This is a genomic window from Hymenobacter gummosus (assembly GCF_003970915.1).
GTDB classification, from domain to species: Bacteria; Bacteroidota; Bacteroidia; order Cytophagales; family Hymenobacteraceae; genus Solirubrum; species Solirubrum gummosum.
Genome location: NZ_RXOF01000001.1, coordinates 283889 through 340124 on the forward strand (window position 1 = coordinate 283889; position 56236 = coordinate 340124).

51 protein-coding genes and 1 tRNA gene (2 of these 52 cut by a window edge) are annotated in these 56236 nt (G+C 65.3%); 26 read left to right on the plus strand and 26 right to left on the minus strand.

Annotation, left to right across the window (positions count from 1 at the left end; translation table 11 throughout):
• On the minus strand, positions 1 to 467 hold the 5' portion of the coding sequence (locus EJV47_RS01285) for a recombinase family protein (protein ID WP_126691330.1). Its footprint begins 106 nt before the window's first position; 467 of the gene's 573 nt are visible here — the first part of the coding sequence; the start codon lies at positions 465 to 467; its stop codon lies off the left edge, out of view.
• 175 nt (positions 468 to 642) lie between these two features.
• On the opposite strand from EJV47_RS01285, the gene EJV47_RS01290 reads away from it, so the two are divergent.
• The 4 genes from EJV47_RS01290 to EJV47_RS27860 all read left to right on the plus strand — a co-directional run bounded on the left by EJV47_RS01290 (position 643) and on the right by EJV47_RS27860 (position 5750).
• Entirely contained in the window at positions 643 to 2169 is a 1527-nt protein-coding gene (locus EJV47_RS01290; RefSeq protein WP_126691331.1) for an IS1182 family transposase, read from the plus strand.
• Between the two features lie 456 nt (positions 2170 to 2625).
• Positions 2626 to 5139: a PAS domain-containing sensor histidine kinase gene (locus EJV47_RS01295; protein ID WP_165903569.1), complete on the plus strand. Its 2514-nt coding sequence runs from the start codon at positions 2626 to 2628 to the stop codon at positions 5137 to 5139.
• A gap of 125 nt (positions 5140 to 5264) precedes the next feature.
• Positions 5265 to 5390 carry a hypothetical protein gene (locus EJV47_RS28840; RefSeq protein WP_279389049.1) on the plus strand — a complete coding sequence of 42 codons (126 nt, stop codon included), beginning with the start codon at positions 5265 to 5267 and terminating at the stop codon, positions 5388 to 5390.
• 204 nt (positions 5391 to 5594) lie between these two features.
• Positions 5595 to 5750: a hypothetical protein gene (locus EJV47_RS27860; RefSeq protein WP_165903570.1), complete on the plus strand. Its 156-nt coding sequence runs from the start codon at positions 5595 to 5597 to the stop codon at positions 5748 to 5750.
• A 355-nt stretch (positions 5751 to 6105) separates the two neighbouring features.
• On the opposite strand, the gene EJV47_RS01300 is transcribed toward EJV47_RS27860, so the two are convergent.
• The 6 genes from EJV47_RS01300 to EJV47_RS01325 form a co-directional block, all read right to left on the minus strand.
• Positions 6106 to 6306: a PID-CTERM protein-sorting domain-containing protein gene (locus EJV47_RS01300; RefSeq protein WP_126691333.1), complete on the minus strand. Its 201-nt coding sequence runs from the start codon at positions 6304 to 6306 to the stop codon at positions 6106 to 6108.
• Positions 6307 to 6386: 80 nt separating this feature from the next.
• Positions 6387 to 8297 (minus strand): T9SS type A sorting domain-containing protein, encoded by a 1911-nt coding sequence (locus EJV47_RS01305; protein ID WP_126691334.1) that lies wholly within the window; start codon positions 8295 to 8297, stop codon positions 6387 to 6389.
• Positions 8298 to 8330: 33 nt separating this feature from the next.
• Positions 8331 to 9473: a DUF7151 family protein gene (locus tag EJV47_RS28845; RefSeq protein ID WP_126691335.1), complete on the minus strand. Its 1143-nt coding sequence runs from the start codon at positions 9471 to 9473 to the stop codon at positions 8331 to 8333.
• A gap of 35 nt (positions 9474 to 9508) precedes the next feature.
• Positions 9509 to 10642: a collagen-like protein gene (locus tag EJV47_RS28340; RefSeq protein WP_207895808.1), complete on the minus strand. Its 1134-nt coding sequence runs from the start codon at positions 10640 to 10642 to the stop codon at positions 9509 to 9511.
• Between the two features lie 39 nt (positions 10643 to 10681).
• The gene (locus EJV47_RS01320; RefSeq protein ID WP_126691336.1) at positions 10682 to 11863 is read right to left on the minus strand and encodes a DUF7151 family protein; all 1182 of its coding nucleotides are present in this window, start codon (positions 11861 to 11863) and stop codon (positions 10682 to 10684) included.
• A gap of 147 nt (positions 11864 to 12010) precedes the next feature.
• Complete coding sequence (locus EJV47_RS01325) at positions 12011 to 13267, minus strand: hypothetical protein (protein ID WP_126691337.1); 1257 nt, start codon at positions 13265 to 13267, stop codon at positions 12011 to 12013.
• A gap of 227 nt (positions 13268 to 13494) precedes the next feature.
• On the opposite strand from EJV47_RS01325, the gene EJV47_RS01330 reads away from it, so the two are divergent.
• The 4 genes from EJV47_RS01330 (at position 13495) to EJV47_RS01350 (ending at position 17339) form a co-directional block, all read left to right on the plus strand.
• Complete coding sequence (locus tag EJV47_RS01330; RefSeq protein WP_126691338.1) at positions 13495 to 15249, plus strand: sensor histidine kinase; 1755 nt, start codon at positions 13495 to 13497, stop codon at positions 15247 to 15249.
• The gene (locus EJV47_RS01335; RefSeq protein WP_126691339.1) at positions 15236 to 16015 is read left to right on the plus strand and encodes a LytR/AlgR family response regulator transcription factor; all 780 of its coding nucleotides are present in this window, start codon (positions 15236 to 15238) and stop codon (positions 16013 to 16015) included. The genes EJV47_RS01330 and EJV47_RS01335 overlap by 14 nt, the downstream gene beginning before the upstream one ends.
• A 473-nt stretch (positions 16016 to 16488) precedes the next feature.
• Positions 16489 to 16761, plus strand: coding sequence for an IS1 family transposase (locus EJV47_RS29095; protein WP_424321750.1), 273 nt, complete (start codon positions 16489 to 16491; stop codon positions 16759 to 16761).
• Between the two features lie 143 nt (positions 16762 to 16904).
• Positions 16905 to 17339, plus strand: a complete 435-nt coding sequence (locus EJV47_RS01350) for an STAS/SEC14 domain-containing protein (RefSeq protein WP_126691340.1) — start codon at positions 16905 to 16907, stop codon at positions 17337 to 17339.
• 295 nt (positions 17340 to 17634) lie between these two features.
• Here the strand turns inward: EJV47_RS01350 and EJV47_RS28850 are convergent, their stop codons facing one another.
• The 8 genes from EJV47_RS28850 to EJV47_RS01385 form a co-directional block, all read right to left on the minus strand.
• Positions 17635 to 17769, minus strand: a complete 135-nt coding sequence (locus EJV47_RS28850) for a hypothetical protein (protein WP_279389050.1) — start codon at positions 17767 to 17769, stop codon at positions 17635 to 17637.
• A 4-nt stretch (positions 17770 to 17773) separates the two neighbouring features.
• Positions 17774 to 18025, minus strand: a complete 252-nt coding sequence (locus tag EJV47_RS01355) for a hypothetical protein (protein WP_126691341.1) — start codon at positions 18023 to 18025, stop codon at positions 17774 to 17776.
• Between the two features lie 188 nt (positions 18026 to 18213).
• Positions 18214 to 19179, minus strand: a complete 966-nt coding sequence (locus tag EJV47_RS01360) for a sodium-dependent bicarbonate transport family permease (protein ID WP_126691342.1) — start codon at positions 19177 to 19179, stop codon at positions 18214 to 18216.
• A 75-nt stretch (positions 19180 to 19254) separates the two neighbouring features.
• Positions 19255 to 20817: a TolC family protein gene (locus EJV47_RS01365; RefSeq protein ID WP_126691343.1), complete on the minus strand. Its 1563-nt coding sequence runs from the start codon at positions 20815 to 20817 to the stop codon at positions 19255 to 19257.
• Positions 20814 to 22220: an HlyD family secretion protein gene (locus EJV47_RS01370; protein ID WP_126691344.1), complete on the minus strand. Its 1407-nt coding sequence runs from the start codon at positions 22218 to 22220 to the stop codon at positions 20814 to 20816. The genes EJV47_RS01365 and EJV47_RS01370 overlap by 4 nt, the downstream gene beginning before the upstream one ends.
• A 314-nt stretch (positions 22221 to 22534) precedes the next feature.
• Complete coding sequence (locus EJV47_RS01375; RefSeq protein ID WP_126691345.1) at positions 22535 to 24265, minus strand: peptidase domain-containing ABC transporter; 1731 nt, start codon at positions 24263 to 24265, stop codon at positions 22535 to 22537.
• Between the two features lie 41 nt (positions 24266 to 24306).
• Positions 24307 to 24981 carry a TetR/AcrR family transcriptional regulator gene (locus EJV47_RS01380; RefSeq protein WP_126691346.1) on the minus strand — a complete coding sequence of 225 codons (675 nt, stop codon included), beginning with the start codon at positions 24979 to 24981 and terminating at the stop codon, positions 24307 to 24309.
• 94 nt (positions 24982 to 25075) lie between these two features.
• Complete coding sequence (locus EJV47_RS01385; protein WP_126691347.1) at positions 25076 to 26560, minus strand: NADP-dependent isocitrate dehydrogenase; 1485 nt, start codon at positions 26558 to 26560, stop codon at positions 25076 to 25078.
• A 231-nt stretch (positions 26561 to 26791) separates the two neighbouring features.
• Here EJV47_RS01385 and EJV47_RS01390 point away from each other — a divergent pair, with 231 nt between their 5' ends.
• The 8 genes from EJV47_RS01390 to EJV47_RS01425 all read left to right on the plus strand — a co-directional run bounded on the left by EJV47_RS01390 (position 26792) and on the right by EJV47_RS01425 (position 32155).
• Positions 26792 to 27844: a prohibitin family protein gene (locus tag EJV47_RS01390; protein WP_126691348.1), complete on the plus strand. Its 1053-nt coding sequence runs from the start codon at positions 26792 to 26794 to the stop codon at positions 27842 to 27844.
• 1 nt (position 27845) lies between these two features.
• Positions 27846 to 28673, plus strand: coding sequence for a hypothetical protein (locus EJV47_RS01395; RefSeq protein ID WP_126691349.1), 828 nt, complete (start codon positions 27846 to 27848; stop codon positions 28671 to 28673).
• Between the two features lie 44 nt (positions 28674 to 28717).
• On the plus strand, positions 28718 to 29221 hold the full coding sequence (locus EJV47_RS01400; protein WP_126691350.1) for a hypothetical protein: 504 nt from the start codon (positions 28718 to 28720) through the stop codon (positions 29219 to 29221).
• Between the two features lie 39 nt (positions 29222 to 29260).
• Positions 29261 to 29785 (plus strand): hypothetical protein, encoded by a 525-nt coding sequence (locus EJV47_RS01405; RefSeq protein ID WP_126691351.1) that lies wholly within the window; start codon positions 29261 to 29263, stop codon positions 29783 to 29785.
• Between the two features lie 41 nt (positions 29786 to 29826).
• Complete coding sequence (locus EJV47_RS01410) at positions 29827 to 30141, plus strand: hypothetical protein (protein ID WP_126691352.1); 315 nt, start codon at positions 29827 to 29829, stop codon at positions 30139 to 30141.
• Positions 30142 to 30221: 80 nt separating this feature from the next.
• Entirely contained in the window at positions 30222 to 30767 is a 546-nt protein-coding gene (locus EJV47_RS01415) for a hypothetical protein (RefSeq protein WP_126691353.1), read from the plus strand.
• Positions 30768 to 30839: 72 nt separating this feature from the next.
• Complete coding sequence (locus EJV47_RS01420; RefSeq protein WP_126691354.1) at positions 30840 to 31223, plus strand: hypothetical protein; 384 nt, start codon at positions 30840 to 30842, stop codon at positions 31221 to 31223.
• A gap of 119 nt (positions 31224 to 31342) precedes the next feature.
• Complete coding sequence (locus tag EJV47_RS01425; RefSeq protein WP_243650985.1) at positions 31343 to 32155, plus strand: IS3 family transposase; 813 nt, start codon at positions 31343 to 31345, stop codon at positions 32153 to 32155.
• A 515-nt stretch (positions 32156 to 32670) separates the two neighbouring features.
• Here EJV47_RS01425 and EJV47_RS01430 read toward each other — a convergent pair.
• Positions 32671 to 32907 (minus strand): helix-turn-helix domain-containing protein, encoded by a 237-nt coding sequence (locus tag EJV47_RS01430; RefSeq protein ID WP_126691356.1) that lies wholly within the window; start codon positions 32905 to 32907, stop codon positions 32671 to 32673.
• A gap of 204 nt (positions 32908 to 33111) precedes the next feature.
• On the opposite strand from EJV47_RS01430, the gene EJV47_RS01435 reads away from it, so the two are divergent.
• The gene (locus EJV47_RS01435) at positions 33112 to 34659 is read left to right on the plus strand and encodes an FG-GAP repeat domain-containing protein (RefSeq protein WP_126691357.1); all 1548 of its coding nucleotides are present in this window, start codon (positions 33112 to 33114) and stop codon (positions 34657 to 34659) included.
• A gap of 312 nt (positions 34660 to 34971) precedes the next feature.
• Here EJV47_RS01435 and EJV47_RS27865 read toward each other — a convergent pair whose 3' ends face one another.
• The 3 genes from EJV47_RS27865 to EJV47_RS01450 form a co-directional block, all read right to left on the minus strand.
• The gene (locus tag EJV47_RS27865) at positions 34972 to 35343 is read right to left on the minus strand and encodes a helix-turn-helix domain-containing protein (RefSeq protein ID WP_165903572.1); all 372 of its coding nucleotides are present in this window, start codon (positions 35341 to 35343) and stop codon (positions 34972 to 34974) included.
• Between the two features lie 101 nt (positions 35344 to 35444).
• Positions 35445 to 36125 carry a hypothetical protein gene (locus EJV47_RS01445; protein WP_165903573.1) on the minus strand — a complete coding sequence of 227 codons (681 nt, stop codon included), beginning with the start codon at positions 36123 to 36125 and terminating at the stop codon, positions 35445 to 35447.
• A 316-nt stretch (positions 36126 to 36441) separates the two neighbouring features.
• A tRNA-Lys gene (locus EJV47_RS01450) sits at positions 36442 to 36514 on the minus strand.
• 239 nt (positions 36515 to 36753) lie between these two features.
• Here EJV47_RS01450 and EJV47_RS01455 point away from each other — a divergent pair.
• Positions 36754 to 37809 carry a quinone-dependent dihydroorotate dehydrogenase gene (locus EJV47_RS01455; RefSeq protein WP_126691360.1) on the plus strand — a complete coding sequence of 352 codons (1056 nt, stop codon included), beginning with the start codon at positions 36754 to 36756 and terminating at the stop codon, positions 37807 to 37809.
• Between the two features lie 245 nt (positions 37810 to 38054).
• Here EJV47_RS01455 and EJV47_RS01460 read toward each other — a convergent pair whose 3' ends face one another.
• Together EJV47_RS01460 and EJV47_RS01465 are read right to left on the minus strand one after the other, a co-directional pair.
• A complete protein-coding gene (locus EJV47_RS01460) occupies positions 38055 to 38747 on the minus strand; it encodes a DUF2306 domain-containing protein (RefSeq protein ID WP_126691361.1) in 693 nt (230 codons plus the stop codon).
• A 128-nt stretch (positions 38748 to 38875) separates the two neighbouring features.
• A complete protein-coding gene (locus EJV47_RS01465) occupies positions 38876 to 39985 on the minus strand; it encodes an acyloxyacyl hydrolase (protein WP_126691362.1) in 1110 nt (369 codons plus the stop codon).
• 238 nt (positions 39986 to 40223) lie between these two features.
• Here EJV47_RS01465 and EJV47_RS01470 point away from each other — a divergent pair, with 238 nt between their 5' ends.
• From EJV47_RS01470 to EJV47_RS01495, 6 genes are all read left to right on the plus strand, one after another.
• Positions 40224 to 40988: a porin family protein gene (locus EJV47_RS01470; RefSeq protein WP_126691363.1), complete on the plus strand. Its 765-nt coding sequence runs from the start codon at positions 40224 to 40226 to the stop codon at positions 40986 to 40988.
• A 276-nt stretch (positions 40989 to 41264) separates the two neighbouring features.
• Entirely contained in the window at positions 41265 to 41939 is a 675-nt protein-coding gene (locus EJV47_RS01475; protein ID WP_126691364.1) for a porin family protein, read from the plus strand.
• Positions 41940 to 42023: 84 nt separating this feature from the next.
• Positions 42024 to 42611: a porin family protein gene (locus tag EJV47_RS01480; protein WP_126691365.1), complete on the plus strand. Its 588-nt coding sequence runs from the start codon at positions 42024 to 42026 to the stop codon at positions 42609 to 42611.
• Between the two features lie 155 nt (positions 42612 to 42766).
• Complete coding sequence (locus EJV47_RS01485) at positions 42767 to 43411, plus strand: outer membrane beta-barrel protein (protein WP_165903574.1); 645 nt, start codon at positions 42767 to 42769, stop codon at positions 43409 to 43411.
• Between the two features lie 98 nt (positions 43412 to 43509).
• Positions 43510 to 44130: a porin family protein gene (locus EJV47_RS01490; RefSeq protein ID WP_165903575.1), complete on the plus strand. Its 621-nt coding sequence runs from the start codon at positions 43510 to 43512 to the stop codon at positions 44128 to 44130.
• Positions 44131 to 44199: 69 nt separating this feature from the next.
• On the plus strand, positions 44200 to 44802 hold the full coding sequence (locus EJV47_RS01495; RefSeq protein ID WP_126691368.1) for a porin family protein: 603 nt from the start codon (positions 44200 to 44202) through the stop codon (positions 44800 to 44802).
• Positions 44803 to 44885: 83 nt separating this feature from the next.
• On the opposite strand, the gene EJV47_RS01500 is transcribed toward EJV47_RS01495, so the two are convergent.
• From EJV47_RS01500 to EJV47_RS01520, 5 genes are all read right to left on the minus strand, one after another.
• Complete coding sequence (locus EJV47_RS01500; protein ID WP_126691369.1) at positions 44886 to 46256, minus strand: dipeptidase; 1371 nt, start codon at positions 46254 to 46256, stop codon at positions 44886 to 44888.
• A 447-nt stretch (positions 46257 to 46703) separates the two neighbouring features.
• Positions 46704 to 47561, minus strand: coding sequence for a DUF2490 domain-containing protein (locus tag EJV47_RS01505; protein ID WP_126691370.1), 858 nt, complete (start codon positions 47559 to 47561; stop codon positions 46704 to 46706).
• Positions 47562 to 48362: a carbonic anhydrase gene (locus tag EJV47_RS01510; protein ID WP_243650968.1), complete on the minus strand. Its 801-nt coding sequence runs from the start codon at positions 48360 to 48362 to the stop codon at positions 47562 to 47564.
• A gap of 163 nt (positions 48363 to 48525) precedes the next feature.
• A complete protein-coding gene (plsY, locus tag EJV47_RS01515) occupies positions 48526 to 49167 on the minus strand; it encodes a glycerol-3-phosphate 1-O-acyltransferase PlsY (RefSeq protein WP_126691371.1) in 642 nt (213 codons plus the stop codon).
• A gap of 137 nt (positions 49168 to 49304) precedes the next feature.
• Complete coding sequence (locus EJV47_RS01520) at positions 49305 to 54788, minus strand: IclR family transcriptional regulator (protein WP_126691372.1); 5484 nt, start codon at positions 54786 to 54788, stop codon at positions 49305 to 49307.
• Between the two features lie 366 nt (positions 54789 to 55154).
• On the opposite strand from EJV47_RS01520, the gene EJV47_RS01525 reads away from it, so the two are divergent.
• A complete protein-coding gene (locus tag EJV47_RS01525) occupies positions 55155 to 56147 on the plus strand; it encodes a Kelch repeat-containing protein (RefSeq protein ID WP_126691373.1) in 993 nt (330 codons plus the stop codon).
• Positions 56140 to 56236 carry the 5' end (the start) of a DUF4270 family protein gene (locus EJV47_RS01530; protein WP_126691374.1) on the plus strand. The gene runs 1214 nt beyond the window's last position, so the window shows 97 of its 1311 coding nt (coding positions 1–97); the start codon lies at positions 56140 to 56142; its stop codon lies off the right edge, out of view. Before EJV47_RS01525 ends, EJV47_RS01530 begins: the two co-directional genes overlap by 8 nt.

Sequence of the window (56236 nt, forward strand, 5' to 3'; positions counted from 1 at the left end):
GCTTTCTCCACTTTGGCCAGCTTGGCTGCGTCAAACCCCGCCGGACGGCCGATGTGCTTACCCTGGGCGGCCGCCGGCTGCTGGCCCGCCCGCGTTTTCTCCAGAATGCTCTCGCGGTCGTATTCGGCCAGGGCGGCGAAGATGGCCAGCATGAACTTGCCAGCCGGGGTGGTAGTATCAATGCTAAGGTCCAGCGCCTTAAAATGGATGCCGCGCTCGTGGAAGGAATGCACCAGGTGAATCACGTGGTCCCGGCTGCGGCCCAGGCGGAAGAATCGCGCCACCAGCACCGTGTCGCCTTCCCGCAACTGACTCAGCATTTCGTCCAGCGCCGGCCGCTGGACACTCAGACCGGAGATCTTGTCCGGAAAAATCCGGTCACAGCCAGCTTTGGTCAGAATATCAAGTTGCGTATCCAGGTTCTGATCAACCGTGGACACGCGGGCGTAGCCGAATACTTTGTTCATGGGTTCCGAAAGTCAGGATTATAAAGATAAAAGCCCATTTCTTTCTGGTTCTACTTCTCAGCCCTGATTTTTGGGGCAGTAGAGAGAAAATGAGCTACTTAGCGGAGTGGGTCTGAAAGTCATGGTGGCTGTTGCAGAACTGACCGCTTCCTGACGGGGCTGCGTAGAGCGGAACATGCAAGGTCAGAAGCACTTCGCCAATCAAGAGGTCACGCATTTTCGCCTCTCCGAGCGCGTGCCCCCGCACAATTTCTACCGCCGGCTGGCCGAGCTGGTGGATTGGGGCTTTCTCTACGACGCGACTAAAGAGCTCTACAGCCACACGGGGCAGCCCTCGCTCGATCCGGTGGTCTTCTTCAAGCTCGTGCTGGTGGCGCGCTTGGAAAACCTGGTCAGCGACCGGCGCCTGGTCGAGCACTGCGCCCTGCGGTTGGACATCTTGCTGTTCCTGGGCCACGAGGTAACCGAAGCGCTGCCCTGGCACTCGACTGTGAGCCGTACGCGCCAACTGTACCCAGCTGCCGTCTTCGAGCGCCTGTTCGACCACGTGTTTGCCCAATGCTTTGCGCAGGGCCTGGTCGCCGGCGACACGCAGGCGGTGGATTCGGCGCCAGTCAAAGCCAACGCGTCGCTGCATCGCCTCTGCCAGAAGCAGCCGATCGAGGCCCTGGTGCCGCGCCTGCGCTTGACCGATGCGGCCACCAGCGAGTCCCCACCGTTGCCGGCGGTGGCTGTCCTGGACACGCCCGCGCACGTTTTGCGCCGCGTGGCCACACGGCAAGCCCAGCAGCAAACCGGGCACCTGGGCGCCAGCCGTCCAGGGGCGCGTCTGGTCAGCAACAAAACCCACTACAGCCCGACGGATCCGGACGCGCGTATCTCCGTCAAGACGGGCAAAGCGCGGGCGCTCAACTACCTCTGCAGCCTGGCGGTCGATACGGCCCACGGCGTGATCAGCCATGTGCAGGCCGACTTTGCCGACAGCCGCGACAGCGTCCACCTGCCCCAACTGGTGGCGCAACTGCAGCAGCGGTTACTCGCACAGGGCCTGCCCCTGCAGGACCTGATTGCCGATACGAACTACTCCAGCGGCGTGAACTACGCCCTGCTCGAGCAACGCGGCATCACGCCCTGGATTCCGGTCTTCGGGCGCTACAAAGTCGACGTGGAGGGCTTTACCTACGACGCGGTAGCAGACGGCTTTACCTGTCCAGCCGGCAAGAAACTACGCTTTGTCGCCTACGTGACGAGTCTGGATGGGGGCCTTTCCAAGGGCTACCTGGCCTCGAGCCGGGGCTGCCGGTTGTGCGCCCACAAGCCCACCTGCGCGCCCAAAACTAAGAAACGCCGCATCGCGCGCACGGCCTATGACCCGTGGTACCGCCGGGCCCTGCACCGCCAGCACAGCCGGCAAGGGCAACGGATGCGGCGCCGGCGCCAGAGCACCGTCGAGCCCGTGTTCGGCAGCCTGCTCCACTACTACGGCCTGCGCCGGGTCAACACACGCAGCCGCGCCAGCGCCCACAAAACCATGCTGCTCGCCGCTGTGGCCTACAACTTGAAGAAGCTACTGCGCCACCAGCCTGCGCAACGTCTGGCACTGGCCGTGGCACTGCTCAAGACAACGCTGACATCCTCTGGTGCCCAATCGCTGCAAGGAATACCCAAACACAGCATCTTGTCAGTTGTGTGTTCCTGGTAAGCGAGAGTTCTGCAACAGCCACCATGGTTTATTGAGTCCGTATACTACGGCTATGACTTTGCGAAGGCTGCTACAGATTGATAATGCCACCTGGAACTGAGCTATTTGTTCAGTTATACCGTCGTTTCGGTTAACTGAATACACCCGTTGACATACCTAAAGCCGATCATAGGCATAGATTAACATGATGCAACTCGCCGCTGCCGAAGTTGCTCCTGCGGCACTGGTTCATCGCTCGGGGCATGCGCGTTGTTCCGGCTAGTTATCACATTGACGCCGCTACCTGTCCAGTGTTAGCGCCCGCAGGTGGCAAATGGCTTCAGACGAATCCAAATGGCCGTTAGCAAGTGCGTCGTTCAAGCCCAAAGGCGACTCGGGAGGCTTCCTTTTTCCCAACCCTTCTCTAGCAATTGGTGTTGCGGGCGCGTACTTTCGAAGTTCGATTTGCCGCGTCCCATGCTTGCTTCGCCACCTGCTCTCGCTGACGACTTCTTCGACGCCGTGTTGGCCTTGTCGGCCTCGGCCCTGCTGGTGTACCGCCCCGTGCGCGACGCAGCCGGGGAACTGGTCGATTTTGCCCTAACGCATTGCAACCCGGCCGCTCGGCAGTTGTTGCACCTTGCCCCGGCCGCGACCCCGCCCTTCCGGGCCCACGTCGCGGCGTACGCCCCCCACAACGGCTTTGACCAACTCCGCGACGCGTTTGAAGCGGGCCGCGCTTCGGGTTCGCTCGTACTGCGCTACCCGGTGGACGGCCGCGCGGCCCTGTTTCAGACCGACGTGCGGCGGGCGGGCGAGGCGCTGGTGGTTGGGCTCACGCCGGCAGACACAGACACGCCTCCCGTGCCGGCATATTCGTCTCTGGTGACAGGGCCGCTGCGGAGCCCCGCGGAAGAATCCCACTTTCTCTACGAGGTGCTGGCGCACGCCCCGGTGGCCGTGGCCAGCCTGGAGGGCCCGGACCACGTGTTTACGTACCTGAACCCCGGCTACGCCAAGCTGCTGGCGGGCCGGCCCGTGCTGGGGCTGCCCGTGCGCGAGGCCTTGCCGGACCTCAACAACCAAGCGTTTCCCGGCCTGCTCGACCAGGTGTACCGCACCGGGGAGCCCTATGTCGGACACGAAATGCTGGTGCAGTACGACCGCACCAACACGGGCCGCATCGAGGACACGTACTTCAACTTCCTCTACCAGGCCACGCGCGACCCGGCCGGCCGCATCACCGGCGTCATCCTCTTCGCCTACGACGTGACCGACACGGTCACCACGCGCCTGCAGGTGCAACGCCTCAACGGCGCGCTGCAGCGGACCAACCAGGAACTGGAAGCGCGCGTGCAGGCCCGTACGCAACAGGTGTGGCAGCAAACCCAGCGGCTGGAGCGGCTGGTACAGGAAGCTCCCGCCGCCATTGCCCTGCTGCAGGGGCCAGAACTGACGTTCGAGCTGCTCAACGCCCGCTACCAGGCCCTGTTTCCCGACCGAGAGTTGCTGGGCCGGCCCGTGCTTGAGGCCCTGCCGGAGCTGCGCGCGACGCCCTTGGCCGACGTGTTGCTCGGCGTGTACCGCACGGGCCAGACCTACCTGGGCACGGAGGCGCCCATCCCCTTTGCCGGCGCCGACGGGCAGGTGCAGACCCGCTACTTCGATTTCATTTACCAGCCCCGTTTCGACGCCGACGGGGGCATCGACGGGTTGGTGCTCTTCGGCTTCGAGGTGAGTGAGCGGGTGCAGCGCCGCCTCCAAACCGAAGCCCTGCAGGCCGAGCTGCTGGCCGCGGCCGAGCGCCGGGTGCAGGAGCGGCAGGACCTGATACACCTGTTTGAGCAGGCCCCGGCCGCCGTGTGCCTGCTGCGCGAACTGGACCACCGGATCGACTACTTCAACGCGACCTTTGCCCGGCTGTTTCCAGGCGAGAGCCTGCGCGGCCGCCTCGTCGGTGAAGCCTACCCCGATGCCTTCGGCGCCGACGTCCTCGACCGGCTTGACCGGGTGTACCAGACGGGCAACACCTACACCGGCGTGGAGGTGCCCTTGCCTGCGGCCCCGCACCCCGACCGTCCCGGCCTGGCTCGTTACTTCAACTACACCTACCAGGCCTACCGCGAGCAAGGCCGCATCGTGGGCGTGGCCGTGTTCCTCTACGACGTCACCGAGCAGGTGCTGAGCCGCCAGCAGGTGCAGGAGCTGCACGAAGAACTAGCGGCCGTCAACGAAGAACTAGCCGCCACCAACGAGGAACTGCTGGTCAGCAACGAGGAGCTGCTGAACAGCAACACCCGGCTGAGCCGCACCAACGCCGACCTGGACACGTTCGTCTACACCGCCTCGCACGATTTGAAAGCGCCCATCACCAACATCGAAGGGCTGCTGCAGGTGCTGCGAGAGGAAGCGACAGCGGGGAGTTGGAGCGACACCGCGGGCCATGTGCTGACGCTGATGCAAGACGCGGTCGAGCGGTTCCGCACCACTTTGGGCCAGCTGAGCGAAATCAGCCGCTTGCAGGCCGACGCCGAAGCCGCCGCCCCGGTGGACGTAGCCGCCGTCGTGGCCGGGGTGGAGCTGGACCTGGCCCCGCTGCAAGCTGTGGCGCGGGCCGAGGTGCAGGTGGACGTGGCCGCATGCCCGACCCTGCGGGTGCCGGCCAAGACGTTGCGCTCGGTCGTGTACAACCTGCTCAGCAACGCGCTCAAGTACCGCTCTGCCGAACGCGTACTCGTGGTGCAGATTCGCTGCTGGTGCGAGGCGGGGCAGGCGTGGCTGGCGGTCAGCGACAACGGCCTGGGCATCGACCTGACCCGCCAGACGGAGCTGTTCGGCCTGTTCCGGCGCTACCACACCCACGTCGAGGGCTCGGGCGTCGGCTTGTACATGGTCCGGCGCATGGTCGAGCACGCCGGCGGGCGCATCGACGTGCGCAGCCAGCTCGGCGAGGGCAGCACCTTTACCGTGCGCTTTCCCTTGGCCGGATAGGGGGGGCGTGGCCGTTTCAGCGGGCACCGGTTGCCAGGGCGCCTCTCGGGCAACCCGTCTCCCACCGGGAACCCGCAGGCGGGGCCACGGCATTTGCGCGTGTGGTTTTGCCTCTCGGTTGGTTGATGAGTCCCCATTCGTCCACGTTGACGCCGGAAGGCCTGCAGCAGGCCGGCTTTATCCGGCAACCCGAGCTACCCAGCGGCACCCGTTACGCCCAGGGCGACCTGTACATGCGCCTGCATTTGTAGGGTACGGGGCGCGTGTTCCTGGCCTATCACACGGACCAGGTGGAAATTTCGTCCGGCAGCATCTACGAGCCGCAGGTGCACTACACGGGGCCCGTCCTGGACTTGGCCCAGCTGCTGCGGTTCATCGAGGGGTACGTGCTGTGAGCCGGTTGCCCTGAAGCGGATCCACGCCCGTCGTCCGTTTCCCCGTTGCCACTGCCCGGTATGCTTCGCATTTCGGCCGTCGTCCTGCTGGAACACGATGCGGTATCCTGCTTTCTGCTGCCACGCGTGCTGGCGCGCGTGGCGTGGGTAGCGCACGTCTACGTGGCCCACACCACGCCCGTCGCCCTGGCCCGCTTGCGTCACCTGCACGACTAGCCGGTCTCACCTGGTCGGGTGCTGATCTTGCTCAACCCCTACAACCAGCCCGGTGTCGGCCGGGCATTCCTGGACGAGCGCACCCGCTTGGGGCGCGTACCGCAGGCCGTGGTCATGGGCCTCGTTTTTCCGACCCGCCTCGACTCCGGCGGCGGCCTGCCGCTGCCGTGCCTGGCTGCGTGCTTGGAAAAGCCCGTCCAGGAAGAGGCCCTACGGGCGGCGTTGCCGTTGTTCTTCCGGGCACGCAGCCGTAACCGCTCCACTTGGCTGCCACCTGCCGCTCCGCGCATAACGCCGTACAGCCGCGCCCGGCAAAGCGGACGCGGCCGTACGGCGTTATGTGCGGGGCTGCCCGTTACGGCGCCGGGCGTTTGCGCAGGCGCGCAAGGCCGTAGGCGCCGGCCGCAGCCAGCAGCAGTGAGGCGCCGCCGTCGAGGGGCACGGCGGTGGGGTCCTGGGCGCCGGGGGTGGGTCCACCGGAGCCGGGGTCACCTTGCGCCCAGGCCGGGCCGGCGCTCAGCACCAACAGGAAGACGAGCGGAAAAAGCAGTTTCATCAGGGAGAGAAAAGGCGTACAATGGAGGTGTACCAAGCCGCCCGCCCCCACGTGGGGGCGGGCGGCCGGTGACGAACCGCTTACTGGCGCACCAGGCGCTTGTTGATGGTCCCGGCGGGCGTGGTCAGGCGCACCTGGTACACGCCGACGGGTAGGCTGCGCACGTCCAGCTGCGTCTCGGCGGCGGGCAGCGGGCGCTGCAGCACCACCTGGCCCACGCTGTTGAGCACCTGCATCGTGGCCGGGCCCCAGGCGGCCGGCCGTAGCAGGGCTACGTGGCTGCTGGTCGGGTTCGGGTACAGGCTCACCTGCTGGGCTAGCATGCCCGACGTGGTGGCCGTCACGCGGCTGCCCAGCTCCAGCCGGAAGCGGCCGGGGGCGGTGCCGGCCGCCAGCGTGGCGGCGTAGGCCGCGCCGTTGGTCAGCAGGGTGCGGGTGCCGGTGGTCAGGTCCACCAGGGTGGCGTCCAGGCCGGCGGGCAGGTTGGCCACGGTCGCGGCCGTGAAGGTGTAGCTGCCGGCCTGCGGCACGCGCACGGCCAGCGGCAGCACCTGCCCGTTGGTGAAGGCCGCCCGCCCGTCGATGGCCAGCTCCTGGCCCGTGGCCGCTACGGCCGCCAGGTTCAGGCCGTGGGGATTGGCCAGTTTCAAAGCGTCGAAGTCGGCGTCGGCCGCGTCGGTGGCGCCGGCTTGGGCGTACACGATCAGCTCATCGGCCACGCCCTGGCCGGTCAGTTGCAACTGCAGCTGCGGGCGCTGGTCGCGGCGCACGGGGGCTTGCTGGGCGTAGCTGGTCACGCGGTTGGCATTGTTGAGCAAGAGGGAGCCGCTGGTCTGGCCGCTGCTCACCCGCACGAAGAAGGCCTGGCTGCTGCCGATAAGTGTGTTGCCGAAGCCGTTGACGTAGCTGCGGTACTGGCCCGCGTACTGGCTCGTGCTTTCGTACACGTAGAAGGCCGCGTCCATGTTGGTGCGCTGGCTGGCCGTAATGGTGCTCAAATCCAGCGGCGAAGCGTAGGGGTTGCCGATGAAGTTCCAGCCCGCGTCGGCGGCCGTGGCGCCGCTGTTACGGGCCAGTGGGATGGTGCCGGGCGTCTGGGCCAGCTGGCCGGTGAAGCTCAGCGTGCTGCCACCGGGCAGCTGCACGGTGTAGCCCTGGAAGGCCAGCTGGGCCGCGTCCGTCAGGCTGGCGGGGGAGAGCCAGCCCTTGTCGAAGGCCGACAGCGTAGTGGCCGGCGAGGAAGCCAAGCGGGCCTGGTCGTAGCGGTAGATGGTGGGGAAGGGCGTGGTCAGGTTGGGCGTGGCCGAGGTGTTGTAGGCCGGGTTGACCACCAGCGCCTGCCCGCCCGAGCCGAAGCTGGCCACGGTCTGGCTCTGGGCCGGAGCGGCCAGGTGGCGGTAGCCCAGGCCGGCGTTCAGCGTGGGGTCGATGTAGCGCTGCACCGTCACGTTGCCCGATACCTGCCCGGTGCCGGTGTTGGCCAGCAGGGCCGTGCCGGTGGCGTCGCTGAGCAAGGTCAGCGCTTGGCCGTTGGTCGTCAGGTTGCCGGTGCCGGCCATGGTCAGCACTTGGCGCACGTTCAACGCCTGCGTGAGCGTGGCCGTCCCGCTGGGTTTACCTAAGGTCAGGTTGGGCACGGTGCCGGCGTTCAGGCTCAGGTTCTGGGCGCCGGTGCCGCTCAGCCGCAGCGTGCCGGTGCTACCGCCGATGCTGCCTTGCAGGTCCACGTTACCGGCCACGTCGAGGATACCGGTGCTCAGGTCAGTGGTGGTGGAGCTGGCCGCCGTCAGGTTGCCGGTAATGGTGGCCGTGCCGCTGGTGCGCAGCGTGGCCGTGCCCGTCTGCTGCGCCGAGCCGATGACGTGCAGCAGCCCACCGTTGCTGACGAACAGCGTACCGCTGCTGTGGCTCAGCACCTGAGCGGAGGTGGCCAGCGGTGCCGTCGCCAGCAGGATAAGCAGCCAGGGCCCCGGAGTAGAAATCAGTCGCATAAAAGCCAGGAAATGGGGTGATGACAAGGCGGGTTAATTCAGCTTGAGCACGGCGAGGTAACTGGCCGCCACGGTGGAAATGGGCTGGGTTGCCAACGAGGAGGTGCTGCTCACGCCCCGGATTTTGAAACTGTCGCCCGCGTTCAGGTACACCACCCGGCTCAGCTCGCCCCGGCCCTTGGTGCCCGTCGGCGTGCTGGGGTTGAGGGAGGTCCAGAGGCCGTAGTACACGCTGCCAGCCGTGCTGCCGTAGCCCGCGTTATTTACCTCCACTACCAGGTTGGCCGAGGGCGTCTGAGTAGGCGTGGCCGCGTCGGCAGTCAGCACGTTGGCCTGAATCAGGTACAGCCCGGCCCCGCCCGTGCCTACGGTGTAGGTAGTGCCGTCCCAGGTGCCCAGCGTGGGGGTGGTCAGCACGTTGTTGAAGGCAATGGTCGGCGCGGTGGTGGACGTGGCCACGGGCAGGGTTTCGCCGGTGCCGCCCACCTTGTTGGCCCGCAGCTGGGTGCTGATGTTGCTGCCGCTGGCCGAAGCCGTGCGCCACGCCGTGTTGTAGTCGGTGGCGTCCACCTTGGTCAGCACCTGGCCGGCGGTGCCGCCGGCGGGTACGCCTAGGCCCGCGTCGCCCTGCGGGCCGGTGGTGCCGGTGGCCCCGGTGGCCCCGGTGTCGCCCGCGTCGCCCTGCGGGCCGGTGGCCCCGGTAGCGCCGTTGCACACGTAACGGGTGCCGCTGATTTCGGCCGCGTCAAGGGTCCCATTGCCGTTGGCGTCCTGACCGGTATCGAAGCGGGTGCCGCCGGTGGGGCAGGTGGCGCCGGGCGCTTCGGGGGCGGTGCGCACCAATGCGTTCAGCCCGTTGGCGCCCGCGCTGCCCGTGCCGCCGCTTAGGGCAGTCCAGGCGGCGCCGTCGTAGAAATAAAAGCCGGCCGTACCGTCGGTCTGGTACAGCAGCAGGCCGGTGGCGGGGCTGGCAATGGCCGTGCGCTGGGCCAGCGTCAGGCGCGGGGTGAGCAGGCCCTGGGTGGTGCTGCTCACGTCGAGGATGGCCGAGGCGTGGGGCGTAGCCGTGCCGATGCCCACCCGGTCTTGCGCGTGGCCGGCAGCCACCGCGCCCAGCAGCAGGGCGGGCAGCAGCCCGCGGCGCAGCAGCGCGGCGCCAAAATTCGTAGCGTTCATATCAGAGAGAAAATGCAAGAGGTGAAGCGGCGCCGTTAGTTCAGCTTTACCACCAGCAGGTTGGTGGCCGCGGTGGCGGACAAAGCCGGGGTAGCGGTGGATGAATTGGCGCTGACGCCCTGAATCCGGAAGGTGTCGCCCGCGTTCAGGTACACCACCCGGCTTAGCTCGCCGCGGGCTTTGGTGCCGGCGGGCGGGCTCGTGCCAATCAGCGGATAGATGCCGTAGTGGTAGTCGCCCGCCGTGCTGCCGTACGCGGCGCCGTTGACTTGCAGCAACAGGTTCGGCGATACCGTGTTGGAGGGGGTGGCGTTGTCGGGTGCCAGCGCGGCGGCCTGAATCAGGTACAGCCCGGCCCCGCCCGTGCCCACGGTGTAGGTGCTGCCGTCCCAGGTGCCCAGCGCGGGGGCGGTCAGCACGTTGTTGAAGGCGATGGTCAGCGCAGTGGGCGAAAGGGCCATGGGGAGGCTCTCACCGGTGCCCCCCACTTTGTTGGCCCGCAGCTGCACCGAGAGGCCGGCACTGCCGCCGGCCGCCGTGCTCCACTGCGTGGCGTAGTCCGTGCCGCTGGCTTTGCTCAGGAGCTGCCCCGCGGTGCCGCCCAGGGCCACGCTCGGGCCGGCGTCGCCTTTGGCGCCGGTGGCGCCGGTGCTGCCCGTGGCCCCGGCGGTGCCCTTGTCGCCCTTGGCGCCGGTGCTGCCCGCGGCGCCGGCGCACACGTGGCTGGTGGCCGTGACCTCGCCGGCGTCGAGCACGCCGTTGCCGTTGGCGTCGCGCCCCGACTCCACTTTGGTGCCGCCGGTGGCGCAGTTGGCGCCAGCGGCTTCGGCCGAGTTGCGCACCAGCGCGTTCAGCCCGTTGGTGCCCGCGCTGCTGCTGAGCGCGGTCCAGGCCGTGCCGTTGTAGAAGTAGAACCCGGTCGGCGAGCCGTCGGTCTGGTACACCAGCAGGCCGGTGGCGGGGCTGCCAATGGCCGCGCGCTGGCTGGCCGTGAGGCGGGGCAGTAGCAGGCCCTGGCTGCTGCTGCTCACCTCCAGCACGGCCGAGGCGTGGGGAGTGGTGGTGCCCAGGGCCACGTTGGTTTGGGCATAAGCAGCGAGCGGGCCCAGCAGCAGGGCAGGCAGCAGCCAGCGGCGCCAACGTGCGGCGCGGAGGTCAATCGGTTTCATGGGAGAAAATGGTGCGTCGTGCATAAACCGGCTCTTTGCTTAGTTCAGCTTCGTGACTGCGAGGTAGCTGGCAGCGCTGGTAGTGACGGCGGGGGGCGTAAACGTGGTGCTGCTGCCCGTATCGGTGTTGTTGCACACCGCCCGGATTTTGAACGTGTCGCCCGCGCTCAGAAATACTACTTTGTACAGCTCACCCCGGACGCGGCTGCCGGCAGGCGTGTTCTGGTTGTTGCTGTTGATCAGGGCGCTGTAGTACACGTTGCCGGACGTACTGCCGTAGGCCGCGCCGTTTACTTCCACCAGCAGATTGAAGCCCAGGGAACGGCTCGTCGTGTTACCACTCGTTGTTTGCGTAGCATTGGGCGCCAGCAGCGCGGCTTGAATGAGGTAAGCCCCGGCCCCGTCCGCGCCCACGGTGTAGGTGCTGCCGTCCCAGGTGCCCAGGGTGGGCGCGGTCAGCACGTTGTTGAAGGCAATGGTGGTGGGAGTGGTTGCGTCGAGCTTGGCCACGATTTCGCCGGTGCCACCTACCTTATCGGCCCGCAGCTGCACGGCACTGGCGGCGGTGAGGGTGCGCCAAGCGGTATTGTAATCGGTGGCGTCGACCTTGGTCAGCACCTGGCCGGCACTGCCGCCCGTGGCCAGGCCCGGGGCTGGGTTGCCGGCCCGGCCCTTCGCGCCGGCGCTGCCGGTGGCGCCGGTGCTGCCAGCATTGCCGGCCGGGCCTTTCGCGCCGGCGGCGCCGGTGCATACGTAGCGGGTATTGCTGATTTCGGCCGCGTCGAGCGTGCCGTTGCCGTTGGCGTCCTGGCCGGTATCCACGCGGGTACCGCCGGTAGCACAGTTGGCTCCGGCGGCTTCGACGGTGGTGCGTACCAGTGCGTTCAGCCCGTTAGGACCCGCGCTGCCGCTGCTACCGCCGCCCAGCGGTACCCAGGCACTGCCGGAGTAGGCGTATAGGCCGGGGGTAGCGTCGTCGGTCTGGTACACCAGCAGGCCGGTGGCAGGGCTGCTGATGGCCGTGCGCTGGGCCAGCGTCAGGCGCGGGATAAGCAAGCCCTGGGTGGTGCTGCTCACGTCGAGGGCCGCCGAAGGGTGGGGCGTGGTGGTGCCCAGGCCCAGAGCTATCTGGGCCTGGGCGGCGCCGGCGCTGCCCGCCAGGCCCAGAAGCAGAGCACAGCGGCGCAACGTAGCAGTGGTGAAGGGTACGAATGCGTACATACAACGGGTGGTAAACAAGGAGTCCAACAAAGCGGCCCGATGCCTTGGCAGGTGGCCCCGAGCAGCACAAAAGTGCCCGGTCTGACAGCCGTCCGGCAAGCCATTTGAGGCTCAGCCTCAGAAAATGAGGCTGAGCCCAAAAGCTGCTCAAAGGCTTGGGGGTAGCTGCGCTACACCTTCCCGCACGGCGGCCAGGGCGTCGCCGATGGGCACTTCGACGTACTCCTGGAACAGGCGCTTCACGTCCCCGACGTGCCTCTCCCGTTCGTCCCGGGCCCGGGCCTCCGCCGGGCCCTTGCGGCTGCCGCCGATCATCCAATCGACCCAAGACGCCGAATACGGCACTTCTTGGTGCAGCTTGTCGCCCCGAAACGGGTCCTGGGCCTCGTGCGACTCAAAGTCGTCGCGCCAATGGAAGAAGGACAGCGCGGGGTGCTCGGCGTCCTGCAGCGGCGTGATTTTGCCGTAGCGGCCCTGGCGCAACTGGTCAAGCAGTCCGCTGAGGGTGCGCTGAAATGCCGCCCCAAAGTCCTGGTATTTCCGGAGCAAGTCGCCGTTGCGGTATTTCTCCTCCTGCTGGGCCAGCCGGCGCTGCCAGTACAGCTGTTCGCTTAGCAGCACCAGGTACTGCAGACCTACCAAGCGGTACAGGTCTACTTTGCGGCGGGCCTGGTAGGTACACTGATCTACCTCCGCATCGGTGCTGATGCGGTACTCCAGCCGGCCGGCCAGCTGCAGCAGCGCAATGCGCTTCTTGTCGAGCTGTCGGTGCAGGTATACCTCGTCTACCGGCTCGTTGAGCAGGTGCGTGCGGACGGTACCCTGATAGTCGCCACTAAACCAGGTCACAACGTCGAAAAAGTCGTCCTGCTGCTTCTGCATATCCAGCCCGCGCCGCAGCTCGTCCAGGTACCCTTTGAGGTCGGTTTTGAGCTGGTCCAGCTCCCGCGAAATATCCTCCAGATTTTTGCCAAAAATCTGCTTATATAGCTCCGGCGACACCTTTTTGAGTAAAGATTTGCCCAGGGACTCGGCCAGTTTCTTGCCCAGGCCCATCACCAGCGCATTGCGCAGCAGGGGCGGTTTCGGGATGTAGTTGCCGAGCGTCACCGTCTGGGGCGTCAGCGTACCGTGGTCGTAGACCAGCAGCGGGCAGACCAGCATCGTCGGGCCGGTAGACTGCTCGTAGCGCACGACCAGCGTACCGGCCGGCAGACTGGCCACCGGTTTCCGCAACGCGCCCAGAGCACAGGCCGTGAAGTCGGTGGGGGCACCGGCCTCCTGCAGCGCCGTCACCAGCTGCTGGTGCGGCGGAGCCAGCTCGGCCAGCGACCGGGCCGGTTCCAACTCTACCTCGGCCTCCGCGGCCAGGCGTTGCACAAACGAATCAATGTTTTGGGACATAATCAGAAAAGAAAAGTGGTGGAAAACGATGCTGGTAGCCCCCACCCGGCTTCGGGCCGGGGTCTTGGGATTAGGGCTCAAACTGCTACGAGCCGGCACCGGGCACAAGCCATTTGAGCCCCAGCCTCCGCTTTTGAGCCCGGGGCCGCGCCGACCTCTTTTTTTGAGGCTGGCCCGGCGCCGCCAGCCGTTCCGGCGCCGCCGGGCTAGGCCTATCTTTGCCGCTCGTGGTTTCCATCCTCTCCATGTGCTTGCCCGCGCCCGGCCGGGCCGCCAGTTTGCGGCGGCTCCGGGCGGGCGCGTGGCTATGGCTGGGGCTGCTAGGGCTACCCAACAGCGTGCGGGGCCAGCCCGCGCCCGATACCACCGCCCACCCCGACCACCTGGCCGCCCCCGTCACGGCCCGGCAGCGGCAATTCTTCACGTTGCTCGGCCGCGGCGACTCGGTGTACGCCCTGAAGCGCGGCGACCAGTCGCTGATCGGCAGCCTGAGCTACTACACCCGCGCCCAGCAGCTGGCCGGCACCGATACGCTGCTGCTAGCCGAGGCCGTCTTTGCCCGGGGCCGCGTGTACGACGCCTGGAACCAGGAGCCGCAGCAGACCGTGGCCCTGTTTCAGCAGGCCACCGACCTGTTCCGGCGCCTGCCCGCCCAGCGGCTGCGCTACTACTACGCCTGGCACCTGGTGGCCCACGCCTACGACAAGGTGCCCGACACGCTGCGCACCACCGCCGTGCTGCGGGCCATGCGCCAGGCGCTGGCCCAGGAGCCCCCCGCCGTGCGGCGGCAGCTGCCCTTCACCGTCGAACTGGCGCTGATTGCCACCCAGGTGGGCCGCTACGGCCTGGCCGACTCCCTGCTACGCGAGCTGACGCGCCGGGCCTGGATTCGCAACGACCCCGAAACCTACGACTACCTCACCCACTACTACCTGGTGCAGAGCCGGCTCGACGTGTACTACCGCCGCCGTCCGGCCTCGCCCTACCTCGACTCGCTGGGCCGGGCCTACCGCCGCACCCGCACCGCGCCTGAGCGCCTGTACTACAGCCAGAACTTGGCCCAGCTCAGCGCCGCCGCCCGGCAGCCCGCCCAAGCCTACACCTACCTCGACGAGTACATACGCCTGGCCGACAGCCTGCGGGGGGGCACCGAAGTCGGTCGGCTGCGGCAAGCGCTCCTGCACTCGGCGGAGGCGGCCGAGCAGCAGCAGCACCGGGCCGAGCGCACCCGCACCCGCACGCTGTGGCTGCTGAGCGGGGCGCTGGCCATCATCACGCTGCTGAGCTTTTACCTGGCCCGGCAAAGCCGGCTGGCCCGGCGCCAGACCCGGCACCTGGCCGCGGCCAACCAGCAGCTGAGCACCGTTAACGGCCGGCTCGATGAGCAGGTGGCGCAGGTGGAGCTGCTCAACAAGGAAATCCAGCACCGCGTCAAAAACAACCTGCACATCCTCTTCAGCCTGCTGCGCATGCAGGAACGCCGCACCGACAGCGCGGAGGTGGTGGAGCAGCTGCAAGCCGCCCGCCTGCGCGTCGAGAGCATGGCCGCCCTGCACCAGCAGCTCATGCGCCAGCCCGGCGAGCTGCCGCTGGCCGAGTTTCTGCGCACCCTGGTGTCGGCCGTGGTGGCCTGCCTGGCCAACGACCGGCAGGTGGTCACGCACCTGCAGACCGACCCCATCGACCTGCCGCCCGACAGCTACTTTCCCCTCTCGCTGATGCTGAACGAGTGGGTGACCAACTCCATCAAGTACGCCGATACCCAGGGCCAGGTGCTGGAGCTGCGCATCCGGGTGGGCGCCCACGCCCACGGCACCCACCTGAGCTACGCCGACAACGGCCAGCCCGCCCCCGCGGCCGCGCCGGGCGGGCTGGGCACCCAGATTATCGGCCTGCTCGCCCGCCAGCTGCGGGCCACGCTGCACACGCCCGCCCCCTACCACTACCACCTGGACATCCCCACCGCCGATGGAGCCTCCTAACCAGCTGACCGTCCTGCTCGTGGAAGACGAGGCCCTGATTGCCGAAGAGCTGCGCCTGACGCTGGAAGACTTCGGCTACCAGGTGCTGCCGCCCTGCTACACCTTCGCCGAGGGCCGGCAGGCCCTGACGCTACCCGCGCCCGGACCTGACCTAGTGCTGCTGGACCTGAACCTGCGCAGCGCTAACCCGCTGCACAACGGCCTGGCCCTGGCCCAGCTGCTGCGCGCCCAGGCCGACCCGCCCCCGTTTATCTTCCTCACCGCCTACGACGACGCCGACACCATCCGGCAGGCGGCGGCCCTGCAGCCCGGCGGCTACCTGCTCAAGCCCGTGGGCGCGGCGGCCCTATTTGCCGCCATCCAGGTGGCGCTGGCCCGCCGACCCGCCCCCGCGGCCCCACCCCGCCCCGACGCCCCGACACCCGTAGCGGACTGCTTCTACATCAAAGTCGGGACGCAGATTGTGCCACTGTACTGGCACGAGGTGGCGAGCCTGGAAGCCGGCAAGAACTACGTGACCCTGCGCGCCCCGGCCCGCCGCCTGGTGCACGCGCTGCGCGGCTCCCTCACCTCGGTGCTCGACCAGTTGGTGCCTCCCGCCCTGCGGCCGCAGTTTCTGCGCGTCAACCGCAGCCTGCTGCTCAACGCGGCCCACATCACTGGCTACGACGCGCAGTACGTGTACTGCGGCCCGGAACGCTACGAGAACGGCCACCTGGCCGACCAGCAGCTGCGGGAACTCGCCGGCGGCACGAGTACCCCGTAGCATCGCTACCTAACAGCTGCTACCATTGCCGCAGCTGCGGACGCACGCGCCGCACGTCGCCCGGCCACGGGGCGTATTCGGAGGCGCACAAAGCCAAAATCCTGCGCGCCTACCAAGAGCGAACCAGTCTGCGGGGCCTCACGCGCGTCTTTGGGGTGTCGCGGCAAACGGTCACGGCGTGGCTAAAAAAAAGCCCGGCAGTTACCGCTGCTGGCCCAGACACTGGCGCCGGCGCGGCCGGTTGACGGGCTGGAGCTGGACGAGTTGTGCACGTTCGTCGGGCACCGCAGCCGGTGTAGCTCTGGCTGGCCCTGTGCCGGCGCACGCGCCAGGTCGTGGCGTATGCGCTGGGCTGCCGCAGCCGGCGCACGGCGCGCAAGCTCTGGCGCCGCCTACCGCACCAGTACCGCCGCGCTTGGTGTTACACCGACTTGTAGGAAGCCTACACCGGCGTCATTTCCTGGCGCCAGCACCTGCCCACGACCTGCCGCGGCACGACCAACCACATCGAGCGGTGCAACGCCACGCTGCGTGCCCGCATCGGCCGGCTCGTGCGTAAATCGTTATCCTTTTCCCGCTCGCTGAAGCTGCTCGACGCCTGCGTCAACCTACCTGAACTACTACCCACGGGGGTAATGTTGTCCGGAGCCGACACCACTGGTGATTATCTTGTCTCAGCCAACTGCTTTCCAACCAAGTACGGAGGATTGGGAGCGGCCCGGCATCTCCCAGAACGGCCGATTTAACGCCTGCAAAGCGGTTTTATAAAGAACGACTTCCTATTTTGCTACTTTGGGCCACTTCAACACGCACTTCCGTACGCCCTAACTAACATTCCTCGTTTTCGGTGCCATACCGCAGGCGAGCGTAGCTTCTGCACGATCTATTCATGCCCACTGAACTTGTCAACGGCTTCGGCAAAGTCTACCTGACCATCGCGTACGACTCTGTCAACCGTTGGGTCTACAACAACTGGATCGGCTACCAGACCTACACCGGCATCATCGCCGGCGCCGACGCCTGCCTCCCGCCACTGCAGGAACACGCCTGCGCGTACTTACTCAACGACAACCGTCAGGTACTCGGCCCATGGGACCACGCCGTGGAGTGGATCGTCACCAACTGGGCGCCGCGGGCCATCAAAGGCGGCCTGACCCACTTCGCCCACGTCGTAAGCCCCGAGTCACTGGCAGCGCAGTCCGCCAAATCGATGTTATTGGGCTTTGAAGGCCAACTGACCATGCATATGTTCGACAACCTGGACGAGGCCCAAGCGTGGCTGCGCGCCGCGCGACAGGTCGCCGAGCCGACCGGCAGCCAGTAGGACTGTTGCCGGCGCTGCTCGAACGCCGGCAGGCATGGGAACTTCACGCAGTCAATCGATTGGTTAAATACGCAGGCGGATACATTGGGGTGTGCAGCCAACCCGGCGCGGGCAATACGTTTACCGTCCGGTTTTGACTACCGCTGTAAGCGTGTCGTTGCGGCCGGGTAACCTCCCAAGCCACCGTTGGTGTATACAGGGGTTCATTGGAACGGAAAACCACGCTAAGGAATCACTAAACCGGGATCAGGCTTACACAAAACTCGGTCCCAGCCATCTAGGTCGCTTCTGTTGTCTAGTGATGGTCGCCTTTTGCGCCGACGCCTTCGGTCTTGACCACCGCCCCGGTGGCGTCGAAAGTCACATCCATCTTCTTGCCGGCTTTGCGCAGCTCGGCCTCGTTGGAGGTTGCGTTGGTGGCCGCCGTCACAATGTTAGCCGCTTTCGTTACCTAGTAGCCGGCGTAATGACTCCGCCGGGAGCTGCGCCACCTGAATTTCCGTTTCGGTTTCCAGCAGCTGGCCCGCCGCCGTCAGCACCACCGACAGCTCTTCCTCGCCCTGTTTGAGCTCAGCTTCGCAGTTGGCGTCTTCCTTTTCCCACTTCACTTGCTTGGCGGGCAACTCTTGCGCCTGGGCGGCGCTGGTCAGGACGGTAGTTAAGGCCAACAGCAGACACTTCTTCATGGAGAAACAGGGGTTAAAAGGTGAGGCTGCAATCCCACACCCGGCTTCTGTGGTTTTTCTGGCGCTCTTTCACTGCAGCACATCCAACGACACCACCCGGCCATCCGGCAACCGAATCAGGCATTAAGTAATGAGCACCGCCGCCGCTAGCCTCGAATGGGCTGCCGTGGCGTCTTACCTCGCTTGGGTTAGCAGAGCTGAATCACGGCGTAATACAACGGCAGCCCCAGGGTGATATTCAAAGGAAAGGTTACGCCCAGAGCCATGGGCACGTACAGGCCCGGATCGGCCTTGGGCGCGGCCAACCGCATGGCGGCCGGCACGGCGATGTACGAGGCCCCGGCAGCCAGAATGGCAAACATAAAGCGGTTGCCGACCTGCTCGGTGACCAGGTGACTGGCGGCGGCCACCACGCAGCCGTTGAGTAAGGGCACCAGTACGGCAAAGGCGGTAACAAACCGTCCGTACCGGAGGAAGGCGGCGAAGCGCCGCGCCGTCACCATGCCCATTTCGAGGAGGAAAATGGCCAGAAAACCCTTGAAAATGTCGGTGGTGAACGGTTTGATGCCTTCTGCTTGCTTGGTGTCGGCAATCAGGCCGATGACCAGGCTGCCCAGCACCATCAGCACGCTGCCGTTGGTAAACGAATGCCGCACCACCGAACGCACCCCCGTGCCCGGTTCGGCCGAGTCGGCGGCGTAGCGCTGCATCAGAATCACCCCGACGATGATGGCCGGGGCTTCCATCAGGGCCATTACCGCCACCATGTGCCCGCCGAAAGTGAGCTGCTGGGCCTCCAGAAACGACACGGCCGATACAAACGTGACGGCGCTGACGGAGCCGTACGCCGCCGCCACGGCCCCGGCATCGACAATGCTCAACCGCCGCTTGAGCAGAAAGAAGCAGTAAAGCGGAATCAGGGCGGCCACCAGCAGGCCGAACCCCAGCGAGTACAGGATTTCGGCGCTGAACGGGCTGTGCGCCAACTCTTGCCCGCCCTTGAAACCAATGGAAAACAGCAGGTAAAGCGAAATAAACTTGATGGTGGTGGGCGGAATTTCCAAGTCGCTTTTCGCTACCGTGGCCGCCACGCCCAGCAGGAAAAACAGCAACGTAGGATTCGTGAGGTTGGCGAGCAGTAGATGTGGATCCATGAAGAAGGGAAAGAAGATGAATCAGGAAGAAGGGAGCCGCGTAGCCTGCCCGCCGCCGACGCCCCGGCGGGAGGTTTACTCGATGCCGCCGGCGGCCCAGCGCAGCGTGGCCTGGGTTTGGGCGTACTTGGCCTGCAGCTCGGCCAGCTTCAGGCGGGCCGAGACGAGGCTGGCTTCGCGGGCGTTGAGCAGAAACACCGAGCTTTCCCCGTTCTCGAAGCGCACCTGCTCGCCCTGGCGCAGGGCGGCGGCGTTTTGCACCACCTGCTCCTGCAGGGCCAGCTGCTCGCGCAGGGCTTCCCAGTCGTTGGCGGCGGTGCGCACGCCCAGCTGCACCTCGCGGGTGTCCTGCTGCAGGGCCAGCTCGGTGTCGCGCAGCTTGAGGCGGGTGAGCTGGAGCTTGGCGCGCTCCTGGCGCAGCAGCAGCGGGTAGGCAAAGCTCACGCCCAGCTTGTAGTTGTTTTGCAGGTAAGCCCCGCCCAGGCTGGCCCCGGCTTCGGGGTTGAACGGCCGGCCGGCCTGCAACAGGTTGTAGTCGAGGGTGAGCTTGGGCAGCAGCTTGTTCTGGGCCAGGCGGCGCTCCACGCCCAGCTGCAGCAGCTTGGCGCGGCTTTTCTGCAGGTCGGGGTGCAGCTGCTGGGCCAAGGCGGTGAGGGCCGCCAGCGAATCGGCGGGCAGGGGCTGCCAGCCGGCCGGGCCGGGCAGGGCCTGGGGGCGCACGTCGGCGGGCAGCTCCCGGGGCTGCTGCTGCTCGTCCCAGAGGTAGGTGCTCAGCACCAGGGTGGCGTTCTGCCATTGCACCCGGGCCTGCACCAGCAACGCCTGCCGGTTCTGCAGTTCGGTGAGGGCCTCCACCGAGTCGATGGCGGCCAAATCGCCCAGGCGCACCCGCTCGCGCACGGCCCGGAAGCGCACGGCGGCCAGCTCGGCGTTCTGCGCCAGCAGGGCCCGGCGGCGGTAGCTCAGCGTCCAGTCCCAGTAGTCCTTGGCGGCTTGCAGCTGCAGCTTGTTGAGGGCGCCGCGCCGCTCGGCTTCGGCCAGCCCCTGCAGGGCCTGGGCCTGGCGCACGGCCGCGCGCCGCTCGTCGATGAGCAGGCCCTGGGCCAGCGGCACCGAGAGGCCCAGATAGCTCAGGCCCGAGGGGGCGGTGTAGTTTTCGGGGTTGACGTAGCGGCCCACGCCCCGCTCGAAGCCGGCCTTCACGTCGGCCCCGAGCCAGAGCGGCACGCGCAGCTGCGAGTCCCAGTCGTGGAAGTAGTCCTTGCCGCCGAGGGCCTTGCCGTAGTATTTGCTGCCCAAGGTGGGGTCGAACTGCCCGCGGGCCAGGCGCACTTCCTGCACGGCCCGCTCGGGCAGCAGGCCCGCCTGCCGGGCCACGGGGTGGCGCAGCGTCACGTAGGCCAGCAAGTCAGCCAGGCGAAACACCCGGCCCGTATCGGCCAGCTCCACCGGGCGGGCCGCCAGGGCGGGCGGGCCCAGCGGCCCGGGGCCTGGCTGCCCGGCCAGGCGCTGCAGCCGGGTCTGGGTGCGCGGCGTCTGGCCCGGCAGCAGCGGGCTCGGGCGCCGCTGCTGCGCCCAGCCGGGTGCGGCCTCTAGCAGCAGCAGCACGCACAAGCCCAGAAAAGGTAGCTTGCTCATTTTGCCTCGTCGTCGCTGGCTGATTCGTCCTTGGTGGCTTTCTTGGCGTCTTTGCCGCCTTTGCCCGCCTTGCCGGCGTCGGTGGGGCGGCCCACGAAGTTGGGCGGGAAGCCGTTGAGCTGCCGCCACAGCTCGTACCAGATGGGCACGTCGTCGAGCAAAGCCCAGCCGTACACGCCAGAGCCCACGCGCAGGGGCTTGGGCCAGGCTTCCTGCGCGGGGTCGGGCGTCACCAGCACCCGGTACTGGCCCTGCGAGTCGATGTTGTCGATGACGGCCACCACCCCGCCGAAGGTGCCGAAGGAAGTGCCGGGCCAGCCCGAGAAGACCAGCGCGGGCCAGCCGTCGAACTGCAGGCGCACCTTGCGGCCCACCTGCAGCAGCGGAATGTCCATGGGCTGCACGTACAGCTCGGCGGCCAGGGCCGGCGCGTCGGGCATCACCGTCACCACCGGCTCGCCCTCCTTCACGATGTCGCCCAGGCCGGTTTTGAGGGCGCGCACCACATAGCCGTCCTGCGGGGCCGTAATCTGGTAGAAGCCCGAGCGGATGCTCAGGTTGGCCAGCTCGTTGCGCATCTTGGCAATCTGGCCCTCGGTATCGAACTGGTAGGCCGTCACCGAGCGGCGGTCCGACTCGGACTTAGCCAGCTTGTCCTGGTACTCGGCCTGCAGCGAGGCCAGCTCCAGCTGGGCGTTGGTGAGGGCCTGGCGGGAGGCGGCCAGCTTGTTTTCCACCGCCTGCAGCTTGGCCGTCGATTCCTGAAACTTCAGGCGGCGCTGCTCCAGCTCGGTCAGGGACTTCAGCCCCTGCTTGTACAGCTCTTCCTGGCGTTGCTGCTGGCGCTCGGCAATGGCGAAATCGTTGCGGGCGGCCACCAGCTCGGCCTGGTCGGAGTTTACTTTCAGCCGGCTCTGCTCCACGTAGTTGCGGGCCTTGTTCAGGCTCACCTGCAAGCCCGCGCGCAGGGCCGCCTGCTGGCCGCCGAGGGCCTCGGCCTTGGCGCGGTTTTCGGCCAGGGAGCCGATTTTGGCGTCGAGCTGCTCGCGGGTGCGCTGCACCAGTTGGGGGTCGAAGTACTTGTCCTTGACTTCCACGATGTCGACCAGCGTGTCACCGCGGCGCACGTGCTGGCCCTCCCGCACGCGCCAGCGCTGAATGCGGCCCGCGATGGTGCTGGGGACCGTCTGGGGGCGGTCCTGGGGGCGCAGGGTGGTGAGCGTGCCGGTGGAGCGGATGTTCTGCGTCCAGGGCAGAAAGCCGGCCAGCAGCGTGAGCAGGCCCAGCCCGGCGGCCCAGCGGGCCAGGGTGCGGCCCGCCGTGGGCGTCTGCACCCGCGCAAACGAGCGGAAGCGGCCGGTCAGCGGGTCGGACTCGACCAAAGGGTGTTCGGCGAAAGGCATCCGGGGTAAAGGGTTAGGGAATGGGAGGGGAATGTGGGGGAATGTGCAGAGTGTGAGAGAATGTGCAGAGTGTGAGAGAATGTGCAGAATGTGCGGAATGTGCAGAATGTGAGGATAATGTGAGAAATGTGCTGAATGAGGTTGGGCTGGCGGGGAATGAGAAACCCGGGGAGTGAAAGGGCCAGGAATTGTAGGCGGGAACGGAGCTGATTTTCACACTCTGCACATTTCTCACATTCCGCACATTCTCCCCACATTCTCCGCACATTTTCCGCACATTTTCAACATTCTCATCACATTCCCGCACATTCTCATCACGCTAGTAGCTGCTGCACGTCGGGCTGGGCGGCTACGTCGGCGAAGGGGCCGTCGGCGGTGAGGTGGCCGGCGCGCAGCACGGCCAGGCGCGGGCACAGGGCGAGCAGGCGCAGGTCGTTGGAGGCCAGCACCACCGTCCAGCCGCACTCGGCCGCCAACACCCGGCGCAGGATGCGCAGCTGCTCGGCCGGCTCCACGCCGGGCAGGAAGCCGTCGAGCAGCAGCAGGCGGGGGCGGCGCACCAGGGCCCGGGCCAGCAGCAGCTTCTGCCGGGTGCTGTCGGCCAGGGGCGTGCCGGGGCCCAGCGGGGTATTCAGCCCCTGCGGGCGGGCGTAAAATTCGTCGCGCAGGCCCACCAGCTCCAGGGCCCAGGCCACGTCGGCGGCTTCCAGGCCGGGCTGGGCCAGCGTCAGGTTTTCCAGCACCGAGCCGTCGAACAGGTGCTGGTGAGCAATGTTGTCGCCCACGTGGGCGCCCAGGGAGGCGGGCGTCAGGTCCTGCTGGGGCAGGTCGTCGTAGGCCACCACGCCGGTGTAGCCGCCGAGCAGCCCGGCCAAAATGCGCAGCAGGGTGGTTTTGCCTGCCCCGTCGGAGCCGGCCAGGCCCAGGTGCTCCCCGGCCCCGATGCGCAGGGAGAGGTCGGTGAGCGGCTGCCGCTCCGCGCCGGGGTAGGCGTAGCTGAGGTGGCGCAGCTCCACGCGCAGGCCGCTGGGCTGGGCCGGCAGCGGCAGGGCGGTACTGCCCCCCGGCTCCACGGTGGGCAAATCGAGCACGTGGCCGATTTTGTCGAGCGAGGTCAGCGCGTCGTACACCACGTCGAGCTTGACGAGCACCTTCTCCACGGCCGAGATGGTGAGGATGATGATGATTTCGGCGGCCACGAACTGGCCGATGTTGATCTGGCGGCTGATGAGCAGCCAGCAGCCGATGATGAGCAGCGCGGCCGTTATCAGGGCCTTGAAGGTCACGAAGCCCCAGTATTGCGTCAGCAGCACCCGGAAATGGCTTTGGCGGGCCGTGAGGTAGCCTTCCACCAGCGAATCGGTGCGCCCCAGGGCCAGCTCCTGCCGGGGCGGGTGCCGGAAGGTGTGCACCGTGCGGGCCACGTCTTCCAGCCAGGCCACCACCCGGTACTTGTACTTGGATTCGAGCAGGCTGGTGCTCAGCCCGCGCGGGCCGGTAAAGCGGATCAGTAGCCCCAGCAGCCCCACCAGCAGCACCCCGAAGGCAATGAAGACCGGGTGGTAAAAGGACAGGATGAGCAGCCCGAACAGAATCTGCAGCGCGGCGGCCGAAAACTCGACCAGGATGGTGGCCAGCCCTTTTTGCAGGGTGGGCACGTCGAGCAGGCGGTTCATCAGCTCGGGCAGGTACTGGCCGCCCAGGGCCTCGGCCCGCACCCGGGGCAGGCGCAGGGCAAAATCCAGGCTGACGCGGGCAAACAAGCGCTGCTGGATAAACTCCACCAAATACACCTGCATAACCTGCAGCGCGCCCACCAGCAGGGTGCCGCCTACGATAAAACCGATGAGCACGATGAGCGAGGTACTCAGGGCCCCGCTGCTGACGAAGCCGATGACCGATTGCACACCCAGCGGCAGCGACAAGTTGACGAGCCCAGCCAGGGCCGCGTAGATGTACAGGTAGCCGATGTCGCGCCGCTCGGCCGCCAGTAGCCGCCACAGGCGCTGGCCCGGCGTGAGCGAGGACGGGTGCAGGTCCGCCATGAAAAGGGAAAGGAAAACTGGTGACGGCGCAGCCGCCGGCGCTAGGCCAGCGCGGCAAACGCCAAGTGGGTTAGAAAAGCCAGGGTGGCGCTGCCGGCCTGGTCCTTGGGCGCCGTATCGGTGAGGGAGGGCAGGTGCTGGGCAAAGAAAATCTGCTTGCGCGCCGCCTCCAGCAGGGTGCTTACCAGGGCATGGGGGTGGGCGTAGTGGGGGTTGATCTGCTGCACCACTTCCACGATGCCCGCCGCCAGCTGCTTGTACTCCCGGAACACCCCCGCCCGGTTGTCCTCGTCCACGTCTTTGGTCAGGTAGGCCTTGGAGGCCTCGTTAACCACGATGCGGTACAGGGCGGCCTCGTCGAGTTGGGTGGTGGCCGGGTCGTCCTGGTGGGCGCGGGTGAGGATGCCCAGAATCAGGCGCAGCCGCTCGGCCGGGTCGGGCACGTTGTGGGTGTGAAAGCGGATCTGGTAGCGCAGCGAGGCCCAGTGCCACGACACCAAGTACACCAGCAGCCGGTGCTTGTTCTCGAAGTAGCGGTAGAGCGAGGCTTCGGTAGACTCGATGCGCTGGGCCAGCTTCTTGAAGGTGAACTGCTCGAAGCCGATTTCGTCAATCAGCAGCACGCTTTCGGCCAGCAAGCGGCGGCCCAGATCGGTATCCTGGGGGTCACGCAGGTAAAGTTTGTCGTTGAGGTCGATGCGCAGGGACGTTTGCATGGGAAAGAAAAGCCGTTAATGGTGAAAGGATAACTTACCCCAAATAACGTATTGCTATCCGGTAGGGTAGTAAACTCCCGCTGCAACCACCGCCTTATTCTCCCTGGCCCAGCGAGAAGGCGCGCACCCCATCCATCAGGTACAGGTGCTCGGTTTTGATGATGTAGAGCTGGTAATCGGCCAGGCGGTGGACCAGGGCCAGCACGTCCATGAACGGCACGGGCGTAAACGCCAGCTGCTCGCCGCGCACCAGCACCTCGGCCGCCACGAAGCGGCAGCGCCAGTGGTCGGTGCAAAACGTTTCGGGCTGACCGTCGGGGTACACTTTCACGCCGCGGTTGGTGATGAGCTTGAGCTGCATGCGGCGGCCGGTCAGGGTTTCGAGCTGCTGGCCCAGCTCGGCAGCGCTGCCCTCCCAGCGCAGGAATATGTCGACGCCGACCAACTGCTGCTGCACCGCGCGCTTGGCGGGGGCCGCCTCTGGGCGCGGGGCCGCCGGGGCCTCGGATGCGGCGGCGGCGGCCGGCAGAGCCGCCAGCTGCTGGGGCAGGCGGCCCAGGCGCTCAATCACGGCGTCGGCAAACTCCGTGGTGCTGACCTTGGCGCGGCTGCTGCCGGGGCGGTGGATGTCGGCCGGGTGCAGGCCGTCTTCCAGGGCGCACAGCCAGGCGTTGTGGATGCGGGCGGCCACCTCGGGCTGGCCTACGTGCTGGAGCATGAGCACCGCTGCTTGCAGCAGCCCCGAGGGGTTGGCCACGTTCTGGCCCGCAATGTCGGGCGCCGAGCCGTGGATGGCTTCGAACAGGGCGCCGTGGTCGCCGATGTTGGCCGAGCCGGCCAGCCCCACCGAGCCCGTAAGCTGGGCCACCACGTCGGAAATAATGTCGCCGTACAGGTTCATGGTCACCACCACGTCGTAGCGCTCGGGCGTGTCGGCCAGGCGGGCCGTGCCGATGTCGATGATCTGGTGCTCCTGCTCGATGTCGGGGTACGCGCGGCCGATTTCCTCGAACACGCGGTGAAACAGCCCATCGGTGAGCTTCATGATGTTGTCCTTGGTCATGCAGGTGAGCTTGCGGCGGCCGTGGCGGCGGCAGTACTCAAAGGCGTAACGCACGATTCGCTCGCAGCCGGAGCGGCTCACCAGCTTCAGGCACTGCACCACGTCGGGCGTCTGCTGGTGCTCGATGCCGGCGTACAGGTCCTCCTCGTTTTCGCGAATGATGACCACATCCAGCAGCGGGTGGCGGGTGGCCACGGCCGGGAACAGCGAACGGCAGGGGCGCACGTTGGCGTACAGGCCCAGGGTCTTGCGCAAGGTCACATTCAGGCTTTTGTAGCCCCCGCCCAGCGGCGTGGTGATGGGCGCCTTGAGCAGCACCCGCGTGCGCCGCAGCGACTCCCACGCTTCCGGCCCGATGCCTGAGGCGTGTCCGGCGTGGTATACCGCCTCGCCCACGTGAATAAACTCGGGCGCCAACGCTGCCCCCGCCGCCTCCAAGACGCGCAAGGTTTCGCGCATGATTTCCGGGCCGATGCCGTCGCCGGCCGCTACGGTGATGGGTACTTTCGGAGTCATTTACTAACAGGGGTTGGGGTGACCGATTGACCGAAGCCTGAGCCGCTCCGGTGGTGCAAAGGTATACACACTTTCTGATTTAATAGTTTTACTATCTAAAAAAATTGCTTAATAATCATCACAAGAAGTTTTGCTTAAAAAAATCACCTGGCTGTGCAACCTAGGTACATGCACTTTTGTATATGATAGCAAAACTATCAATAATGGTAGTTTAACTAAAAGATCAACGCCATGCTACACCTGCCCCGCTTCTGCCAACGGTTTACCCGCCCCCGCCTCACCACGTCACAGCGGCCCCGCCTGCCGCTCACGGCGCTGGCGGCCCGCCCCGCTCCAACCCAATCCCGCCTGCGCGTGCTGCTCGACAAGCTCCGGCGCTACACCAGCACGGGCGCGTTGCTGCTGACGGCCCGTCCCCTGGCCCTGCTGCTGGCCGGCACCGGGCTGCTGCTGGGCAGCTGCACCACCGTGCGCCAGGGCGAGGTGGGCATCAAGCGCAAGCTCGGCCGCCTCGACCAGCAGGTCATTACCTCGGGGCCGAAAGCCTTCAACCCCTTCCTAACCACTATCATCAAGGTGCCGGTGACGACGCAGAACCTGGAAATCCGCTCCAGCCTGCCCTCCAAGGAAGGCCTGTCCATTGCCTCCGACATTTCCATTCTCTACCGCGTGAAGGCCGACCAGGTGCCCAACATCCTGCAAACCACCGGCCGCGACTACGAAAACATCCTGATTCTGCCCGTCTTTCGCTCGGCCGCCGCCGACGTAGGAGCCCGCTACTTCGCTAAGGACATGCACTCGGCCGAGCGGGCCGTGATTGAGAAGGCCATTCAGGCGCAGATGAACGAGGTGCTGGCCGCGCGCGGCTTCGAGATTGAGAACGTGCTGCTCAAAAACATTGCCCTGCCGGCCGGCCTGGCCAAGGCCATCGAGGACAAGCTGGCCTCGGAGCAGGAGGCGCTGCGCATGGAGTTCCTGAAGCAGCGCGAAACCCGCGACGCCGAGCGGCGGGTGATTGAGGCCGAGGGGCAGAAGCGCATCGCGGTGGTGAAGGCCGAGGGCGAGCGGGAAGCCAACATCATCCAGGCCCGGGGCAAGGCCGAGGCCATGCGCATCGAGGCCGAAGCCGTGCGCCTGACCAACCAGCTCATTAACCGCGACCTGACCCCGGCCGTGCTCCGCTACAAGTCCATCGAGGCCTTCCGGGAGCTGTCGAAGTCGCAAAACTCCAAGACCATCATTACCAACGGTACCGCCCCGGTGCTCAACACCATTGCCCAGTAACATGCCCGCCCTGCTTCTACTGACTCCCGCCGTGCCCGCTCACCTGGCCCGCCTGCCGCCCCGGCGGCCCGCCATCCTGCTGCTGGCCCTGCTGCTCGCGCTGCTGGCCGCGCCGGCCGCCCGGGCCCAGCAAAACCTGTTCAACATCCCCTCCGCCGACCTGACCCCGCAGGGCAAGGTGTTCTTCCAGCACCAGAGCAACCTCTACGGCGGCGGCTACTGGGAAGCCAAAAACCACCTCGTGTACGGGCTGGGCAAAGGTTGGGAAGCGGGCCTGAACGTGGTGAACCTGCAGATGAACTTCCGCCGCGGCAACGAGTGGCTGGGCATCAACCGCGCCGACCGCCGCGTGCCGCTGGCCCCGCTGGTCAAGCTCACCGGTCAGAAGTTCTTCGTGCTGAGCCCGCGCCTGAGCACCAGCATCGGCACACAGGTGGGCCTGAACCCGGTGCGCTTCGGCGGGCAACACCGCGACCTGACCCACTTCACCTACCACCTGTGGAAATGGACCCCGCGCCACCACGTGAAAGTAGTGGCCGGCCCTTACCTCTCCGACCGGGGTACGCTGGGCGCCGGCAACCGCGCCGGCCTGCTGCTGGGGGGCGAGCTTCCCCTCTCCAAAAAGCTGCTGCTGATGGGCGACTTCATTTCGGGCTCGAACTACGCCAGCGTGTCGGTACTGGGTGTAAACTACTTGGTCACCAAACGGGTGCAGCTCTGCCTGGGCGGCATGCTGCCTAACCCCGGCAGCCGGAACCGGGCGGGCTTGGTCTTCGAGCTGAACCTGCTGGGCTACGACCCCGACGCCGACGAGCCAGCCGCCCACTGAGGCCGATGTATGGTTTTCCATTCACCTTTTTTCTTCTAGTTGTCATGCTGCGCTGGCTATTGCTTTACGCGCTGCTTCTGGCCCTGCCAGCAGCGGCTCAGCTGCCACCCGATCCGGAAATGACGCAGAACCGCGCCTTTCGGGTGAAGTTCCAGGTGCCCGCGCACTGGCTGGTGTCGCGCCAGCGCACCGACTCGGTGGAGTTATTGCGCTATCACGACCCCGCCGACGGCGCCCACCTGTGGGTAGCCCGGCTGCGCGGCCGCCACGCCCACACTCGCCCCGTCTCCGCCCTGCAACGGCTGCTGCGCCAGTTGGGTGCCACCCACCACGCGGAGCACCGCGCCACTGCCCACGGCCTTGACTATCTGGAAAGCACCGGCACCTGCCGGGTAGGCGGCCGGGAGCTGCGCTACGATGCCCGCGTGACGACTTACCAGGGCCAGGTGCTGCTGGTGTACCTCTACGCCACGCCTACCGCCTTCAACACCCAGGCCCCGCTGCTGCACCGGGTACTCGACAGTTTCGCCCCGTTGCCTGCCGACTAGGCGCTGACTTCCCCTTCAACTCCCTTTTTCTTCCCCGCCATGAAACTACCGCTGTTGCTCCTGGCCGCCCTGCTGCCGCTGGGCCTGCAGGCCCAAACCCCGTCCGACATTCACTACGAAACCGTGCATAGCACCCAGTACCAGCTGCAGTACCGCGTGCCGGCCGGCTGGGACCAGCTGCGCCAGACCACCGACTCGACCATCGCGCTGACCTACCTGAGCCCCGCCCGCGACCTGGTGGTGTACATCGGGCAGCTGCGCGGCGCGGCCGACCGCCTCACGCCCGACCAGGCGCTGTACCAGCTCACCGAGCAGTTCGGGGTGCCGGTCAACAAGCAGTTTGCCACGGCCTACAACGGGATTCCATTCTTGGAAACCACCGGCATGGGTACCCGCGACGGTCTGCCCATGCGCTACGACGCGCTGGCGGCCCGCCACCGGGGCCACGTGCTGCTCATCTGCGTGTCGGGCTCGCCTGATGCATTCCTGACGCACGAGCCGGTGGTGCAGCACATGCTCCACAGCCTAACCCCTTACAAGCCCCGCCGGGCCACTGGCAAGTAGCTGTACGCTCCACGCCGCTGTGCCCACTTCTTTCCCACGCCATGATTCTATTCAACCTGCTCACCCTCAGTGCCCCGCGGGCCCACGCCGTTACACACCTGGTGCTGACGGAGCGACTGGCCACCGACGTGTTCGTGGACGAGGCCATTGCCAACCACCGCCTGCTGTCTGATGGCCGCGTCGGTACCGAGCCCCTGTACCGGGTACTCTTTTTGACCAAGGCTCTACTCTACCGGCGCATTGAGCAGCTGCTGCAGGAGCAGTTCCCCGGTAACGACTTCCGCATTTACGCCACGCCCGTCACCCAGGTCAACGAGGCCGAGGCCGAACGGGTACGCCGGTTGTGCCTCGCTTAATGCGGTCCACCGTACGGCCTCGGTCAGCCGCTGACCTGCACGCGTTTCCTGTTTGTTCACTCTTTTCCTGTTCAAGTCTCATGAAAACGACTGCTTTCCCTTCGCATTGGATTTTCCTGGCTTACCTGGTGCTCACGTTTTACTGTCTGGGCGCGGCGGTGATGAACGAGTTTGTGGAATACCAGAGTTGGGCCGATCTGGGCTCGTACCTCAGCGCCGCTGACTTTGCGGCCTGGCATGTGGCCACCGCCCAGCACACCATGCCCTTTTTAACGGTGCCGGCCGTGCTGTTGAGCGTGGTACTACTGCTGCTTTGCTGGCAGCGCCCGCCGGCCATTCCGCGGCTGGCTCTGTGGCTGGCCTTGGCATGTCACGTGTTGTTTTGGGCCTCGACGGTGCTGGTGCAGTGGCCGCTGGAGGGTGCGCTCGGCCAGGGGCAGTTTTCGCCTGACCTAATGGAGCGCCTGCTGCGCAGTGACTGGGTGCGCAAAGTCCTGCTGTTGCTGGAGGCCCCTGTGGCCGTTTACATGGCACACCGCGTCCTACGCCCTGTCCGCGGCGACGCCTCGCCCCACATACTGCTGCCTGTTCAAGGTGCACCGAGCAACGCATGTGCCAGCGCGTAAAACCCGCTGGCGGATTCCTAAAGTGTCTTGTACTGGAATAGGTTGACAGTTTTTCCTCCAAAACTGTCCGGTATGCAAGACCACATCCGCGAGCTGCTGCAGCGCTTCCAGTACAGCGAGCAGTTGAAGGAAACCGCCGCCTTTCGCATCCTCTTCGGCGGGGAAGAGCCCAGCCAGGTCATGGCGGACCTGAACATCCACAACGGCTACACGCTGCGCAACTGGGTGAGCCAGTACCAGCGCAAGATCCAGACGGGCCTGTTCGTTGCCCCCGCCATGACCCGCACGCAGAAACGAGGCCTCGAAGCGCTGCAGCAGCGCCACCAGGAGTTGACGCAGTTGCTGCAGGACGCGAACCTGCTCATCCTGGCCCTCAACACCCTGATTGAGGTAGCCGAGCACGAGCTGAAGGTTCCGATCCGAAAAAAGTCTGGCGCCAAACGGTCGCACAGCTGAGAAGCAGTGACCTGGCACGGGTGAGCGTCGGCCGCTTGTGTTGTCTGTTTGGTGTAAGCCGACAAGCCTTTTACCGCAAAGAATAGTACGAGCAACGATTCCGCGGCCAGTCGCTGTTGGTGCTGGATCTGGTGCTGGCGCTCCGGCGCGAAATACCCGGCCTGGACACGCGCAAGCTGCACGTGCTGCTGCAACAGCCCTTGGCCGAGAGCGGCATCAAACTGGGACGTGATAAGTTGCACCAGCTCTTGCAAGCGCATGACCTGCTGCGGCAGCCGCGGCAAATGCCCAGAACGACGAACTCGGCACATAGCCTGCGCAAGTATCCCAACCTGTTGGTGGATAGACCCATCACCGCTCCGCGCCAGGTGTGGGTCAGCGACATCACGTACTTGTGTATTGGTCTCGGCTTCGGGTACCTCTCGCTCATCACCGATGCCTACTCCAAGCTGATCATGGGCTATTGCTTGCACCCGCTGCTCACGACCGAAGGGGCTGTCAAGGCGCTGGACATGGCCCTCGGCCACGGAGAAATCGATCAAGAGCTCATCCACTACTCGGACCGGGGAAGCCAGTACTGCAGCTTTCACTACAGCCAAAAGCTACGGCAAGCGGGTATTGCTATTAGCATGACCGAGGACGACGACCCGTACGAGAATGCCATTGCCGAACGGGTCAACGGCATCCTCAAGATCGACTTTCGCCTGAACCGCGCCTTTCGCACGTTTGAGGAGGCGCAACGGGCGGTTGAGGCGAGTATTACCAATTACAACCATTTGCGTCCGCACATGAGTTGCGGGTACTCGACGCCGGCCGCGGCCCACGCCAGTACCCAGCCGTTGCAACAACTCTGGAAGCCGAAAGTGTACCCCTCTCGTAAGGCACTACTGCCAGAAAAGAGGGCAGTGGCGAATTACATACCCCTACTTTGACAACCTCCCCTCAGGACTAAACACCCAACCATCTCCCACTGAAAAACTGACAACTTTTTTCCAGGATCGGACACCGTCAACTTATTTCAGGACGGCACAAAAGCCCGAGTTCTGCAACAGCCACGTTCGTTTAACTAAACAACTTGCCCAAGGCCATTAAAGCTCCAATTTAAGCGTTTGACAGCTCAATGAAAGTTGAAAATACTTGTACACCAATCAAAGTATACGTTCGCTCACCCAAGCTTGAGCTGAGTGAACATCAAGACCTGGAAGTTTAGCTTCGGTGTTACTGCTTTACACGTCGGTGTAAGGTATACTTTGCGCTGAACAGAATCACCCCTCTCACTGAGCTTCGTAATTCGTAAGGAACTACACTGAAGCAACACCCTCAGGCAAATTATGCCTTATTGTAACCTGGCAGAATTGCCAGTGAGCAACTCAGGTACCCACCGCTGGAGGAGGCACGAGCATGCCTCCCCTATTGACCGCTGCGTATCCCGGGCAAGAGAGCTGCGCTAGGCCTTCACTCCGGCGAAGAAATCGGCTAAGGAGATGCGGTGGATGTCGAGGATGCGCAGCAAGCTTTTCATGGTGATGTTGCTCCCCTTTTCGTGCTTGCCGTAGGTGACGCGCGGTAGTTCATGCTCGAACGCAAACGTCTCATACGAGGAATAGCCAGCCGCCACGCGCAACTCGCGCAGGCGGGCGCCGATCTGGTGCAGGCGCGGGTCGGTGTCTTCGCGGGACTTCATGGCCGGCTAAGTCCGGCATTGCACCGCACATAAGTAACCCTCTATAAATTACACCTTATAAATTATATCTTTTAAGATGTTATTTTTTGAGCTGCACACCACCCCCGGCGCTGCGCCGTGACCGTATCCGTGCGCCTATTCTTGCTCTGTGTTCTACTGGGCTACGCCGCCGGCGTGCAGGCCCAATTCCGTTTTGCCTCCCCCGTGACCTACCCTTTCACCGGGGACGCTTATCACGCCGTCGCGCAGGACGCCAACGCCGACGGCTACCCCGACCTGCTGGTGGCCGGCGGCAGTTGGAACCACGCCGTGGTGCTCTACAACGACCGCACGGGCGGCTTTGCCGCGCCCCAATACTTTACCTGCGGCGATTTCTGTGCCGGCGTGGCCGTCGCGCCTGTCGATTGCAACAGTTCGCCGGACCTGCTGATGGCGGTGGCCAACGACGGGCGCGTGGAAGTCTTGCCGACCAACGGGTTAGGGGTCTTCGCCCCCAGCTTGCGGCAGCTGTACCCCGTCGACGGCCAACCCGTCGATCTGGTCACCGGTACCTTCGATAACGACGCCCAGGTGGACTTCGCCGCCCTCGACATCCTGGGCGGCCGGGTCAGCGTGCGGCTGAACCGCAACGGCGCGACGTGCGGCGGCACGTTCGCGTCGGTCCTGCCCTATCCGGCCGGCAGCGGTGGGCTCTCCGCCCAGACGCTGCGCCGGGCCGACATGAACCGCGACGGGCGTGCCGACGTGCTGGTGGTCAACCAAGCCCAACCTGCTGGACAGGGCCTCTCTGTTCTGTTCGGCGACGGGACCGGCGGCTTCTCCGCCCCAACACTGTCCGCCACGGGTAACCCGGCGCCGTACGACGTGGCTGTGGGCGATTTGAACGGCGACGGGCGGCCCGACGCCGTGGTAGCCAACCTCGACGATGGCAACGTGGGCGTACTGCTGGGCCAAGCCGCCGCGCCGTGGCTGGGCGCCATCGTGCGCTACCCGCGCCCCGGGGCGCACGCCGTGGCCCTGGCCGATTTTGACCGCGACGGACACCTGGACGTGGCTGTCAACCCCGGCGGCTGGATCTTGCCCGGCCGCGGCGACGGTACCCTGGGCCCCGCCCAGCAGGTGCTGCCGGGCGGGTCGGGTTGGTTGGTGGCGGCCGACTTCGACGGCGACGGCCGGCCTGACTTGGCCCAGGTCGCCAGCGGCCAGGCCACGCTGCTGCGCAACCCGTCCATCGTGCTGCCGGTCGAACTGGTGTCCTTCCAGGCGACAGCCGGCGACGCTGTACACCTGCGGTGGACTACGGCCTCAGAGGTCCAAAACGACGGATTCGAAGTACAGGCCAGCGGCGACGGGCAGCGCTTCGACTCCCTCGCGTGGGTACCTGGCCAGGGTACCAGCAGCCGCGCCCACACCTACACGCTGGTCGACCACCAGCCGCAGCAGTTCGGCGCCCGCCGCGTCTACTACCGGCTGCGCCAACAGGACCGGAGCGGCCGCACGACGTATTCCCCGGTACAGGCCGTGCGGTGGGCGATACGCATGGCCGCGCCTTTTCCTAACCCTTGCCAGAGGATCTTCCGCGTGCCTGGTCTAACCCCTACGTCGGAGGTGGAACTGCGCACCAGCCTCGGACAAGTAGCGCCGCTACGCCGCGTTGGCGACCAATTCTGGACCGCAGCCGTTCCGGGCGTGTATGTGCTTGTCGTACTCGATGGCGCCCGCCGGCTGTACTACCAATTGCGGTTAGAATAAGCCCTTCGGAGCAGCACAGTCCGTTACCACAGGTGTGCGCACACCGGGGCTTTTTGGATGCCTGGCACCTTCGGAGCAGCACAGCCCGTTACCACAGCAGATTTTAAGCCGTGTAACGGGCTACGGACACGTACAGAAGTCTATTTGTTAGCAATCAACGATTCAAAACCTATTTTGAAAGGATTTTGAAGAGGTTTTGAAATCGTTTTGAGCGGGTTTTGATCGAATATTGAAATGTAACCGTAGCATTTTCAAAATAGATGTTGCACGAGTATGGTAGCCTCGCGCGTCGCCTTAAGGTATTTAGGTTGATCAACCCGCCGTTCGCCGACCTCGCCCACGCGGCAAGGTGCTTCGGGCTCCGCCAGTAGGGCGTTGGTCGGGGGCTGGGGAAATCGAGTTGCGCGGAGCCGCTTGCAGATAGGCCAGCAACTCGCTGCGTCGGTAGAGTACGCGCTTATCGGAACTGCTATACGCCGTGATGCGCCCTTCCCCGCGCAGTTTGTGGAGCGTGGGCTTGGAGAGGTGCAGCAGGTCCAGAGCTTGCTGAGTGGTCAGGTATTCCGGCTCAGGGGCCGTCTGCGCGCGGCGCAGCGCGTCGAGCAGGGGCTGCAGTTTCGCATCCAGCAGTTGGTGGAACTGCGGCACGGTGAGCGTGACCAGCAACGGGTCGGGGGTGGGCATTATAGCCATGGCAACGGAGGGGGTACAAGCGTTAAGTAAGGGCAAGTACCGGCTCGTGTATTCCGCCGGAACGGCAGTTTTTCCGGAAGTTTTCCCGCAGCTTACTTGCCTGGCCGACGACGTACCTGACGCGCGGCTACTTGGTCCAGCTCCACTACTTGGGCCGTGGATAGTCCAGCCTCTTCCAGAACCTGCCTGGCCCATCCGAGTTCTTTTGGGCCATAGATGAAATGGGCACTCGCCGGGTCGCGCGTGCCGAGGTAACGCGCCACGGTGTCCGGTTGCACCTCCAGCACCGCGGCCAACACCGTGTGCCAGCTCTCGCTGCCGAGGTGGGCAAACAGGGCTTTCGTCCGCAGAAATTCCAGCAGGACGATCTTGGCGTTGGCGGTGCCGCCCACCGGCACCCGCTCGTCCAGTAGGGGTTGCCAGTGGCTGGCGGCTTGTAGCGCCCGCAAGGCCGCGGTTCGTTCTACCGGGTCGTCCGTAGCCCACGCTGCGGCTAGGGCCCGCACCCGCTGCATGACCAATTGGTGCACGTAGCGCATCAGTTTCTGTCGGCGGGCCGTGGAGGGCAGCGCAGCAGCCTGATAGTCGAGCAACGGCAAGGCATAGGCAACCGAAGGAACGGTGTACTCGTGTCCGAACGCATGGGGCTCTCCGCCGTGCTCCAGGCGCGCCAACAGGGGCTTATCCCAAGCTTCTTCGGCCGCTTGGGTGTACGTGCCGTCGGGCTGTAACTCCATATACAGCGGGAAGCCCAGCAGCAACTCCGGCGGCAAGACGGGGCTGGGCAACAAACGCTACCGCCGCTCCCATTCGACGTGGGCAGCAGGCGACGGCGTAGCTTGCAGGGCGCGCCACTCGGCTAGCTGCTGTACGTCACTGGCAGCGCTCAACTGATAGCTACAGTAGTCGTAGTGCACGACGAAGTGCGGGTGAGCGAGTTTACGGCGGGGCATAGGGAGTTCTTGACGAAAGTTGCCAATAGATTACTCCCGATAAACAGTAACATTAGAAAGATAAGTCTATCACGGTCCCACTCGCGGCCCCAGTAAGCAAAAAACCCTGTTTGCAAGCTGCAAACAGGGTTTTCAGTGATTCCGCTGGGATTCGAACCCAGGACCCGTACATTAAAAGTGTACTGCTCTACCAGCTGAGCTACAGAATCAAGACCTTTCAGAGCGCCGCAAGGGCTTCGTTGAAAGGGACGGCAAAAGTAGTAGGCGAGACGGTATATTCCAACAACGGGTTACAATTAGTACCTCATCGGTGGCCGTTAGCGTATTTATCAAGCTTATTGTCAGCCAAATAAAATTCCAGCTAATTTCCTTGATTTCCGCCGGCCGGGCTTACTGGCGCTACCAGAATAAGTTAGGAGCTTTGCGGGCGGATATTTCGCGGCCCGCCATGTACAAAGCCCTTCTTCGCCCCCTGCTATTTAAGCTCAGCGCCGAGCAAGCCCACCACTTCACGTTCGATGCGCTGGCGCTGGCCAGCAAGGTACCGGGCATACCAGCCCTGCTGCGCGGGCAGTTTGGCTACCAGCACCCGGCGCTGGAGCGGGAGCTGTTCGGGCTGCGGTTCCGCAACCCCATCGGGCTGGCGGCGGGCTTCGACAAAGACGCCCGGCTGGTGGATGAGTTGGCCGCGCTGGGCTTCGGCCACGTCGAAATCGGGACGGTGACGCCGCGCCCGCAGCCGGGCAACCCTACGCCGCGGCTGTTCCGGCTGCCCACCGACCGCGCCCTCATCAACCGCATGGGCTTCAACAACGGCGGGGCGGCGGCGGCGGCCGCGCGGCTCAAGCGCCGCCGCTCCGACATCATCATCGGCGGCAACATCGGCAAGAACAAGGACACGCCCAACGAGCAGGCCGCCCAGGACTACGTGGCCTGCCTGCAGGCCCTGCACGAGGTAGTCGACTACTTTGTGGTCAACGTGTCGTCGCCGAATACGCCGGGGCTGCGGCAGCTGCAGGAGCGGGAGCCGCTGCTGCAGCTGCTGCGCACGGTGCAGCGCGTGAATCAGGCCCAGCGCACGGCGCGGCCCCTGCTGCTCAAAATTGCCCCCGACCTCACCAACGAGCAGCTCGACGACATTCTCGGCATTGTGCAGGAGGCGGGCCTGAGCGGGCTGGTGGCCACCAACACTACTATTGACCGCGGCGGCCTGCTGACGCCGGCCCCGGCGGTGGAGCAGCTGGGGGCGGGCGGGCTAAGCGGGGCGCCGTTGCGGGCCCGGGCCACGGAAGTCATCCGCTACCTGCATGAGCACTCGGGCGGGCGGGTGCCCATCATCGGCGTGGGCGGCATCTTCACCCCCGAAGACGTGCAGGAGAAGCTGGACGCCGGCGCTTCCCTGGTGCAGCTGTACACGGGTTTTATCTACGAAGGCCCGGCCGTAGTGCAGCGCATGTGCCAGCAACTCGTGCAGGCCGCCCGCGGGCAAACGCAGGGCCGCTAATCCGGCGCGGCCCACGGCATTTCGAGCCTTGCCGGCCTGCTTACGAATAGAGGCAAGTGGGATAAGATGTTCGCACCGCAGTAGGGGCTTGTAGGGGCACCTGCGGCAAACGGCACCCGCGCAAACCAGTCAGGAAAGCGGCAGCCGGGGAATAGCGGCCTGCAAACTTTGCCATGCCCGCGTCTCACTTTTCACCTGAAGCCGGGCGCTGCGAGTGGCCCCAACCCAGGCCCGGCCGCCACCGCTCAGGCCAGCTCGGACTGCATACGCACCGGAGCCTCGTCGGCGGGGTGCTGGCTCTGGGCGAACTGCTGCCGGTAGCGGCGCACCCAGTAAATCATCAGCGGCACGCCCACGACGGTGGGCCACAAGAAGCGCACGGCTACCGGCAGGAAGGTGAATGAAGTGGCCGAAAAGGCCGACACGGCGGCTACGTAGGAGAGAATGAAGCCGCGCATATGGTCGAAGAACCAGCGGCGGGCGTCTACCGTGGCGGGACGGGCCAGCTTCTGCAGCTCGGCCACGGCCAGGCGCGTGCCGCCCAGCCCGAACACGCCGGCCACGACGTTGCGGGTAATGACGGCGTAAACGATGGTGCCCACAAACACCAGCAGCGCCGCGCCCGAGCCCAGCCAGTCGTACACGGCGGGCTGCTGGCCGCGGCCCAGGCGTTTCTGGTACAGCGCCCGGTAGCCCAGCAAGGAGAGGTAGAGCGAGAAAATACCCGTCAGCAGCAGGAAGGTGAGGCCCTTGAGCGTGGCGGCCACGAGGGCCGTGACGCCGGCCGTAAGCATGGCCCAGAAGAACACCCGGCCCCAGCGGCGGTGCGCCGGGCCGCCCTTGCGCGTGGCTAGGGCCACCGGGGCCACAAAAAAGCCCAGCATACCGCTGCCGATGTGCAGCCAGCGGTTTAGTTCGAGAAGGGTGTCGGTAGTCATGGCGGCGCGGGCGTGAAGGGTGAACGGCCGCAAGATGCCGCGCGGCGCCGCCCGCCGCAAGCCCGCCTTACCCAAGCGTCGTGCCGGGCCGATGAAGCGCCGGATAAGCCTGCCGAAGCGCAGCGCACTTACAGCTTCACGCCGATTTTCCACTCCAGCACGTCGGCGGCGCCGCGGTGCACTTTCAGGTCGATGGCCCCGAACAGCTGCTCGGTGAAGTGGTATTTCAGCCCGATTCGCTCGTAGTAGAACTTGTTGGACTTGTAGGGATTGTAGAGGTAGATGCCCAGGTGCGTATCGAAGGCGAGGCGGCCGAACAGCAACTCGTGGCCGATGAACACGGCCGCCTTCTTCACGTCGGGCAGCTTGTCGCCGGCGCGGGCGGTGTCGCGCTGCTCGGCCAGCAGGCTGCGGTCGAAGAAGCCCTCTGCGCCCACCAGCAGGTTGCTCTTGCGGTTGACGCGCCGGCCGGCGGCCACCGTCACCGAGTTGACCCAGTACAGCTTGTGGTCCGACTCGTTGCGCTGCTTCACGCCCAGGCTGGTGCTCAGGTTCCAGAAGTTCTGGCCCACGTCGGCGGGCAAATCACCGGCGGGCCGGGGCTGGGGCGTAAACTGGCGCTGCTGGTGGTAGTTCAGACCCAGCAGCAGCGTGGGAATGTTGATGCCCAGGTTGGGCTTGGCCGTAGCCCCGTTGGAGTAGTGGTTCAGGGCCACGCCCAGCAGCAGGCCCAGCTTGGGCGTAAGGGCCACGTCGTACTCGGCGCGGGCCTGAATGGTGGCGTTCAGGCGCGAGCTGATGAAGGTGTTCTTGTGGTTGCTGTCCTGATCGAAGGGAAACGGGAAATAACCAATGCCGGTGCCCAGGCGGAAGCTCAGCTCCTGCCGCTGGGTGCGCCAGAAGGACTTGCTCAGGTAGGCCGAGGCGGCGAAGGAGTGGCGCAGCGTGGGGTTGTGGTAATCGTAGTACACCAGCGCCAGCCCGACCTTGGGGTAGCGGTACCAGGCGTGCCAGGGCTGGCGGCCCGTCAGCTGCCGCTGCAGGTTCAGCTCCAGTCCGGTGGGGTGGGCCGTCACCAGGTGCTTCACCCGGGGCGAGTGGGCAATGATGAACCCGCCCTGCGCGTACAGCCCCACCACCAGCGGCTCGGGTACCGGGGCGGTCTGCTGCGCCCGCAGCCCCAGCGGGGCGGCCAGCAAAGCGGCCGAAAGCAGAAACGAGCGGATTCTGAGCGACATAGACGCGGGCGGGCAAACTCCCGCAAAAGTAAGCAAGCTCGCCCATTGGTGAACCGGAAAAAGCCCGCGCCACCGGGCAATACCCAAGCATTAGTATTTAAATAACATCCCGACTGTAACATCCGATGGGCAGATCTGCGTATCAGGCTCAAGAACCGCGCGGCCCCATCCCCGCAGTAAGCCTAGCAGAGCCCTTGTCGGCGCGGTTTCCCCACCCCTTCTTATTCCGAAACAACTCATGAAAAAAGTTGCACTTTTTGCCGTAGCCTCGTTGGCTACTGCCACCCTTGCCCATGCCCAAGACCCGGGCGGTTTCCGCGTCGGCGTGAAAGTCGGCGGCACGTACTCCAACGTATCCGGCGACAACGTTCAGCAGATTACGGGCAGCAATTACAGCTCCAAGCTGGGCGACTACAAGCTGGGCTACAACGCCGGTCTGGCCTTCCAGCTGCCCATCAGCTCCGACGGCTTCTTCGCCATTGCCCCGGAAATTCTCTACAACCGTAAGGGCTACGAAATCACCACTGAATCAAAGGACGGCGCGGCGCTAGCGGCGTTTCCGGGTGCTACCAAGGTAGAGCAGGAGCAGCAGCGCGTGCTGCACTACCTCGACGTGCCGGTGCTGGCCCGCATCAATGCTGGTGGCCTGTTCTTCGAGGCGGGCCCGCAGGTGTCGTACCTGTTTGGCTCGAAAACTAAGTCGCAGACTACCCTCAAATACGCCGACGGCTCGAAAAACAAAACCGACGACCCCAACCAGGGCTTCCTGGACTACACCGGGCTGTCGCAGGACGATGCAGACAAGTCGGACCTGGCGCAGTTCGACATCGGAGCGGTGGCCGGCGTGGGCTATCAGTCGCAGAGCGGCCTGAGCGTGGGTTTGCGCTACGCCCGCGGCTTCAACTCGCTGATCGACAGCAAGGACACCGACAACGAGCCGAAGGCCTTCAACAACGCCTTTACCCTGCAGCTGGGCTACCTGCTGCCGCTGGGCAGCCGCTAAGCCGCCGCGCGTTACTTGCCTTGCACGGGCCGCTTCTCTCGGGGAGCGGCCCGTTTTTTTGCCCGCTGGTACTTGCTGCTAAGCCTTCTGACGACCAGCCACTAAGCCCGGCCGCTGGCTGACTACCGCGCCCGGCTTCCGCCCTGTAAGCCGGGCGCTGGTGTTTTAACGAGGATTTATTGCCAAAAAACATCCGCTTTGTTTCCCCGTTTGAAGGAGCGAAACCCAGGTTGCCGCCCGGCTTCGCATCACTCACTCAACATCCCTACCCCGGCAATGAAACAAACCTTTCTCACCGCGGCCCTGCTGACCGGCCTGGCGCTGACCACCGCGCCCAGCGCCCACGCCCAGGGCATCCGCTTCGGCCTGAAAGCCGGCGCCAACTACTCCAACCTAGCCGGCGACCTGGCCGACGAAGATTTGTATGACAGCAAATTTGGTGTTCATGGTGGTTTTATGGTCAATTTGGCCCTGACTGACGACGGTTTTCTGTCTGTGCAGCCAGAACTGTTGTACTCGCAGAAGGGCTACCAGTACAACGGCTCTCAACTGTTCGGCACCTACAAGTACAGCGGCAAAGTGCGCTACGATTATCTTGATGTGCCGGTCCTGCTACGCATCAAGGCCGATAATCTGTTCTTCGAGGCCGGCCCTCAGTATTCGTACCTGATTAACGTGAACAACAGCTCCCAACGAACTATCACCGTGGGAGGCCTTACTGTTGAAGCACCTGATAACTATAACCAAGACCTAAGCAATACTAACCGCAACGAGTTCGGCTATGTAGCCGGATTGGGTTATCAGTCGGACGCCGGGGCCCTATTGGGGCTGCGCTACAATGGTGCCTTCGGTGACATTGCGAAAAACGACACGTACTGGAACGGCGAATTGCGCAACGCCCGCAACTCGGTGTTTCAGCTGTACCTGGGCTACATGTTCGGCGGCAAATAGCCTTTCCCCTACCGCTTTCTGATTACCCGGGCCGGCGGCTGTGGCTTCGGCCGGGCGCCGGCCCGGCTTCTTTCCGTAACAAGCATGAAAAAAACGTTTCTGGCGCTGCTCCTGTGCGCGGCCACCGGCAGCACCTTCGCCCAGGGCATCAAGCTGGGCCTGAAAATCGGCCCGACGCTGTCGACCATCAGCGGCAAAGACAGCGACATGGCCAACCCCAGTCTGCTGCTCGGGCCCCACGGCGGGATTACGGCCAATTTCGGCCTCACCGATATGCTGTCGTTTCAGCCCGAACTGCTGTATTCGCAGAAGGGCTACCGCTACGATTTTACTACCACCAAGGGCGACGTGGTGCACCACTACATCGATGTGCCCCTGCTGCTGCGCATCGACGCCGACGGGCCGTTTTTTGAGCTGGGGCCGCAGGTGGGCTTCCTGCTGAAAGCCGTGCAGAAACCCGACCAGAGCACCGACTTCGAGCGCACCGACGACTACAATACCACCGATATCGGCTACGTGGCCGGGGTGGGCTACCAGCTCAGCAGCGGCCCCAGCATCGGCCTGCGCTACAACGGCGGCATCACGCGGCTGTACAAGGAGGGCGAGCAGAACCGCAACATCCGCAACTCGGCTTTCATGCTGCAGCTCGGCTACCGCTTCGGCGGTGAGTAGGGCAGCCGACTGCGGCGCTGGCGGCCCGGCCGCCGGGTACTAAGGCAGCCCTACGAGCGTTTGAGCGGCCGGCGGGTTCCGGGCTCCGTGCTTAACTTGCCGGGGCCGGAGCTTCGCCGGCCGCTCTATTGCTCCCCTACCCTGCCATCGTTTCCTTGCTATCCAGCTCCCGACTTTCCGTTTTTTCCCCGGCCACCGCGGTGCTGGCCGCGGTTTTGGGCCTGGCCGCGGCGCCGGCCAGCCGGGCCCAGCAGCTGCAAGGCGGCGTACGGGCCGGCGGCAATATCAGCAGCGGCGTGGGCGCCGATGCGCGCAACAGTTCCCTGCTGCTGGGCTACCACGGCGGCCTGACGGGGCGCCTGGCCTTTACGCAGCGCTGGAGCGTGCACCCCGAGGCGCTGTACACGCTCAAGGGCGACCGGACGCTGGCTTACGGCCCGAGCGTGCAGGCCCGGCTGGGCTACCTGGAAATGCTGCTGCTGCCGCGCTTCACTCTCGACGAAGCCTTTGTGGAAGCCGGCCCCTACGCGGCCGTGCTGCTGCACCACCACTACCACGACGCGGCCCTGCAACTACCCGGCATCACGCCCTTCCGCCGCGTTGATTACGGCCTGGCCCTGGGCATCGGCTACCAGGACCCCGGCGGACTGAGCCTGAGCTGGCGCTACGTGGCCGGCGTCAACAACCTGTACCGGCCCGTCGATTTTTCGGGCGTGATAGAGCAGGTGCGCATGCGCAACGGCACACTGCAGTTCACCTTCGGCTACCTGCTGCCCTGGACGTTGGGCTCGGTGAAGTAGGGCGGCCGCCATGCCGCCGGATGCAACGTCCGCGCGACGGCGGGCCTCCTGCCGACAGGACCGGGCCTGCCCGGCGCGTACTTCCGTTTACTTCCCGCATGCACCCGTTTTTTCCGCTCGGCGCCGCTCTGGTGCTGTTTGCCCCGGCCGCCCTGGCCCAAACGCCCGAAGCCCCGCCGCGCACGCTGCTGGGCCTCAAGGCCGGCTCCTCGCTCACCACCTTCCGGGGCGCCGCGGCCGAGGGGCAGCGCTACAAGGCGGGCCTGCACTTCGGGGTGCTGGTCAACACCCGCATCAGTCGGCGGGTGTCTATTCAGCCGGAGGTGCTGTACTCGCAGAAAGGCTCCCGGCTGACGGAGGGCGCGGCCAGCTCACAAAACCGCTTTAGCTACGTGGACGTGCCGCTGCTGGCGCGGGTGCATTTCGGGTGCTTCTACGCCGAAGCCGGGCCGCAGTACAGCTTGCTGCTGTCGGCCAAAAGCCGGCAAGGCGAGGCGGTGCAGAACGTAACGGACGCCTTCCGCACTTCCGATTTCGGCTACGTGGGCGGCCTGGGGCTGCAGCTCCGGAACGGCCTGGGATTGGGCCTGCGCTACCACGGCGGCCTGCGCAGCACCGTGCGCCCCTACCTCACTACTGGCGGCCGCACCGCGCGCCCCGACTTGCGCAACGCCGGCTTGCAGGCCTCCGTGTTTTACCTCATCAGCGGGCGGTACTAAAACCCGGGCCCCGGCCGTTTGCGGCTCGTTGGTAATCTTGCCGCACGTTCCCTGTTAATCTTATCGTTAATGAACAGAATTGTTCTTGCGCTGCTGGCCGTAGGCCTGGGCAGCGCCGCCCAGGCCCAGGTGCGGCCGGGCCTGAAAGCCGGTGGTAACCTCACGCGCTACGCCGGCGACATGAACGCAGCAGACGTGAAGAACATGCTGGGCTTCAGTGGTGGCTTCACGCTGAACGCCCCACTCAACTCCGACGGCTTTTTCTGCGTGCAGCCCGAGTTGCTCTACTCCCAGAAGGGCATGAAAATCGTGGATGACGCGATGGTGCAGCGCCTGCACTACCTCGATCTGCCGGTGCTGGCCCGTATTAACGCCGACGGCTTCATCTTCGAGGCCGGGCCGCAGCTGGGCTACCTGCTGGCCCAGAAGCAGACCGTGCAGGACGACGCCCTGCCCGGGGGCTACGCCGAAAGCACCGACCTGAGCGGCTACCACCGTCTCGATGTGGGCTACGTGGCCGGCGTGGGCTATCAGCTGGCCAACGGCCTGGGCCTGACCCTGCGCTACAACGGCGGGCTGCGCAACCTGCCTACCGCCGAAAGCGGCTTCACGGGGGCCCGCAACTCGGCGTTCCAGCTTTTTGCCGGCTACACCTTCGGCGGCCAGCGGTAAGCTCGCTGCCCTCCAAATGCACCGACGCCCGGCCTCCTTGTCAGGAAGCCGGGCGTCGTCGTTTGCCGAGCTAGCAGCGGGCCTTAGGCCGGCTCCGCCATCAGCTTGGTGTAGTGCTGGTAGAACAGCGGAATCGTCTCGATGCCCTTCATGAAGTTGAACACGCCGTAGTGCTCATTGGGCGAGTGAATGGCGTCCGAATCCAGGCCGAAGCCGAGCAGCACAGAGTCCACGCCCAGCTCCGTCTTGAACATGGCCACGATGGGAATGGAGCCACCGCCGCGCGTCGGGATGGGCTTTTTGCCGAAGGTGTCTTCCAGGGCTTGGGCAGCCGCCTTGTAGGCCACCGAATCCGTCGGCGTCACCACCGGCTCGCCGCCGTGGTGGGGCTTCACCACCACCGTCACGCCCTCGGGGGCAATGCTGGTGAAGTGCTGCTGAAACAGCTGGCTGATTTCCTCGGAGGTCTGGTGCGGCACCAGGCGCATCGAAATCTTGGCGTAGGCCTTGGAGGCAATAACCGTCTTGGCGCCCTCGCCGGTGTAGCCGCCCCAGATGCCGTTCACGTCCAGGGTGGGGCGGATGCTGGTGCGTTCAATGGTGGTGTAGCCCTTCTCGCCGTAGGTGGCGGGCAGGCCGATGCTCTGCTTGTACTCCTCCTCGTTGTAGGGAGCTTTGTTCAGCTCGGTGCGCTCTTCGTCCGTCAGCACGTCCACCTTGTCGTAGAAGCCGGGGATGGTGATGTGGCCGTTCTCGTCGTGCAAAGAGGCAATCATCTTGCACAGCGCGTTGATGGGGTTGTGCACGGCGCCGCCGTAGAGGCCGGAGTGCAGGTCGCGGTTCGGGCCGGTCACCTCCACTTCGTGGTAGCTCAGCCCGCGCAGGCCCACCTCGATGCTGGGCGTGTCGTTGGCAATGATGCCGGTGTCGGACAAGAGCACCACGTCGGCCTTGAGCTTTTCCTTGTTGGCGCCTACGAAGATGCCCAGGTTGTTGGAGCCGACTTCCTCTTCGCCCTCAATCATCACCTTCACGTTGCAGGGCACGCCGCCCTGCTGGTTGAGCACCTCGAAGGCCTTCACGTGCATGTACACCTGGCCTTTGTCGTCGCAGGCGCCGCGGGCGTAGATCTTGCCGTCCTTGATGACCGGGTCGAAGGGACCGGAGGTCCACAGCTCGTAGGGGTCGGCGGGCTGCACGTCGTAGTGCCCGTACACCAGCACGGTGGGCAGCTTGGGGTCGATGAGCTTCTCGCCGTAGACGATGGGGTTGCCGGCGGTGGGGCACAGCTCCACGTTGTCGAGGCCCACTTCTTCAAGGCGCATCTTCAGGTACTCGGCGGCCTTGAGCACGTCGCCGTGGAACTTGGGGTCGGCGGAAACCGACGGGATGCGCAGCCACTCCAGCAGCTCGCTCAGGAAACGGTCCTGGTTCTCAGTCAGGAAAGAAGTCATCGGGTGAAGGGGAAAGAATGGTCGGGTTGACTAGGGGCGTAAAGGTAGCGGATGGGCCCGGATGCACCGAACGCCCGGCCGCAGCAGCCGAAAACCCAACCACGGCGCCCGAACCACCTTCCACAACACCCGAAGCGCCAGCAACGCCGCCCGAAGCGCTGGGCACGGCAACCGATGCTCCTGCCACCGTTCCCGAAGGTTCGCCAACAGCTCCCGAAGCTCTTGCCACGGCTAGGCTACTGTTCTTTTTCCGCTTCGGCGTGTGCCCGCTGTGCGTGGCCAGCAGCATCGGCTACGCCCGGGCGCGCCCCGCTGATACAACCAGCCCCGCTGCCGCGCCGTCTGAACCTTACAGCGGCGCGGCAGCGGGGCTGGTTGTATCAATGGACCGCTGGATGAGCCGGCCTCATTTGTATGTCAGGCGACTTTGCGGGCGGCCTCTGAACCTCACGGCGCGGCCGGCGGCGCAGGCGCGGGCCGGCGCAAATCCAGGTTCACGACCGAGTTGATGATGAAGCCGTTGTTGTACTGAAACACGTTGCGGCCGGCCGTGGCGCCGGGCGGGGTGATTTCGCGGCCCAGCTGCAGAATCTGCTGGAAAAAGCCGCCTTCGAGGCGAAACGCGGGGCTGAAGCGGTAGCCCACAAGCAGGCCCAGGCGGTTCTGGTCGAACACGTTCTCGTTCACGTTCCGGCCGAAGCCGATGAAGATTTCATCGTAGGCGGCGGCGTAGGGGCCGCGGCCGCCGGGGCCAGGCGTGCCCAGGGTCCGCTGCACGCGGCCCAGGTAGCGCAGGCGGTTCGAGTACACCCACTGATCGAAGTCGCGGGTGCCCTCGGGGGTGCGCAGGATGCGGCCCACCCAGCGCTGCTCCAGCATGAAGCGGTGGCTGACCTCGGTTTTGCCCACGGGGTTGAGCAGGGTGGCCACTTGGTACAGCCGGTGCTCGGGAAAGCGCAAGCCGGCCGGCTGCAGGGGGTAGTCGCCGTAGTTAAAGGTTTCAATCCAAGCGTAGCCGGCGCGCAGGGTCAGCTTGTCGTTGGCAATGTAGTTGAGGCCGGTGCGCAGCAGGCTTTGTTGCCAGTCGGTGATGAAATCGTCGCGGCGGAACTGGTACTCCAGGTGGCCGCTCCACTTCTCGGCAAAGCGCAGAGTGGTGGTGTTGGTGTACCAGCCGATGCGGTTGTAGTCGCTGAGGCGGGTGTTCTGGGCGGCGGCCGGGGCGGCGCTCAGCAGCAGCGCGGCGGCCCAGCCGGCGGCGCGCCGGCCCTCCCGGGTCCGGCGCGCCAGGGGCAGACGGGGCATTTACTTGGCGGGGGTAGCGGCGGCCGTGGGGCGGAAAGCGGGAAGGTTCTGCAGGGTTTCGGGCAGGAACTCCACCTTGCCCGAGTGCAGGTTGTACACGGCCCCGACGATGAGGATTTCGCCGTTGCGGTACTTTTTGGCCAGCACCGGCTCCAGGTCGCGCAGCTGCTGCACCTGGTCGAGCACGTTCTGGCGGATGGTGTTGTCGAGCCGGTCGCCGGCCATGTTCTTGGTTTTCTCGGCGGCGGGCTTGATGCCGTTGACCAGCGTGATGATGTGGCCCGGCACGTCGGGGCGCTTGATGGCAGCATCGACGGCCCCGCAGCTCTGGTGGCCCAGCACCACGATGAGCTTGGCGCCCAGCGCCACCGATGAAAACTCAATGCTGCCGTAAGAGGCCTCGGCCATCACCTGCCCGGCCGTGCGGATGATGAACAGGTCGCCCACGCCCTGGTCGAAGATGATTTCGTTGGGTACGCGCGAGTCGGAGCAGCCCACGATGGTGGCGAAGGGTTTCTGGCCCTTTTCGGTGTTGGTGAGGGCGGCCTGGTCCTGGCGGGGCTTGATGCTCTTGTTTTCCACGAAGCGGCGGTTGCCGCCCTGCAGCTTGCGCAGGGCTACGTAGGGGTTGGCGTAGGCCGAGTCGCGGTCTACTACGTAGTGGGCGGCTTTCCACTCGGGCGAGCCGACCACTTCGGACGGGGCGGCTTTAGCCGGGCGGCGTTTGGTTTGGGCTTCGGCGGTGTGGGCCAGGCAGGTCAGGGCCAGCAGCGGGGTCAAGACAAAACGGGTCAACATCATAGCGGCAAAATGGTTGGTTTGTTGTCTTTAACCGCTATCATGATTAATAGTTACACTATCATCTACGATAGCAACAAATTAATTTTTGTTTAATCAAAATCCTTACACTGGACTCGGGCCACCAGCACACTATACCCCGGCGGTGGCTGGCCGAGCGGGCGGCTTACTTCGCCCAGGGCAGCGGCACCCGGCTTTCGGTGCCGGCGCGCAGCCGCCCGATGTTGGCGCGGTGGGTATAGATCAGCAGGGCGGCCAGGATGAAGCCCACGTAAATCAGGAAGGGCTGCGGCGGGGCAAACCAGGGCGTGAGCTGCAGCAGGGCAAAGGCCACCCCGGCCGTCATGGAGCTGAGCGATACGTAGCGGGTGGTGAGCAGCACGGCCAGAAACACCAGCAAACAAACGCCCACGGTGGCCGGGGCCACGCCCAGCATCATGCCCAGAATGGTGGCCACGCCCTTGCCCCCGCGAAACTGGGCGAAAATGGGGTAAATGTGCCCCACCACGGCCAGCACCCCGCAGGCCAGGCGGTAGTACACCTCGTGCTCGGGCTGAATGGCGCCCACGCTCACCAGCCACATGGGCAGGAAGTAGGCCGCCACGAAGCCCTTCAGCGCATCGACCAGCAGCACGAAGGAGCCGGGCTTCTTGCCGAGCACGCGGAAAGTATTGGTGGCGCCCGCGTTGCCGGAGCCATGCTCCCGCACGTCGATGCCGTAGAAGCGGCGGCCCACCCAGAGGGCCGTGGGAATGGAGCCGAGCAGGTAAGCCAGCCCGAGGGCCAGGGCAATGTAAGCGTAGGTCATAAGCGGTGGGGAATGCGGCCAAAGATAACGGGAGCCGCCAAGGCTACGGCTGAGCGGCTACTGCCGGCCAAGCGGAAACAAAAAAGCCGCCCCGGCCAGATCGACCGGGGCGGCTTGCAGGTTAGGAAACGGCGGGCTTACTCGTCGCCGAAGGGGTCGTCCTCGTTTTTCTTCTTCGAGGGCTTTTTCTCCTTTTCCTTCTTCGGCTCCTTGGCCGGCTCGGCGGGCTTATCCTCGGCCGGCGGAGCAGCTTCCTCCTCTTTCTTCTTCTTGTCCTTCTTCGATTCCTTCACCGGTTCGGCGGCGGGCTCGGCGGGGGCTTCGGTCGGGGCGGCTTCTTCCTCCTTCTTCTTCTTGTCCTTCTTCGACTCTTTCACCGGCTCGGCGGCCGGGGCCGCGTCGCCACCGGTGGCGAAGGGGTCGTTCGGGTCGGCCGCGGCTTCCTTCTTCTTTTTCTTCTCCTTCTTGCTCGGCTCGGGCTCGGCCGTGGGCGTGTCGCCGCCGGCCGGGTCGGAGGAGCCAAACTGGTCGTCGGCCGCGTCACCCTTCTTCTTCTTCTTGTCCTTCTTCGTGTCCTCCATGTTGTCGAAGTTGCCGGTGGGCTGCGGACGGGCCGTGACTTTCTGCGGCTTGGTGTCGCCGAGGTAGTCCTTGCGGAAGTGGTTCACGAAGAGCACCTTCTCCGACTCATCACCCAGGAAGAAGCCGTAGTCGGTAGCCGTGTTGTAGTCGCCCTTGGCGGCGCGGCCCAGGATTTCGTCGAAGGTGCCGTGCTGGGCCTTGGCCAGCAGCTTGTTCTCGGCAAACTTGAAGTAGTACCAGGTTTCGGGGTCGGCCTCCAGCAGCAGCTCCACGGCGTCGCCGGTGCTTTCCTTCTTGATTTCGATGTAGCCGTCGACCATGGCGTTGATGTCCTTCTTGCCGATGCTGGCTAGTCCGATTTTGCCCACCGAGTACCAGGAGTTGTACTTGTTGGACCACTTCATGGTGGCCTGGCTGATCATGATGTCGTGCAGGAACTTCGAGGACACCTTCTGCAGGGAGCCGCCGCCCGACTTGCGGTTGGCGTACTCGTTCACGGCCTTAGAGCCGGCAAACTCGCCCATCTTGTACAGCTCGTTCTGCGAGGTGGTCAGCGCCTCGGGCAGGCCCTTGGCGTACTTGGCCATGTCCTCCGCCATGGCCTCAAAGGCCTTGTCGGGGAAGTTCAGGTCGAAGGCCATCATGGCGTCGATGGTGTAGCGGCTGGAGTCGGCGTTGGCCCGGCCCACGCCCGACGACACCAGGGTGTAGTCCTTGTTCGAGCCGATGAAGTTCACCTTGCCGCGGAAGCTCATCACCCCGGTCGAGTCGTTTACCGTCAGCACCGAGCCCTCGTAAATTTCCTGGTCGAGCGGGTCGTGGCGGCTGATGGCGTAGATGCGCTTTTTCGGGTCGTAAGTCAGCGTGCCGTCCACCTCAAACAAGTTGCCGTCGGTGATGCTGCCTTTGGTGGCCACGAACAGCGGGTAGGGCCGGCCGGTGGCTTCGTTCTGGTACAGGCCCGTCACCATGGGCGTGCCGTCCTCGGCTTTCATTTCCTTCATCCGGATCTTGACGAAGCGCGCGTCGATGCTGTCCTGCACCGGAAACCAGTCGGCCGCCGTGGGAGTCTTCACGAACTCCAGCCGCGCCTGCCCGTCGAAGGCGAAGCCCTTGGCCTGCGAGGACATGGTCACGCCGCCGCGGTACTGAATGCGCGGGGCAATGCGGAACTTGTCGGCGGCCTTGATGTCGGCCACGGCCAGGGTGGGCGGCGAGGGCGGCGTGTCGTCGTCGCCGTCCTTCTTCTTGATGAGGGCAGCCTTCTTCTTGCCCTCGCCTTTCACCAGCCCCACCGCCGCCGAGTCCACCGTGAAGTTGGCAAACTTGATGGCGAAGGAGTCGGTGGGCGTCTTGTAGTTGTAGAGGGCGTTGCCGGTGAAGGCCGCGCGGCTCAGCACCTTGATTTCGCCCTTGTACAGGTGGTGGAACTTGGCCAGGGTGTCCATGGTGATGCCCGCGTTCTGGAAGGCGCGCATTTCGGCGTTGGGCAGCACGTACACGCGGCCCGAGTCGGGCTCAATCCAGGCGTCGGCCGAGGCAATGTAGGGCACCCCGTCGGCCACGAGGCGGTACTTGTTCAGGTCGTACTTACCGGTGGCGGCGCGGAATTTCAGGCCCTTCTGCTCGGGCTTGAGCGAGTAGAAGTAGGCGCGGGTCGAGTCCTGGCCCGGGGCCACGCGCAGCTGCACGGTCTTCTTCTTGAAGTCCCAGCGCCCCCCGCTCAGCGAGGTGCGGTACTGCGAGTAGGGCAGCTCGATAACCGACTTGGTCACGCCCTCGGCGCGGGCAAAGTCGGCGTAGCCGCGCTTGATGTCGTAGGTAAAAGCCACGTCGGGGGCCGTTACGGCCGGCTTGCCCGCCTCCGCCGACTTCACGCTCACCGTGCCCTTGTCGCCCTTGTACTGAGTGGGCAGGAAAGTGAAGGAGTTCGAGCGGATAATCGACTGGGCATCTTCCATGCGGCCCATGCCGCCGAGGCCCTTGGGCGTCAGCACGGCCGTGCCCTTGTAGGCGTAGGTGCCGTCGTAGAACTTCATGGCGTCGCTGCCCTTGGCGGTGGACAGGTACATGGAGTCCTGCTTCACCGCCCACTTCATCTGGTAGCCGGGCAGCAGGGTCACTTTCGGGTACTCGGCCCCGTTCAGCGTGCCCTCCTTGATGCTGGCCGTCTTGCCCACCGTCACCACCGAGTCCTTGTAGAAGATGAACTGGTCGCTGTTCAGGGTGGCCGCCAGGTAGGTCATCTGCCCGTCGCCCTGAATGCCGCGGTTGCTCATCTTCACCTGGTTGAACAGGCGCCCCTTGCCGCCGTACACCGGGAAGCCCTCCTTGGGCACGGCGTACACGAAGCCCAGGGAGCCGTCGTCCTGCATGGTGAGCTTGGTTTTGAAGTTGGGCAGAATGCCACCCGACACGAAGGTGCCCTTGAAGCCCACCGCCGAGCGGTTGGCGTTGTTCAGGGAGTCCAGCTTGAAGGGCGGAATGTCGAAGTAGATGGTCGTGTCGTAGGCGCCGCCGAGCACCTCGGGCTTGTTGAAGAACACGTAGGCGCCGGTCGTGGCGTCGAAGGCCGGGTAGGCGCCCAGCTTCTTGCGGCCCGACTTGTTGTTCGGGGCGTTGATGTAGAGGCGGCCGGTGGCCTTGTTGCCCTTGTTGGTCAGGGCGAAGTCATTCTCCTTGCGCGCTTTCAGGGCCGAGCCCTTGGAGCCCTTGCCCTTCACGATGATGGAGTCAATCTTGAACATGTCGATGAAGAATCCATCGTAGTCAAACTTGAACTCCTTGCCTTTGAAGATAAAGGCCGAGGCCACCACCGTGCCGTTGAAGTCGATGTTGCGGTTCTTCTTGATGCGCACGATGCTGGAGTCGGGCTTCACGAACACCGTCACCGAGTCGTCGGAGAAGTTGAAGCGGTCCACGCCGCGCACCAGCAGGGTGTTGCTGTTCAGGTTCAGCGAGGCGTTTTCGCCGTTGGCCGCCAACGAGCGAATGGCCAGGTGGTCGTAGTCCTTCTTGCCGCGGGCCGAGCTGACGTAGTGCAGAGCCTTGGGCAGCAAGGTCACTTCGCCCGTGGTAGGATTGATGCTTACGTAGCCTTCGCGGGCCAGGCCGGCCACGGCCGAGCGCACGTTGGGCTCCTTCAGCTGGGTGGCCTCGGCCAGCTCCTGCACCGTGAAGCGCTTGGCGTTGTTGTGCGACTGGCTGTAGCCCACCACCATCTGCAGCGGGTGCATGCGGTTGATGGAGTGCACCTGCTGGAAGCGGGTGTTGGTGAAGAACTCCTTGGACTCGAAGCCGGCCGTCACCTGGTTTTTCGCCGTCAGCGTCTGAAAGTGGATGTCGGGCGTCTTCAGGTTCCAGGTCAGCTGCTCGGCCGACAGCTCCATCTGGTGGTAGGAGTCGTAGTAGGGCGTGGTTTTGTAGAGGCCGTCTTCGCGGGCCAGCAGCAGCACCTGGCGGGGCTTGGAGAATTTCAGGCGGGCGCCGGGGTGCGTCACCGAGTCCGACTTATCCTCGAAGATGGTAATGGCGGCGCGGTTGGCCGAAATCAGGGTGTCGCCGAGCTGGTAGCTGCGCGAGGCGGCCCGGAAGCGGGGCTTGCCCTCGTAGCTCACCGTGATGCGCGAGAGGGAGCCGTCGAGCGTGGCCGAGTACATCTTGCTGCCGTTCAGCGAGAAGCCGCCCTGGTAGCTGATGTTGTCGCCGATGTTCTTCACGCGCGCGTCGTTGGTCAGCGACACGAAGCGCGGGTAGCCGGTGTCGCCGCCGCCCTTGCGCTGCACCGACTTGTAGGCCAGGGCGCCCTTCACGGGGGCTTCCAGCACGGCGGCGTAGGTCAGCGTCACGGGCTCGGCCTTGAATTCGGGCTTGTTCACGTCGAAGTCGAACTTGCCCAGGGCCGCCGACAGCGGGTTGCCGTTCAGCTGCCAGTCGAAGGTGCCCCCGTCGCCGGCAAACTTGCCGGTGCTGGTGACGAAGGTGCCGCTGGTTTTCTTAATCACCACCGAGTCGTAGCTGGTGGCCAGCACCAGGTCGGCGTCCTTCAGCTCGATAACCGGGCCGCGGGTGCTCGGCGCCATGTACGAGTCCATGTAGGCCGGCGTGGCGCTGGCCTGGGCGGGCTCGTCTTTCCACTCGTCGGCGGCGGGCTTGGCGGGCTCGGGGGCCTTCTCGGCCGGTTTGGCGGCGGGCTTGGCGGCCGTGGTTTTCTTGGCGGGGGTGGTAGCTTTCTTTTTCACCGGGGCGCCCCAGCCGTCGTCGCCGCTGGAGCCCCAGCCGCCGGTGTCCCAGCTGCCGGTGTCCCAGTCGTCCCAGCCGCTGCTCTTCTTCTTGGCGGGGGCGGGCTTGGGCTTGGCGGCCGGTTTGGCCGCGGGCTTAGCGGCCGGCTTCGGAGCGGGGGCGGCGGGCTTGGCCGGTTCCGGCTTGGGCTCGGGCTTGGCCGCGTCCCAGCCGCTGCCGCCGGTGGCCGGGATGCCGCCGGGGTAGTCCGTCTCGTTGTAGGCGAAGTTGATGGCCGAGCTGTTGGCCAGGCGCAGGCGGTTGTAGCGCGAGCTGTAGAGCTGGCGCGACTTCAGAAACTGCGTGGTGCTGGTAATGAACTTCTCCAGGTCCTTCAGGTCCTGGGGCGCCAAGGCTTTGCCGGTCACGTCGAGCAGCTGGTCCGTCTGCCCGTCGGTGAGGGGCTGCTGCCCCTGCTTGGCGGCCAGCAGCAGGCCCCAGAAGGCTTCCAGGTGCGGGCGCGGCTTGAGGCGGCGCTCCTGCATCTTGCGGGCCAGCTCAATGACCTTGGCCTGCTGCGAGCTGGTGAGCTTGTTCGAAGCCCACAGCTGGCGCAGCTGCTCGGCCTGCGCAATGGCGCCGGGGTTTTTGGTGGAGTTCATCACCGCCACCACTTCCCCGATAAACTTCTCGGGGTCGGTGCTGAACGGGCCGCTGCCTGGGCGGGCAGCGGGGGCGGTAGGTGGCGGGGTGGTGGCGGGCGGCGTCTGCGGCTTGGCCGTCTGGGCGCGGCCGGTAGCGGCCGACCCCCAGGCCAAAATTGCGCAAAGCCCCCACGCTGCGAATTGCTTCATACAGATGCCTTCAGGCGGAATTATCCGCCTACAATTTCTGAAAAAGTTAGCGGACTTCCCGTCCGGTTGATTGTCAATGATTTGCCCTCTTGGTTGCATCCCATCGGTGCTGACCAGAATGCAGCCGCTGCCCCGATTTGTTCCCGGCGAAACAGGCGGAAAAATCGGGGCGTTGGTCGATGATTCGGCCCGAATAGCAGAAATCAGCGCCGGCCACGCAACTGCCGGCCCTAGTTTCGGCTCGATAAGGCAAACGGGCAGTACCGGGGGCGCCACCCGACTGCCTCGCCTGGCGGCCGCTGCTGACCTCTTCGAATATTCCTCTTCTTCATGAAACGACTCCTCCCGCACTGGCTGCTGGTACTGGCCGTGCTGTGCCTGGCCGGCTGCAATACCGACGACGACCCCACCGACGAAATTCTGGGCGTCTGGACCTCCCGCTCGCAGTTTGAGGGCCTAGCCCGCAACAGCGCCGTCAGCTTTACCATCAACGGCAAAGCCTACGTGGGCCTGGGCACCGACGGCACCAATAAGTTTACCGACTTCTGGGAGTACAATCCGGCCACCAATACCTGGACGCAGAAAGCCGACTTTCCCGGCGCGGCCCGCTACCTGGCCGTGGGCTTCAGCGCGGCCGGCAAGGGCTACGTGGGCACCGGCTACGACGGCGTAAACCGGCTCAAGGATTTCTGGGAGTACGACCCCGCTACCAACACCTGGGCGCGCAAGGCCGACTTCGGCGGCTCGGCCCGCTACGGCGCCGTGGCCCTGAGCATCAACGAGAAAGGCTACGTAGGCACCGGCTTCGACGGCAACGCCAAAAAGGACTTCTGGCAGTACGACCCGGTGACGGACGCCTGGACGCAGAAGCCCAGCTTCGGCGGCAACAAGCGGCAGGGCGCCTCGGCCTTTACCCTGAACAACCACGGCTACCTGCTGCTGGGCGCCGACAACGGCGCGTACCAGACCGACGTGTGGTCGTACGACCCCACCACGGAGCTGTGGAGCCAGCACAAGTCCCTCATTGCCGATACGGACGCCGACTACGACTACAGCGGCGTGCCCCGGGCCAACGCGGCCAGCTTCGTAATAGGCAACCACGGCTTCGTGGCGGCGGGCACCAACGCCGGCGCGCTGAGCAACTGCTGGGAATACGACCCCGACGCCGACACCTGGACGCAGAAAACCGCCTTTGCCGGCGCCACCCGCACCTACCCCGTCGGGTTTGGGCTGGGCGACCGGGGCTACGTGGGCCTGGGCCTCAGCAGCACCCTGCGCCTCGACGACTTCTGGGAACTTTCGCCCTACGAGGTCAATGAATAAGCTGCTGCGCCGCTTGCGGGCCGGCTGGCTCGGCGCGGCCCTGCTGCTCACGGGGCTGACGGCCTGCGAAGACCCCGCCGGCCTCGAAA

Bases quoted from the DNA above. Each gene is read 5' to 3' on its own strand.
- EJV47_RS01405 (WP_126691351.1), top strand. From the start codon at position 29,261: ATGAAACTACCGCTGTTGCTCCTGGCCGCCCTGCTGCCGCTGGGCCTG.
- EJV47_RS01480 (WP_126691365.1), top strand. From the start codon at position 42,024: ATGAAAAAAACGTTTCTGGCGCTGCTCCTGTGCGCGGCCACCGGCAGC.
- EJV47_RS01465 (WP_126691362.1), bottom strand. From the start codon at position 39,985: ATGTCGCTCAGAATCCGCTCGTTTCTGCTTTCGGCCGCTTTGCTGGCC.
- EJV47_RS01325 (WP_126691337.1), bottom strand. From the start codon at position 13,267: ATGTCCCAAAACATTGATTCGTTTGTGCAACGCCTGGCCGCGGAGGCC.
- EJV47_RS01505 (WP_126691370.1), bottom strand. From the start codon at position 47,561: ATGCCCCGTCTGCCCCTGGCGCGCCGGACCCGGGAGGGCCGGCGCGCC.
- EJV47_RS01365 (WP_126691343.1), bottom strand. From the start codon at position 20,817: ATGAGCAAGCTACCTTTTCTGGGCTTGTGCGTGCTGCTGCTGCTAGAG.
- EJV47_RS01290 (WP_126691331.1), top strand. From the start codon at position 643: ATGCAAGGTCAGAAGCACTTCGCCAATCAAGAGGTCACGCATTTTCGC.
- EJV47_RS01295 (WP_165903569.1), top strand. From the start codon at position 2,626: ATGCTTGCTTCGCCACCTGCTCTCGCTGACGACTTCTTCGACGCCGTG.
- EJV47_RS01360 (WP_126691342.1), bottom strand. From the start codon at position 19,179: ATGGATCCACATCTACTGCTCGCCAACCTCACGAATCCTACGTTGCTG.
- EJV47_RS01510 (WP_243650968.1), bottom strand. From the start codon at position 48,362: ATGATGTTGACCCGTTTTGTCTTGACCCCGCTGCTGGCCCTGACCTGC.
- EJV47_RS27860 (WP_165903570.1), top strand. From the start codon at position 5,595: ATGCTTCGCATTTCGGCCGTCGTCCTGCTGGAACACGATGCGGTATCC.
- EJV47_RS01390 (WP_126691348.1), top strand. From the start codon at position 26,792: ATGCTACACCTGCCCCGCTTCTGCCAACGGTTTACCCGCCCCCGCCTC.
- EJV47_RS01400 (WP_126691350.1), top strand. From the start codon at position 28,718: ATGCTGCGCTGGCTATTGCTTTACGCGCTGCTTCTGGCCCTGCCAGCA.
- EJV47_RS01490 (WP_165903575.1), top strand. From the start codon at position 43,510: ATGCACCCGTTTTTTCCGCTCGGCGCCGCTCTGGTGCTGTTTGCCCCG.
- EJV47_RS01430 (WP_126691356.1), bottom strand. From the start codon at position 32,907: ATGAAGTCCCGCGAAGACACCGACCCGCGCCTGCACCAGATCGGCGCC.
- EJV47_RS28840 (WP_279389049.1), top strand. From the start codon at position 5,265: ATGAGTCCCCATTCGTCCACGTTGACGCCGGAAGGCCTGCAGCAGGCC.
- EJV47_RS01420 (WP_126691354.1), top strand. From the start codon at position 30,840: ATGCAAGACCACATCCGCGAGCTGCTGCAGCGCTTCCAGTACAGCGAG.
- EJV47_RS01320 (WP_126691336.1), bottom strand. From the start codon at position 11,863: ATGTACGCATTCGTACCCTTCACCACTGCTACGTTGCGCCGCTGTGCT.
- EJV47_RS01395 (WP_126691349.1), top strand. From the start codon at position 27,846: ATGCCCGCCCTGCTTCTACTGACTCCCGCCGTGCCCGCTCACCTGGCC.
- EJV47_RS01500 (WP_126691369.1), bottom strand. From the start codon at position 46,256: ATGACTTCTTTCCTGACTGAGAACCAGGACCGTTTCCTGAGCGAGCTG.
- EJV47_RS01410 (WP_126691352.1), top strand. From the start codon at position 29,827: ATGATTCTATTCAACCTGCTCACCCTCAGTGCCCCGCGGGCCCACGCC.
- EJV47_RS01350 (WP_126691340.1), top strand. From the start codon at position 16,905: ATGCCCACTGAACTTGTCAACGGCTTCGGCAAAGTCTACCTGACCATC.
- EJV47_RS28845 (WP_126691335.1), bottom strand. From the start codon at position 9,473: ATGAACGCTACGAATTTTGGCGCCGCGCTGCTGCGCCGCGGGCTGCTG.
- EJV47_RS01385 (WP_126691347.1), bottom strand. From the start codon at position 26,560: ATGACTCCGAAAGTACCCATCACCGTAGCGGCCGGCGACGGCATCGGC.
- EJV47_RS01375 (WP_126691345.1), bottom strand. From the start codon at position 24,265: ATGGCGGACCTGCACCCGTCCTCGCTCACGCCGGGCCAGCGCCTGTGG.
- EJV47_RS01475 (WP_126691364.1), top strand. From the start codon at position 41,265: ATGAAACAAACCTTTCTCACCGCGGCCCTGCTGACCGGCCTGGCGCTG.
- EJV47_RS28340 (WP_207895808.1), bottom strand. From the start codon at position 10,642: ATGAAACCGATTGACCTCCGCGCCGCACGTTGGCGCCGCTGGCTGCTG.
- EJV47_RS01380 (WP_126691346.1), bottom strand. From the start codon at position 24,981: ATGCAAACGTCCCTGCGCATCGACCTCAACGACAAACTTTACCTGCGT.
- EJV47_RS01335 (WP_126691339.1), top strand. From the start codon at position 15,236: ATGGAGCCTCCTAACCAGCTGACCGTCCTGCTCGTGGAAGACGAGGCC.
- EJV47_RS01300 (WP_126691333.1), bottom strand. From the start codon at position 6,306: ATGAAACTGCTTTTTCCGCTCGTCTTCCTGTTGGTGCTGAGCGCCGGC.
- EJV47_RS27865 (WP_165903572.1), bottom strand. From the start codon at position 35,343: ATGCCCACCCCCGACCCGTTGCTGGTCACGCTCACCGTGCCGCAGTTC.
- EJV47_RS01355 (WP_126691341.1), bottom strand. From the start codon at position 18,025: ATGAAGAAGTGTCTGCTGTTGGCCTTAACTACCGTCCTGACCAGCGCC.
- EJV47_RS01415 (WP_126691353.1), top strand. From the start codon at position 30,222: ATGAAAACGACTGCTTTCCCTTCGCATTGGATTTTCCTGGCTTACCTG.
- EJV47_RS01470 (WP_126691363.1), top strand. From the start codon at position 40,224: ATGAAAAAAGTTGCACTTTTTGCCGTAGCCTCGTTGGCTACTGCCACC.
- EJV47_RS01495 (WP_126691368.1), top strand. From the start codon at position 44,200: ATGAACAGAATTGTTCTTGCGCTGCTGGCCGTAGGCCTGGGCAGCGCC.
- EJV47_RS01460 (WP_126691361.1), bottom strand. From the start codon at position 38,747: ATGACTACCGACACCCTTCTCGAACTAAACCGCTGGCTGCACATCGGC.
- EJV47_RS01525 (WP_126691373.1), top strand. From the start codon at position 55,155: ATGAAACGACTCCTCCCGCACTGGCTGCTGGTACTGGCCGTGCTGTGC.
- EJV47_RS01370 (WP_126691344.1), bottom strand. From the start codon at position 22,220: ATGCCTTTCGCCGAACACCCTTTGGTCGAGTCCGACCCGCTGACCGGC.
- EJV47_RS01305 (WP_126691334.1), bottom strand. From the start codon at position 8,297: ATGCGACTGATTTCTACTCCGGGGCCCTGGCTGCTTATCCTGCTGGCG.
- EJV47_RS01455 (WP_126691360.1), top strand. From the start codon at position 36,754: ATGTACAAAGCCCTTCTTCGCCCCCTGCTATTTAAGCTCAGCGCCGAG.
- plsY (WP_126691371.1), bottom strand. From the start codon at position 49,167: ATGACCTACGCTTACATTGCCCTGGCCCTCGGGCTGGCTTACCTGCTC.